Source organism: Acidovorax sp. 107 (assembly GCF_003058055.1).
Taxonomy (GTDB): domain Bacteria; phylum Pseudomonadota; class Gammaproteobacteria; order Burkholderiales; family Burkholderiaceae_C; genus Acidovorax.
Map to the genome: position 1 here is coordinate 4,027,819 of NZ_QBTZ01000001.1, position 57,671 is coordinate 4,085,489.

Annotated in this window: 49 protein-coding genes and 1 riboswitch (2 of these 50 only partly in view); of the genes, 33 read left to right on the top strand and 16 right to left on the bottom strand. The window is 66.0% G+C overall.

What is annotated here, in order from left to right; all coding sequences use genetic code 11:
* From ftsL to ftsZ, 13 genes are all read left to right on the top strand, one after another.
* Positions 1–78, top strand: partial view of a cell division protein FtsL gene (gene ftsL / locus C8C99_RS18785; protein ID WP_056646760.1) — the 3' end only. Its footprint begins 243 nt before the window's first position; 78 of the gene's 321 nt are visible here — the last part of the coding sequence; the start codon falls outside the window, past its left edge; the stop codon is at positions 76–78.
* Complete coding sequence (locus C8C99_RS18790) at positions 75–1,820, top strand: penicillin-binding protein 2 (protein ID WP_056646759.1); 1,746 nt, start codon at positions 75–77, stop codon at positions 1,818–1,820. Before ftsL ends, C8C99_RS18790 begins: the two co-directional genes overlap by 4 nt.
* The gene (locus tag C8C99_RS18795) at positions 1,817–3,334 is read left to right on the top strand and encodes a UDP-N-acetylmuramoyl-L-alanyl-D-glutamate--2,6-diaminopimelate ligase (RefSeq protein WP_108626551.1); all 1,518 of its coding nucleotides are present in this window, start codon (positions 1,817–1,819) and stop codon (positions 3,332–3,334) included. Before C8C99_RS18790 ends, C8C99_RS18795 begins: the two co-directional genes overlap by 4 nt.
* A complete protein-coding gene (gene murF / locus C8C99_RS18800; protein ID WP_108626552.1) occupies positions 3,325–4,791 on the top strand; it encodes a UDP-N-acetylmuramoyl-tripeptide--D-alanyl-D-alanine ligase in 1,467 nt (488 codons plus the stop codon). Before C8C99_RS18795 ends, murF begins: the two co-directional genes overlap by 10 nt.
* A 39-nt stretch (positions 4,792–4,830) precedes the next feature.
* Complete coding sequence (gene mraY, locus C8C99_RS18805; RefSeq protein ID WP_056646752.1) at positions 4,831–6,009, top strand: phospho-N-acetylmuramoyl-pentapeptide-transferase; 1,179 nt, start codon at positions 4,831–4,833, stop codon at positions 6,007–6,009.
* Entirely contained in the window at positions 6,006–7,979 is a 1,974-nt protein-coding gene (murD, locus tag C8C99_RS18810; protein ID WP_233247265.1) for a UDP-N-acetylmuramoyl-L-alanine--D-glutamate ligase, read from the top strand. Before mraY ends, murD begins: the two co-directional genes overlap by 4 nt.
* Entirely contained in the window at positions 7,976–9,250 is a 1,275-nt protein-coding gene (gene ftsW, locus C8C99_RS18815; protein WP_056646746.1) for a putative lipid II flippase FtsW, read from the top strand. Before murD ends, ftsW begins: the two co-directional genes overlap by 4 nt.
* Complete coding sequence (murG, locus tag C8C99_RS18820) at positions 9,247–10,317, top strand: undecaprenyldiphospho-muramoylpentapeptide beta-N-acetylglucosaminyltransferase (RefSeq protein WP_108626553.1); 1,071 nt, start codon at positions 9,247–9,249, stop codon at positions 10,315–10,317. Before ftsW ends, murG begins: the two co-directional genes overlap by 4 nt.
* Positions 10,314–11,747, top strand: coding sequence for a UDP-N-acetylmuramate--L-alanine ligase (murC, locus tag C8C99_RS18825; RefSeq protein WP_056646741.1), 1,434 nt, complete (start codon positions 10,314–10,316; stop codon positions 11,745–11,747). Before murG ends, murC begins: the two co-directional genes overlap by 4 nt.
* Positions 11,744–12,733, top strand: a complete 990-nt coding sequence (locus C8C99_RS18830; protein WP_056646738.1) for a D-alanine--D-alanine ligase — start codon at positions 11,744–11,746, stop codon at positions 12,731–12,733. The genes murC and C8C99_RS18830 overlap by 4 nt, the downstream gene beginning before the upstream one ends.
* A complete protein-coding gene (locus C8C99_RS18835) occupies positions 12,733–13,539 on the top strand; it encodes a cell division protein FtsQ/DivIB (RefSeq protein WP_056646735.1) in 807 nt (268 codons plus the stop codon). Before C8C99_RS18830 ends, C8C99_RS18835 begins: the two co-directional genes overlap by 1 nt.
* 101 nt (positions 13,540–13,640) lie before the next feature.
* A complete protein-coding gene (ftsA, locus tag C8C99_RS18840; protein WP_108626554.1) occupies positions 13,641–14,870 on the top strand; it encodes a cell division protein FtsA in 1,230 nt (409 codons plus the stop codon).
* A gap of 151 nt (positions 14,871–15,021) precedes the next feature.
* The gene (ftsZ, locus tag C8C99_RS18845) at positions 15,022–16,263 is read left to right on the top strand and encodes a cell division protein FtsZ (RefSeq protein ID WP_056646732.1); all 1,242 of its coding nucleotides are present in this window, start codon (positions 15,022–15,024) and stop codon (positions 16,261–16,263) included.
* Positions 16,264–16,405: 142 nt separating this feature from the next.
* Here the strand turns inward: ftsZ and C8C99_RS18850 are convergent, their stop codons facing one another.
* Positions 16,406–18,187 (bottom strand): methyl-accepting chemotaxis protein, encoded by a 1,782-nt coding sequence (locus C8C99_RS18850; protein WP_108626555.1) that lies wholly within the window; start codon positions 18,185–18,187, stop codon positions 16,406–16,408.
* Positions 18,188–18,382: 195 nt separating this feature from the next.
* Here C8C99_RS18850 and lpxC point away from each other — a divergent pair, with 195 nt between their 5' ends.
* The 4 genes from lpxC (at position 18,383) to C8C99_RS18865 (ending at position 23,535) form a co-directional block, all read left to right on the top strand.
* On the top strand, positions 18,383–19,306 hold the full coding sequence (gene lpxC, locus C8C99_RS18855) for a UDP-3-O-acyl-N-acetylglucosamine deacetylase (protein ID WP_108626556.1): 924 nt from the start codon (positions 18,383–18,385) through the stop codon (positions 19,304–19,306).
* Between the two features lie 12 nt (positions 19,307–19,318).
* Positions 19,319–19,495, top strand: a complete 177-nt coding sequence (locus tag C8C99_RS24070; protein WP_015012563.1) for a hypothetical protein — start codon at positions 19,319–19,321, stop codon at positions 19,493–19,495.
* A 51-nt stretch (positions 19,496–19,546) separates the two neighbouring features.
* A riboswitch (TPP riboswitch) is annotated at positions 19,547–19,670 on the top strand.
* Between the two features lie 114 nt (positions 19,671–19,784).
* The gene (gene thiC, locus C8C99_RS18860; RefSeq protein WP_233247266.1) at positions 19,785–21,689 is read left to right on the top strand and encodes a phosphomethylpyrimidine synthase ThiC; all 1,905 of its coding nucleotides are present in this window, start codon (positions 19,785–19,787) and stop codon (positions 21,687–21,689) included.
* A gap of 196 nt (positions 21,690–21,885) precedes the next feature.
* Entirely contained in the window at positions 21,886–23,535 is a 1,650-nt protein-coding gene (locus C8C99_RS18865) for a methyl-accepting chemotaxis protein (protein WP_108626557.1), read from the top strand.
* A 66-nt stretch (positions 23,536–23,601) separates the two neighbouring features.
* Here the strand turns inward: C8C99_RS18865 and C8C99_RS18870 are convergent, their stop codons facing one another.
* From C8C99_RS18870 to gspG, 10 genes are all read right to left on the bottom strand, one after another.
* Positions 23,602–24,990 carry a GspE/PulE family protein gene (locus C8C99_RS18870; protein ID WP_108626558.1) on the bottom strand — a complete coding sequence of 463 codons (1,389 nt, stop codon included), beginning with the start codon at positions 24,988–24,990 and terminating at the stop codon, positions 23,602–23,604.
* Positions 24,991–25,011: 21 nt separating this feature from the next.
* Positions 25,012–27,294 carry a type II secretion system secretin GspD gene (gspD, locus tag C8C99_RS18875; protein WP_108626559.1) on the bottom strand — a complete coding sequence of 761 codons (2,283 nt, stop codon included), beginning with the start codon at positions 27,292–27,294 and terminating at the stop codon, positions 25,012–25,014.
* Positions 27,295–27,298: 4 nt separating this feature from the next.
* Complete coding sequence (gspN, locus tag C8C99_RS18880) at positions 27,299–28,111, bottom strand: type II secretion system protein N (RefSeq protein WP_108626560.1); 813 nt, start codon at positions 28,109–28,111, stop codon at positions 27,299–27,301.
* Positions 28,112–28,152: 41 nt separating this feature from the next.
* A complete protein-coding gene (gene gspM / locus C8C99_RS18885; RefSeq protein WP_108626561.1) occupies positions 28,153–28,707 on the bottom strand; it encodes a type II secretion system protein GspM in 555 nt (184 codons plus the stop codon).
* Positions 28,704–29,990, bottom strand: a complete 1,287-nt coding sequence (gspL, locus tag C8C99_RS18890) for a type II secretion system protein GspL (protein ID WP_108626562.1) — start codon at positions 29,988–29,990, stop codon at positions 28,704–28,706. Before gspL ends, gspM begins: the two co-directional genes overlap by 4 nt.
* Positions 29,991–30,085: 95 nt before the next feature.
* Positions 30,086–31,165 (bottom strand): type II secretion system minor pseudopilin GspK, encoded by a 1,080-nt coding sequence (gene gspK, locus C8C99_RS18895; protein ID WP_158274180.1) that lies wholly within the window; start codon positions 31,163–31,165, stop codon positions 30,086–30,088.
* Entirely contained in the window at positions 31,162–31,923 is a 762-nt protein-coding gene (locus C8C99_RS18900) for a type II secretion system protein J (protein WP_108626564.1), read from the bottom strand. The genes gspK and C8C99_RS18900 overlap by 4 nt, the downstream gene beginning before the upstream one ends.
* Entirely contained in the window at positions 31,923–32,297 is a 375-nt protein-coding gene (gene gspI / locus C8C99_RS18905) for a type II secretion system minor pseudopilin GspI (RefSeq protein WP_108626565.1), read from the bottom strand. The genes C8C99_RS18900 and gspI overlap by 1 nt, the downstream gene beginning before the upstream one ends.
* Positions 32,294–32,809 (bottom strand): prepilin-type N-terminal cleavage/methylation domain-containing protein, encoded by a 516-nt coding sequence (locus tag C8C99_RS18910; protein ID WP_108626566.1) that lies wholly within the window; start codon positions 32,807–32,809, stop codon positions 32,294–32,296. The genes gspI and C8C99_RS18910 overlap by 4 nt, the downstream gene beginning before the upstream one ends.
* Before the next feature lie 28 nt (positions 32,810–32,837).
* Positions 32,838–33,278, bottom strand: coding sequence for a type II secretion system major pseudopilin GspG (gene gspG, locus C8C99_RS18915; protein WP_108626567.1), 441 nt, complete (start codon positions 33,276–33,278; stop codon positions 32,838–32,840).
* A 72-nt stretch (positions 33,279–33,350) separates the two neighbouring features.
* Between gspG and C8C99_RS18920 the strand changes: the two genes are divergently transcribed.
* Complete coding sequence (locus C8C99_RS18920) at positions 33,351–33,800, top strand: type II secretion system protein N (protein ID WP_108626568.1); 450 nt, start codon at positions 33,351–33,353, stop codon at positions 33,798–33,800.
* Between the two features lie 31 nt (positions 33,801–33,831).
* Here C8C99_RS18920 and C8C99_RS18925 read toward each other — a convergent pair whose 3' ends face one another.
* The 3 genes from C8C99_RS18925 to ilvA all read right to left on the bottom strand — a co-directional run bounded on the left by C8C99_RS18925 (position 33,832) and on the right by ilvA (position 36,867).
* The gene (locus tag C8C99_RS18925; RefSeq protein ID WP_108626569.1) at positions 33,832–34,425 is read right to left on the bottom strand and encodes a histidine phosphatase family protein; all 594 of its coding nucleotides are present in this window, start codon (positions 34,423–34,425) and stop codon (positions 33,832–33,834) included.
* A complete protein-coding gene (cobS, locus tag C8C99_RS18930) occupies positions 34,422–35,228 on the bottom strand; it encodes an adenosylcobinamide-GDP ribazoletransferase (protein ID WP_108626570.1) in 807 nt (268 codons plus the stop codon). The genes C8C99_RS18925 and cobS overlap by 4 nt, the downstream gene beginning before the upstream one ends.
* 79 nt (positions 35,229–35,307) lie before the next feature.
* Positions 35,308–36,867, bottom strand: coding sequence for a threonine ammonia-lyase, biosynthetic (ilvA, locus tag C8C99_RS18935; RefSeq protein WP_060984500.1), 1,560 nt, complete (start codon positions 36,865–36,867; stop codon positions 35,308–35,310).
* A gap of 376 nt (positions 36,868–37,243) precedes the next feature.
* Between ilvA and C8C99_RS18940 the strand changes: the two genes are divergently transcribed.
* A complete protein-coding gene (locus C8C99_RS18940; protein WP_015012580.1) occupies positions 37,244–37,693 on the top strand; it encodes an OsmC family protein in 450 nt (149 codons plus the stop codon).
* A gap of 93 nt (positions 37,694–37,786) precedes the next feature.
* On the opposite strand, the gene coq7 is transcribed toward C8C99_RS18940, so the two are convergent.
* A complete protein-coding gene (gene coq7, locus C8C99_RS18945) occupies positions 37,787–38,404 on the bottom strand; it encodes a 2-polyprenyl-3-methyl-6-methoxy-1,4-benzoquinone monooxygenase (RefSeq protein ID WP_056646690.1) in 618 nt (205 codons plus the stop codon).
* Positions 38,405–38,719: 315 nt separating this feature from the next.
* On the opposite strand from coq7, the gene C8C99_RS18950 reads away from it, so the two are divergent.
* From C8C99_RS18950 to C8C99_RS18985, 8 genes are all read left to right on the top strand, one after another.
* A complete protein-coding gene (locus tag C8C99_RS18950; protein ID WP_056646686.1) occupies positions 38,720–39,766 on the top strand; it encodes a porin in 1,047 nt (348 codons plus the stop codon).
* A 435-nt stretch (positions 39,767–40,201) separates the two neighbouring features.
* Entirely contained in the window at positions 40,202–41,782 is a 1,581-nt protein-coding gene (locus C8C99_RS18955; RefSeq protein WP_108626571.1) for an ABC transporter substrate-binding protein, read from the top strand.
* A gap of 137 nt (positions 41,783–41,919) precedes the next feature.
* Positions 41,920–42,900: an ABC transporter permease gene (locus C8C99_RS18960; RefSeq protein WP_108626572.1), complete on the top strand. Its 981-nt coding sequence runs from the start codon at positions 41,920–41,922 to the stop codon at positions 42,898–42,900.
* A complete protein-coding gene (locus tag C8C99_RS18965; RefSeq protein ID WP_056646682.1) occupies positions 42,900–44,117 on the top strand; it encodes a M20 aminoacylase family protein in 1,218 nt (405 codons plus the stop codon). The genes C8C99_RS18960 and C8C99_RS18965 overlap by 1 nt, the downstream gene beginning before the upstream one ends.
* Positions 44,118–44,228: 111 nt before the next feature.
* On the top strand, positions 44,229–45,812 hold the full coding sequence (locus tag C8C99_RS18970) for an ABC transporter substrate-binding protein (protein WP_056646680.1): 1,584 nt from the start codon (positions 44,229–44,231) through the stop codon (positions 45,810–45,812).
* A 122-nt stretch (positions 45,813–45,934) separates the two neighbouring features.
* Positions 45,935–46,846 carry an ABC transporter permease gene (locus C8C99_RS18975; RefSeq protein ID WP_015012586.1) on the top strand — a complete coding sequence of 304 codons (912 nt, stop codon included), beginning with the start codon at positions 45,935–45,937 and terminating at the stop codon, positions 46,844–46,846.
* Positions 46,847–46,878: 32 nt separating this feature from the next.
* Positions 46,879–47,865 (top strand): ABC transporter ATP-binding protein, encoded by a 987-nt coding sequence (locus tag C8C99_RS18980; RefSeq protein WP_108626573.1) that lies wholly within the window; start codon positions 46,879–46,881, stop codon positions 47,863–47,865.
* Positions 47,862–48,875, top strand: coding sequence for an ABC transporter ATP-binding protein (locus C8C99_RS18985; RefSeq protein WP_056646678.1), 1,014 nt, complete (start codon positions 47,862–47,864; stop codon positions 48,873–48,875). The genes C8C99_RS18980 and C8C99_RS18985 overlap by 4 nt, the downstream gene beginning before the upstream one ends.
* A gap of 140 nt (positions 48,876–49,015) precedes the next feature.
* On the opposite strand, the gene C8C99_RS18990 is transcribed toward C8C99_RS18985, so the two are convergent.
* Positions 49,016–49,945, bottom strand: a complete 930-nt coding sequence (locus tag C8C99_RS18990; protein WP_108626574.1) for a LysR family transcriptional regulator — start codon at positions 49,943–49,945, stop codon at positions 49,016–49,018.
* Between the two features lie 153 nt (positions 49,946–50,098).
* On the opposite strand from C8C99_RS18990, the gene C8C99_RS18995 reads away from it, so the two are divergent.
* From C8C99_RS18995 to C8C99_RS19020, 6 genes are all read left to right on the top strand, one after another.
* Positions 50,099–52,225, top strand: a complete 2,127-nt coding sequence (locus C8C99_RS18995; protein WP_108626575.1) for a 3-hydroxyacyl-CoA dehydrogenase NAD-binding domain-containing protein — start codon at positions 50,099–50,101, stop codon at positions 52,223–52,225.
* 103 nt (positions 52,226–52,328) lie between these two features.
* Positions 52,329–53,504: an acetyl-CoA C-acyltransferase gene (locus C8C99_RS19000; RefSeq protein ID WP_108626576.1), complete on the top strand. Its 1,176-nt coding sequence runs from the start codon at positions 52,329–52,331 to the stop codon at positions 53,502–53,504.
* Between the two features lie 43 nt (positions 53,505–53,547).
* Complete coding sequence (locus C8C99_RS19005; protein ID WP_108626577.1) at positions 53,548–54,744, top strand: acyl-CoA dehydrogenase family protein; 1,197 nt, start codon at positions 53,548–53,550, stop codon at positions 54,742–54,744.
* Between the two features lie 10 nt (positions 54,745–54,754).
* On the top strand, positions 54,755–55,888 hold the full coding sequence (locus tag C8C99_RS19010; protein WP_108626578.1) for an acyl-CoA dehydrogenase family protein: 1,134 nt from the start codon (positions 54,755–54,757) through the stop codon (positions 55,886–55,888).
* Between the two features lie 4 nt (positions 55,889–55,892).
* Positions 55,893–56,729, top strand: a complete 837-nt coding sequence (locus tag C8C99_RS19015) for an oxepin-CoA hydrolase, alternative type (protein ID WP_108626579.1) — start codon at positions 55,893–55,895, stop codon at positions 56,727–56,729.
* A protein-coding gene (locus C8C99_RS19020) for a CaiB/BaiF CoA-transferase family protein (RefSeq protein ID WP_108626580.1) crosses the window boundary here: on the top strand, positions 56,726–57,671 show its 5' portion. It continues 311 nt past the right edge of the window; the window shows 946 of its 1,257 coding nt (coding positions 1–946); the start codon lies at positions 56,726–56,728; its stop codon lies off the right edge, out of view. Before C8C99_RS19015 ends, C8C99_RS19020 begins: the two co-directional genes overlap by 4 nt.

Consider the following 57,671-nt stretch of genomic DNA (forward strand, 5'->3'; position numbering starts at 1 on the left):
CAGTACGTTTCCGACCCGCAGGGCGTCGCGGCAGCGGCGGCCGCTGCTGCATCGCAACCGGCAGGGGCGCAGCCATGAGCCGCAGCGTGCTCTACACGTCAAGCCCTCTGCTGGCCAGCAAGACGCCGGTCTGGCGCAGCAAGTTCATCGTGGCGGTGATTGCGCTGGGATTTTTGGGGCTGGCCGGGCGGGCGGCCTATGTGCAGGTGTTTGGCAATGCGTTTTTTCAGCGCCAGGGCGAGGTGCGGTTTGCCCGCACGCTCGAGCTGCCTGCCAACCGCGGCAAGATCGTGGACCGCAATGGCCTGATCCTCGCGTCCAGCGTGCCGGCCGCCAGCATCTGGGCCATCCCAGAGGACGTGGACCAGGACAAGCCCGAAGTCCGTGCCAAGCTCAAGCAGTTGGCCAAACTGCTGGACATGCCGCAGGCCGACCTGCTGAAGAAGCTGGCGGATGAGGACAAGACCTTTGTCTGGATCAAACGCCAGCTGGACTGGGACGTGGGTCAGCAGATCGCCGCCCTGGATATCAAGGGCATCTACCAGCGCAAGGAATACCGGCGCCAGTACCCCGAAGGGGAGGCCTCAGCCCATGTGGTGGGGTTTACCAATGTGGAAGACCATGGCCAGGAAGGCATGGAGCTGGCCTTCGATAAGGATCTGGCGGGCAAGCCCGGTTCGCGCCGCGTGATCAAGGATCGCCTGGGCCGGGTGGTCGAGGGCGTGGGTGAGACGGTGCCCCCGGTGGACGGCAAGGACATGCAGCTGTCCATCGACAGCAAGGTGCAATTCTTTGCGTACCAGAAGCTGCGCGATCAGGTGACGGCGCACAAGGCCAAGGCTGGCAGTGTCGTGGTGCTGGATGCCCACACCGGCGAACTGCTCGCGCTGGCCAACTACCCGAGCTACGTGCCCGACAAGCGCCAGAACCTCACGGGCGAGCAGCTGCGCAACCGCGCACTCACCGACGTGTTCGAACCTGGCTCGACCATGAAGCCGTTCACCATTGGTCTGGCACTGGAGTCGGGTCGCGTGCGCCCCGAGACCATCGTAGACACCAACCCCGGGCGCATCACCATCACGGGCTCCACCATCTCCGACACGCACAACTACGGGGTGCTGACGGTGGAGGGCGTGATCCAGAAGTCCAGCAATGTGGGCACCACCAAGCTGGCCATGCAGATGCCTGCGCGCGAGATGTGGGAGACCTTCTCGGCGGCTGGCTTCGGGCAAAAGCCGCAGCTGCATTTCCCTGGTGTGGTGACGGGCCGCCTTCGCCCCTACAAGACCTGGCGCCCGGTGGAGCAGGCCACGATGTCGTATGGCTACGGCCTCTCGGCCAGCCTGTTCCAGATGGCGCGCTCGTACACCGTGTTTGCCAACGGCGGGCGGGTGATTCCGGCCACCATGCTCAAGACCAGCGAACCTGCGGTGGGCGTGCCCGTGTTCTCCGAACGCACGGCCGACCAGGTGCGCAAGATGCTGCAGATGGCTGCAGGCCCCGGCGGCACCGGCCAGAAGGCGCAGACACTGGGCTATTCGGTGGGCGGCAAGTCGGGCACCGCGCGCAAGCAGGTGGGCAAGAACTATGCGTCGGGCAAATACCGCGCGTGGTTCACCGGCATGGCACCTATCGACAAGCCCCGCATCATCGTCGCCGTGATGATCGACGAGCCCAGCGCGGGCCAGGTGTATGGCGGCCTGGTGGCTGCGCCGGTCTTCAGCGAGGTGGTGCAACAAACGCTGCGCATGATGGGCGTGCAGCCCGACATGGCCGTCAAGCCACAGATCGTGGCCAATGCGGTGGAGGAGTCGCTGTGACACCCGCGCCGCTCCACGCCCTGCAGTCCGCTAGTGAGGCCGTGCAATGGCTGCGCTCGCGTGTGACCGGCACCCTGCACACCGACAGCCGCCAGATCACACCCGGCGATGGCTTCATCGCCTGGCCCGGCGCCGCCACGGACGGCCGCGCGCATGTGGCCGATGCCATGGTGCGCGGTGCCACGGCCTGCCTGGTCGAACAAACCGGCGTCGAGGCCTTCGGCTTGGTGGGCGACCACCTAGCCGCGCTGCAGGGCCTCAAGGCCGCCACGGGGCCCATCGCCGCCGAATGGTTTGCGCAGCCGACCCAGCAGCTCAAGGTGCTGGCAGTGACGGGAACCAACGGCAAGACCAGCACGGCCTGGTGGCTCGCGGGTGCCCTGAATGTGCTATCGAATGAGGAGCATTCAGGGCAGGAGCAATGTGCGCTTGTGGGCACTTTGGGCATGGGAGTGCCTCCCGCGCTGATTTCCACCGGCATGACCACCCCTGACCCAGTGCGCCTGCAGCGCGCGTTTGCACAGTTTGGGGCTCAGGGGCTGGGCGCCTGCGCCATCGAGGCATCGTCCATTGGACTGGCAGAGGCCCGGTTGGACGGCACGCACATCCACGCGGCCATCTTCACCAACTTCACGCAGGACCACCTGGACTACCACGGCAGCATGGCCGACTACTGGCTGGCCAAGCGGGCGCTTTTCGACTGGCCTGGACTGCAGTCCGCCATCGTCAATGTAGACGACCCTGCGGGCGCCCAATTGCATGGCGAACTCGAAGGCAGTGCGCTGGATCTGTGGAGCTTCTCGGCCCAGGGCCCCGCGCGCCTGGCCGCACAGGACATTGCCCTGGGTGACCAGGGCCTGCGCTTCATGGTGGTCGAGGGCGCTGACCGCCAGTGGCTGCAAACCCGCGTCATCGGTCAGTACAACGTGCAAAACCTGCTGGGTGTGCTGGCCACGCTGCGCAGTCTGGGCGTGCCGCTGGACCGCGCCGTGCACGCCTGCGCCAGCCTGCAGCCGGTGCCGGGTCGCATGCAGCGGTTGGTGGCGGCGGGCCAACCCCTGGTGGCGGTGGACTATGCCCACACCCCCGACGCTTTGGACAAGGCTCTGCAAGCCCTGCGCCCCCTGGCCATCGAGCGTGGTGGACGGCTGTGGTGCGTATTCGGCTGCGGTGGCGACCGCGACGCAGGCAAGCGCCCCCTGATGGGCGCGGTGGCCCAACAGCAGGCCGACCAGGTGCTGGTGACCAGCGACAACCCCCGCAGCGAAGACCCTGCGGCCATCCTGCACCAGATCCTGCAGGGCACGATTGCCGGCGGCACGGTGCGCGCCGAGCCCGACCGTGCAGCCGCCATCGCCCAGGCCATTGCCGAAGCTGCGCCCGCCGATGTGGTGCTGATTGCCGGCAAGGGCCACGAAGACACCCAGGAGGCGGCAGGCGTGCGCGTGCCGTTCTCTGACATGGCCCATGCGCAGGCTGCGCTGCAGGCCCGAGGAGCCCACACATGGGCATGAACAGTTTTGAACCCGTCATGACTCTGCAGCAAGCCTGGGCGCTGCTGCAGCCGCGTATTCCCACTGCCCGTCTGGTGGGCGATGGCGCCACCCCGCTGGCGCGCGTGCACACCGACACGCGTACGCTGCAGCCGGGCGATTTGTTTGTGGCACTCAAGGGCGAGCGTTTTGACGCCAACGCCTTCCTGGCCGATGCCCGTGCAGGCGGCGCTGCTGCCGCCATTGCACACGGTGGCCTGGAGGGGGCTGGTTTGCCAGGTATCGAGGTACCCGACAGCCTGGCCGCGCTGGGTGCGCTGGCCACGGCCTGGCGCGCGCAGCTACCCCTGCCGCTGATTGGCGTGACTGGCAGCAATGGCAAGACCACGGTGACGCAGATGATTGCGTCCATCCTGCGCGCCTGGCAGGGCGAGGCCGCGTTTGCCACGCAGGGCAACTTCAACAACGACATCGGTGTGCCACTGATGCTGATGCGCCTGCGCGCCAGCCACCGCGCCGCCGTGATCGAGATGGGCATGAACCACCCTGGCGAGATCGCCACGCTGGCCGCCATGGCCCGGCCCACGGTGGCCTTGGTCAACAACGCGCAGCGCGAGCATCTGGAGTTCATGCACACCGTCGAGGCGGTGGCCCGCGAAAACGGTTCGGTGTTTGCCAGCCTGCCCGCCGATGGTGTGGCTGTGTTCCCGGCAGGGGATGTCTACACGGGCCTGTGGCAGTCGCTGGCCATGGAGCAACCCGGCCGCCGCACAGTCACCTTTGGCGATGGCGGCGATGTGCGCTGTGCGCAGGCCGCCTGGGAGCGTGGCGCCTGGGCGGTCACCCTGGCCACGTCACGCGGCGAGATCACGACCCGCCTGCACATCGCTGGCCGCCACAACGTCACCAATGCGCTGGCAGCCACGGCGTGCACGCTGGCAGCCGGCGCACCCGTTGCGGCCATTGCCCAGGGGCTGCGTGACTTCACACCCGTCAAGGGCCGTTCGCGCGCGTTCAGCGTGTCCGTTGCAGGGCGCGACATCACGGTGGTGGACGACACCTACAACGCCAACCCCGATTCCATGCACGCTGCCATCCAGGTACTGGCCGAACTGCCGGGCCCGCAACTGCTGGTGATGGGCGACATGGGCGAGGTGGGCGACCAAGGCCCGCAGTTCCATGCCGAGGCGGGCGCACTGGCCCGTGAGGCTGGCATCCCCACGATGTTTGCGCTGGGCGCGCAGTCGGTGCATGCCGCGTCGGCCTATGGCGATGGGGCCCGACATTTCAACGAGATGGGCGCCCTGCTGGATGCCGTGCGCAGCGCATTGCCCGCGGTGGGCAGTGTGCTGGTCAAAGGGTCGCGATTCATGAAGATGGAACAGGTGGTCGAGGCCATTGCGGCCGCCGCACCGCCGTCAGAACAACAACAAAAGCCGATCAATCCACGGGAGGGACACCATGGCGCAACGCATTGAAATCGCCCGCACGGTGCCAGCCCATACCGGAGGTGCCACATGCTGCTGATGCTGTCGCAATGGCTGCAGGGGCTGTCGCCTGAGTTCGGCTTTTTCCGGGTGTTCCAGTACCTCACCTTCCGTGCGGTGATGGCGGCCTTGACGGCGCTGCTCATCGGGCTGGTGGCAGGCCCCAAGGTGATCCGCGTGCTCACCTCGCTCAAGATCGGCCAGCCCATCCGGGGCTATGCCATGCAGTCGCACCTGTCCAAGAGCGGCACGCCCACCATGGGGGGGGTGCTGATCCTGCTGTCGATCGCCATTTCCACCCTGCTGTGGTTTGACCTGTCCAACCGCTTTGTGTGGATCGTGCTCATCGTCACGCTGGGCTTTGGTGCCATTGGCTGGGCGGACGACTGGCGCAAGGTGGTCAACAAGGACCCCGAGGGCATGCGTTCGCGCGAAAAGTATTTCTGGCAGTCCGTCATCGGCTTGGTTGCAGCGCTGTACCTGGCGTTCAGCATTTCCGAAAGCTCCAACGCCAAGGTGTGGGAGCTGTTCGTGGCGTGGGTGCAGTCCGGCTTCTCGCTCGACCTGCCTCCCAAGGCCGGGCTGCAGCTGCCATTCTTCAAGGAAATCAGCTACCCGCTGGGGGTGCTGGGCTTTGTGGTTCTGACCTACCTCGTCATCGTGGGTTCAAGCAATGCGGTGAACCTGACCGACGGCCTGGACGGCCTGGCCATCATGCCCGTGGTGATGGTGGGCTCGGCCCTGGGCGTGTTCGCCTATGTCACCGGCAGCTCGGTGTATTCCAAGTACCTGTTCTTCCCGCACATTCCGGGTTCGGGCGAGTTGCTGATCTTCTGCGCGGCCATGGCGGGCGCGGGCCTGGCCTTTCTGTGGTTCAACGCGCACCCGGCGCAGGTGTTCATGGGCGACGTGGGCGCACTGGCCCTCGGTGGCGCCTTGGGCACCATCGCCGTGATCGTGCGCCAGGAAATCGTGCTCGCCATCATGGGTGGCATCTTTGTGGTCGAGGCCCTGTCGGTGATGCTGCAGGTGACCTGGTTCAAATACACCAAGAAGCGCTACGGCGAGGGCCGCCGTCTGCTCAAGATGGCGCCGCTGCACCACCACTTTGAAAAGAGCGGCTGGAAGGAGACGCAGGTGGTCGTGCGCTTCTGGATCATCACCATGCTGCTGTGCTTGATTGGTCTGTCCACGCTGAAACTGCGATGAACCCGAACGAGCCCCTTCTTCCCGACCCCCTCGGCACACCCGAGGCCGTGCCCCCGATGGCAGGGGCCGGGGTGGACGCTGACGGCGCTCCAGAGGTCAATTCCGGAACGCAGGACGCTGCGCCCCTGGCACCTGACGTGAATGCGGCCCAGGACGTTGCCGATCCAGCGACGGAGAGCAGTGAAGTAACAGACGCTCCGCTCGTCGCTGGGGACACCGAGGTGGCCCCAGGCGCGCCTGCAGCGAAAGGCACCACCGCTGCCTGGAATCCCGAGGCGGTGCCTGCCGTCTCCGCCGCCAAGGCGGCTGCGGACTTTGTGGCCCAGATCTTTGCCGAGGTGGCCGCACCCGAGTCGGGAGCCTCTGACAGTACGGATGCCCCCGACGCCGTGGAGGCCGACGAGCCCGTGACTCCCGATGTGCCTGCAGGCCCCGCGCGTGAGGGCGTTGCGAACCTGCTGCACAACCAGCCCATCCTGATCCTGGGCCTGGGTGCCTCGGGCTTGGCGATGGCACGCTGGTGCGTGCGCTGCGGTGCGCAGGTCACCGTGGCCGATACCCGCGCGGCCCCACCGCAACTGCCCACGCTGCAACAGGAGCTCCCCCAGGTACGGTTTGTGTCGGGCGCATTCGACGCCAGCCTGGTGCAAGAGCAGGGCCTGCACGCGGTTTATCGTTCACCCGGGCTGAGCCTCGAAGCAGTTGCTCCTGTTTTGGAAGCGGCTCGTGCAAATGACATCAGCACTGGCGGCGAATTGAGCCTGTACGCCCAGGCCCTGGCAGTCTTGCGTGGATCGCACGCGTATGCACCGGCCGTGCTGGCCATCACCGGGACCAATGGCAAGACCACCGTGACCTCGCTCACCGGCCAGCTGGTGGAGCGTTCAGGCAAACGCGTCGCCGTGGCCGGCAACATCGGCCCCACCCTGCTCGACACGCTGGCTGAGCACCTGGATGCAGACACCTTGCCCGACGTGTGGGTGCTGGAACTGTCGAGCTTTCAGCTGGATGGCATCACGGGCTTCGAGCCCACGGCCGCCACGGTGCTCAACATCACGCAGGACCACCTGGACTGGCACGGCAGCATCGAGGCCTATGCGGCCGCCAAGGCGCGCATCTTTGGTCAGACGGGCTTGATGATCCTGAACCGCGAAGACACGGCGGTGATGGCCATGCTTCCGCCCCCCGTCAAAGTCAAGCTGCAAAAGCCGCAGGTGCGTGCGCACCTCACCTTTGGTGGCGACATGCCGCGGCGTCCGGGCGACTTTGGCATCGAAGTGGTGAGCGGCATGCCCTGGCTGGTGCGCGCGATGGACGCGGACGAAACCCGCAAGCGCGGTCGCAACGAGGTCGAGGAAGACCTGCACATCCAGCGGCTCATTCCGGCGGATGCGCTGCGCATCCGCGGCCGCCACAACGCCACCAATGCGCTGGCGGCGCTTGCACTGGCTTCGGCGGCCGGTTGTCCGCTGGCTCCCATGTTGTACGGCCTGCGCGAGTACCGGGGTGAGCCTCACCGTGTGGAGCCCGTGGCCATCATCCACGGTGTGGAATATTTCGACGACAGCAAGGGCACCAACGTGGGCGCTACGGCGGCAGCGCTGGTCGGGCTGGGCACGGAGCGGCGCCTGGTGGTCATCCTGGGCGGAGAAGGCAAGGGGCAGGACTTTGCGCCCCTGGCGGCGCCCGTGGCGCGTTATGCGCGTGCGGTGGTGTTGATCGGCCGCGATGCGCCACTGATCCGCGCGGCATTACAGGACGCAGGTGTGCCGCTGCTGGATGCCGAAACCTTGCCCCAGGCCGTGGCACTGGCCGCGCAGCGTGCCCATTCGGGCGACGCGGTGCTGATGTCACCCGCCTGCGCGAGCTTTGACATGTTCAAGGACTACGAACACCGCGCGCAGGTCTTCTGCGAGACGGTGCGGACCATGGCCGACGACGCCGGCCAGCCGACGGAGGGTATGCAATGACCGCCAAGGCCAGCACCCTGACCCTGCTGCAACGCGTGACCGGCTGGTTCGGTGGCCTGCCCGGCAAGGCGGCCGATGTGCTGCCCGTGCGCGTGGGCGGCACCGAGTACCGCCAGTCGTCGAGCACGCCCGCGAGTGTGCTGGGCTTTGACCAGGCCTTGCTCTGGGTGGTGGTGGCGTTGCTGGCGTGGGGGCTGGTGATGGTGTATTCCGCGTCGATTGCCATGCCGGACAACCCCCGGTTTGCCAACTACGCGTCCACGCACTTCCTGACCCGCCACATGATGTACCTGGTCGTGGGGTTTGTGGCGGCGCTGCTGGCGTTCCAGATACCCATGGCGCTGTGGGAGCGCGTGGCGCCCTGGTTGTTCATCGTGGCGCTGCTCATGCTTGTGGCGGTGCTGATCCCCGGCGTGGGCAAGGTGGTCAATGGTGCGCGCCGCTGGTTGTCCATCGGGCCCGTGGGCTTCCAGCCCTCCGAGGTGGCGAAGTTTGCGGTGCTTGTCTACGCTGCCGACTACATGGTGCGCAAGATGGAGGTGAAGGAGCGTTTCTTCCGCGCCGTGCTGCCCATGGGCGCGGCGGTGGCCATCGTGGGCGTGTTGCTGCTGGCCGAGCCCGACATGGGCGCCTTCATGGTGGTCGCCGTGATCGCCATGGGCATCCTGTTCCTGGGCGGTGTGAATGCCCGCATGTTCTTCCTGATCGCGGGCGTGCTGGTGGGGGCCTTTGCGCTGATGATTGCCAGCTCGCCCTGGCGCCGCGAGCGCGTGTTTGCGTACCTGGACCCCTTCAGCGACCAGCACGCGTTGGGCAAGGGCTACCAGCTGTCGCACTCGCTGATCGCCATCGGACGCGGCGAGGTGTTTGGCGTGGGCCTGGGGGGCAGTGTGGAGAAGCTGCACTGGCTGCCCGAGGCGCACACCGACTTCCTGATGGCGGTGATCGGTGAAGAGTTTGGCCTGGTGGGCGTGGTCGCGCTCATCATCCTGTTCCTGTGGATGACCCGCCGCATCATGCACATTGGTCGCCAGGCCATTGCGCTGGACCGCGTTTTCTCGGGCCTCGTCGCGCAGGGCGTGGCGATCTGGATCGGTTTCCAGGCTTTCATCAACATGGGCGTGAACCTGGGCGCACTGCCGACCAAGGGGCTCACGCTGCCGCTGATGAGTTTTGGCGGGTCGGCGATTCTGATGAACCTGGTGGCGCTGGCGGTGGTGCTGCGCGTGGACTATGAAAACAAGCTGCTCATGCGCGGAGGCCGCGTATGAGCAAGCAAAAGACCGCACTCATCATGGCCGGTGGCACCGGTGGCCACATCTTCCCCGGCTTGGCCGTGGCCGAAGAGCTGCGTACGCGTGGCTGGCGCGTGCATTGGCTGGGCGCGCCCGGCAGCATGGAGTCGCGCATCGTGCCGCAGCACGGCTTTGCGCTGGAACTCATCGATTTCTCGGGTGTGCGCGGCAAGGGGCTCGTCACGCTGGCCCTGCTGCCGCTGCGTCTGTTGCGCGCGTTCTGGCAGGCGCTGCAGGTCGTGCGCCGTGTGAAGCCCGACGTGGTGGTAGGCCTGGGCGGCTACATCACCTTTCCGGGCGGGATGATGGGCGTGCTCGCGGGCAAGCCTCTGGTGCTGCACGAGCAGAACTCCGTGGCCGGCATGGCCAACAAGGTACTGGCCGGTGTGGCCGACCGGGTGTTCACGGCCTTCCCCCATGTGTTCAACAAAGGTCAGTGGGTGGGCAACCCCCTGCGCACCGCCTTCACGCAGCAGCCCGGCCCGGCCGAGCGGTTTGCGGGCCGCACCGGCCCCCTGCGCCTTCTGGTGGTGGGCGGCAGCCTGGGCGCGCGTGCACTCAACGAGATCGTGCCCCAGGCCATCACCCTCATGCCTGCCGAACAACGACCCACCGTGGTCCATCAAAGCGGAGCGACGCAGATCGATGCGCTGCGCGCCAACTACGCCGCCGCCGGGGTCGAGGCAGAGTTGACGCCTTTCATCGACGACACCGCCAGCGCGTTTGCAGCGGCCGACATCATCGTTTGCCGGGCGGGGGCGAGCACCGTCACCGAGATCGCGGCCGTGGGCGCCGCATCCATCTTTGTGCCCTTCCCGTCGGCCGTGGACGACCACCAGACCACCAACGCGCAGTTCCTGGTGAATGCGGGCGGCGGCTGGCTGGTGCAGCAGCGCGACCTGACGCCGCAAGGGCTGTCTGAAATGCTATTGAAATTGGAGCGATCCACGCTTGTGGATGTAGCGCTCAAGGCCAAAAACATGCAAAAAATCAACGCCACCCGCGAGGTGGTGACTGCCTGCGAGGAGTTGGCCCAACCATGAAACATGCGATTCGCCATATCCATTTCGTAGGCCTGGGCGGTGCCGGCATGAGCGGCATCGCCGAAGTGCTGTTCAACCTGGGCTATCGCATCTCGGGCTCGGACCTGGCCGACAGCGCCACGCTGCGCCGTCTGGCAGATCTGGGCATCAAGACCTGCCTCGGCCACGCGGCAGCGCACATCGATGGCGCCGACGCCGTGGTCACGTCCACAGCGGTCACTTCGGACAACCCCGAGGTGCTGGCCGCGCGCGAAAAGAAGATTCCCGTGGTGCCGCGCGCACTGATGCTGGCCGAGCTGATGCGCCTGAAGCAGGGCATTGCCATTGCGGGCACACACGGCAAGACCACCACCACCAGCCTCGTGACCAGCGTGCTGGCCGAGGCGGGGCTGGATCCGACCTTTGTGATTGGCGGCAAGCTCAACAGCGCGGGCGCCAATGCCAAGCTGGGCAGCGGTGACTACATCGTGGTCGAGGCGGACGAGTCCGACGCGTCGTTTCTGAACCTGCTGCCCGTGATGGCGGTGGTGACCAACATCGACGCCGACCACATGGAGACCTACGGCCACGACTTCGGCCGGCTCAAGGGCGCGTTTGTCGACTTTCTGCACCGCATGCCGTTCTACGGCACGGCCGTCCTCTGTGTGGACAGCCCGGCCGTGCGCGACATCCTGCAAAGCGTGACCTGCCCCATCACCAGCTACGGCTTCTCGGAAGACGCGCAGGTGCGTGCCATCAACGTGCGTGCCGAGGCCGGCCAGATGCGCTTCACGGTGCAGCGGCGCAATGGCGTCACGCTGCCCGACATGGAGATCGTGCTCAACCTGGCGGGCGAGCACAACGTGCTCAACGCGTTGTCGGCCATTGCCGTGGCGGTGGAGCTGAACATCCCCGACGAAGCGGTGCAACGCGCGCTGGCAGGCTTCAAGGGCGTAGGCCGGCGCTTCCAGCGCTATGGCGATCTGCCCGCGAAGGACGGCGGCACCTTCACCGTCATCGACGACTACGGCCACCACCCAGTGGAGATGGCCGCCACGCTGGCGGCCGCACGCGGTGCCTTCCCCGGGCGGCGCCTGGTGCTGGCCTTCCAGCCGCACCGCTACAGCCGCACGCGCGATTGCTTCGAGGATTTCGTCAAGGTCATCGGCAATGCCGACGCGGTGCTGCTCACCGAGGTGTACGCCGCTGGTGAGGCGCCAGTCGTGGCCGCCGACGGTCGCTCGCTGGCCCGTGCCCTGCGGGTGGCAGGGCGGGTGGAGCCGGTGTTTGTGGACAACGTGGCCGACATGCCGCAGGCCATCGCCGACAACGCACGCGCGGGCGACGTGGTGATGTGCATGGGCGCGGGCTCCATTGGCGCCGTGCCCGGCAAGGTGGTTGAAATGCTACAAAATAATGAGCTGAAAGCGCACGAAGGGAGCGCACCATGACCCTTCCTGAATCGAATATCGACGTGAAATCGCTGGGCAAGGTGGCCGTCCTGATGGGCGGAGACTCGGCCGAGCGCGAGGTGTCGCTGATGTCGGGCAGCGGCGTGCTGCAGGCGCTGCGCTCGCGTGGCGTGGATGCCCATGCGTTTGACCCCGCACAGAACGCGCTGGGCGATTTGAAGCGCGATGGCTATGCGCGCTGCTTCATCGCACTGCACGGCCGCCATGGCGAAGACGGCACGGTGCAGGGCGCGCTGGAGCTGCTGCGCATTCCGTATACCGGTCCCGGCGTGATGGCATCCGCAATCGCCATGGACAAGGTCATGACCAAACGGGTATGGCTGGCCGAGGGCCTGCCCACGCCACGTTACGTGTGGCTGGCCCCTGACCGTCAACAGCGTGAAGTAGTGCGCACGGTGCCCGATGAACTGGGCTTGCCCCTCATCGTCAAGCCGCCGCGCGAAGGCTCGTCCATCGGCGTGACCAAGGTGCGCGGCTATTCGGACATGCAGGAGGCCGTGCAGCTGTCGGCCCAGTACGACCCCGACGTGCTGTGTGAAGAGTTCATCGAAGGCGAAGAGGTGACCTGCCCCGTGCTGGGCCAGGGCGCCAGCGCCCGTGCGCTGCCGGTGATCCGCATCGTGGCGCCCGATGGCGCCTACGACTACCAGAACAAGTACTTCACCGACGACGTGAAGTACCAGTGCCCGAGCGGCCTGCCCGAGGCCGAGGAGCGCGAGATCCAGCGCATCGTGCTGGAGGCCTACCGCACCCTGGGCTGCCGTGGCTGGGGCCGTGCCGACCTGATGATCCGCGCGAGCGACCGCAAGCCCTTCCTCCTGGAGATGAACACATCCCCAGGCATGACAGGCCATTCGCTCGTGCCCATGTCGGCCCGGGCCTCGGGCATCAGCTACGAAGAGCTGTGCCTGCGCATCCTCGCGGATGCGGCACTGGACACGCCCGCAAAGCCAAAGGCTGCCTGATGAATCAGACGCTGCCCGCACCCCTGGACGTCAAGCTCATGAACCTGACCGCGTCGGTCCTGTTCGTGGGCTGCGCCATGGCGGTGCTGGCAGCGGGGGCATGGTGGGTACTGCGCTACCCGGGCTTTGCCATCGCACGCATCGTGGTGCAGGGCGAGCTGGTGCACAACAACGCGGTGACGCTGCGGGCCAATGTGGCGCCGCACCTGGTGGGCAACTTCTTCACGGTGGACCTGCGGGCCGCCCGCGAGGCCTTCGAGCAGGTGCCCTGGGTGCGCCGCGCGCAAGTGCGTCGGGTCTACCCCGGCAGCCTGCGCGTGGAGTTGCAGGAGCACGACGCCGTGGCGTATTGGGGCCCAGACACTGGCTCAGCGCTGGTCAACAGCCAGGGTGAAGTCTTCGAGGCGAATGTGGGCGATGTGGAGCAGGAAGGCCTGCCGCGCCTGTTAGGGCCTGCAGGTAGTTCGGCCGAGGTGCTGCAGATGTATGGCCTGCTGGAGCCGGTGTTCAAGCCCCTGGGGCTGGACGTGGAAGAACTGGAGCTGACGGGGCGGGGCGGCTGGCGCGTCACCCTCGACAGCGAGGCGGTGGTGGAGCTGGGGGGCGGCACGCCACAGGAAGTGGTGCAACGCACACAGCGGTTTGTGCGCACCCTCACCCAGGTGGCCGCGCAGTACGGCCGCCGCGTGGATGCGCTGGAGTCTGCGGACTTGCGCCACGCGGGGGGCTATGCGCTGCGTTTGCGGGGCGTGACCACGGTGAGCGCGGACGCCGCTGGCGGCGCTGCGGGTGTGCGCCGGAGGTGATGGCATGGACCGCAGCGAATCGGTGGTGGTGTGGTGCGTGACGGGGCGGGCGGGGTGGGCCGCAGTGCCACAGGCAAGAACAGAGAAGGGCAGAGACTGATATGGCAAGAGAATACAAAGACGTGGTGGTGGGGCTGGACATCGGCACGGCCAAGGTCATGGCCGTGGTGGCCGAGGTTCTGCCCAGTGGCGAGCTCAAGCTGGCGGGCCTGGGCGTGGCGCCCAGCAATGGCCTCAAGCGCGGCGTGGTGGTGAACATCGACGCCACGGTGCAGAGCATCCAGCAGGCGCTCAAGGAGGCCGAGCTGATGGCGGACTGCAAGATCCAGCGCGTGTACACCGGCATCACGGGCAGCCATATCCGCGGGCTGAACTCCAGCGGCATGGTGGCCGTGAAGGACAAGGAAGTCACCTCGGCCGACGTGGCGCGCGTGGTGGAGACGGCCAAGGCCATCAACATCAGCAGCGACCAGCGCCTGTTGCTGGTGGAGCCGCAGGAATTCGTGATCGACGGGCAGGACGTGAAGGAGCCCATCGGCATGAGCGGCATCCGCCTCGAGGCCAAGATCCATATCGTGACCGGCGCGCAAAGCGCCGCCGAGAACATCATCAAGTGCGTGCGCCGCTGCGGCCTGGAGGTCGAGCAGCTCATGCTGAACCCGCTCGCCAGCAGCCAGGCGGTGCTGACCGACGACGAGCGCGAGCTGGGCGTGGTGGTGGTGGACATCGGCGCAGGCACGACCGACGTGGCCATCTTCACCGGCGGTGCCATCCGCCACACAGCGGTGATTCCGATTGCGGGCGACCTCATCACCAGCGACATCGCGATGGCGCTGCGCACCCCTACGAAGGACGCCGAAGACATCAAGGTGGAAAGCGGCTACGCCAAGCAGCTGCTGGCGGACCCCGAGGCGCAGGTGGAAGTGCCCGGCCTGGGCGACCGCAGCCCGCGCATGCTGAGCAAGCAGGCGCTGGCCGGTGTGATCGAGCCGCGTGTCGAAGAAATCTTCTCGCTCGTGCAGCAGGTGGTGCGCGAGTCGGGTTACGAGGAAGTGCTGTCGTCGGGCATCGTGCTCACGGGCGGCAGCTCGGTGATGCCCGGCATGATCGAACTGGGCGAAGACATCTTCCTCAAGCCCGTGCGGCGCGGCATCCCCAAGTATTCGAGCGCGCTGGCGGACATGGTGGCCCAACCCCGTGCGGCCACGGTCATGGGCTTGCTGGAAGAGGCCCGACTGGCGCGCCTGCGCGGCTTCAAGGTGGCCCAGAAGAGCGGGTCGATGAAGACCGCATTCGGGCGCTTCAAGGATTTCATCGTGGGGAATTTCTGACCATGAAATACCCCCTGTGGCTAGCGCGTGGGAGCCCTCACCAGATACCGCGCGAGCGATGGCGATGTACAGGACCGCCACGCACTACAAAAAAAATGATCCCATCTCTCAATTGGCAATTGCATACGAATTTAGAACCAGGAGCTCCAAGATGACCATCGAAATGATCGAAGCCGAAGAATTCAACCAGGGCACCCAGATCAAGGTGATCGGTGTGGGCGGCGGCGGCAGCAATGCCGTCGAGCACATGATTGCCCGCAGTGTCCAGGGTGTGGAGTTTGTCAGCGCCAACACCGATGCGCAGGCGCTCACGCGCAGCTCGGCGCACCGCGTCATCCAGCTCGGCAACAGCGGCCTGGGAGCAGGCGGCAAGCCAGAGAAGGCGCGCGATGCCGCCGAGGCAGCGGCGGAAGATATCCGCGAGGCCATCGCTGGCGCACACATGCTGTTCATCACGGCCGGCATGGGCGGCGGCACGGGCACTGGCGCGGCACCCGTGATCGCGCGTGTGGCCAAGGAAATGGGCATCCTGACGGTGGGTGTGGTCACCAAGCCCTTCGATTGGGAAGGCGGTCGCCGCATGAAGAACGCCGACGATGGCCTGGCCGAGCTGGAAGCCAACGTGGATTCGCTGATCGTGGTGCTCAACGAAAAGCTGCTGGACGTGCTGGGCGACGACATCACCCAGGACGAGGCCTTTGCCCATGCCAACGACGTGCTCAAGAACGCCGTGGGCGGCATTGCCGAGATCATCAACGAGTACGGCCAGGTGAACGTAGACTTTGAAGACGTGCGCACCGTGATGGGCGAGCCCGGCAAGGCCATGATGGGTACGGCCACCGCCAGCGGCCCGGACCGCGCGCGCATCGCTGCCGAGCAGGCCATTGCCTGCCCGCTGCTCGAAGGCATCGACCTGTCGGGCGCAAAGGGGGTGCTGGTGCTGGTCACGGCCAGCAAGGGCAGCCTCAAGCTGTCCGAGTCGCGCCAGGCCATGAACACCATCAACGCCTACGCCTCGACCGATGCGCATGTGATCTTCGGTGCCGCCTACGACGAAAGCCTGGGCGACGAGATCCGTGTGACCGTGGTGGCCACAGGCCTGTCGCGTGCCAACGCACGCCGCCAGCCCATCTCCGTGGTGCAGGGTGGCTTGCGCACGGGTACGGACAACATGGCCTACCAGATGCCTGTTGCAGGCGTTGGTACCCTGGGTGGCGCGGTGGGCGTGCAAGGTGGCCATGCAGGCAGCACACAGGCCGACTACGGCAGCATGTCGGTGCCCAGCGTGTGGCGCACCAACCGCACGCAGGCCGCGGCCCGCGTGGATGCCCTGTCGTCGGGCGGCATGGATGACCTGGAGATCCCCGCCTTCCTGCGCAAGCAGGCCGACTGAAAGCCCGGCTGATCGCATCTCGCCGCCCCTTCCCGGGGCTGCAAGAAAAAAGTCCTGCCAGCGCAAGCTGGCAGGACTTTTTTTCTGGGTTGGCGTGATTCTGTGCGCGCTCAGGCCTGGGTGGCCCCTGGCCTCTCAGTGATCAGAAAGATTCCCAATCGTCGTTGTTGTCTGCCGAAGGCTTGGGGCTGCTTGCCTTGGGGGGCAATGCTGCCGCTGGGGCCGGTGAAGGCGCAGCAGGGCGAGGTGCTGCCGGCGCCTTGGCCAGGGCAGGGCGCGGCGCTGCCGCACGCACCGCAGGAGCCGCAGCCGGACGCCGGGCTGGCGCGGGTCGGCTGGCCGGGGCGTGCGCCGAGGTGCTGCCGTTCACTCGGAACAGCGCCACCACCTGGGTGAGCTTCATGGCCTGCTCGCGCAGGCTGTCGGCGGCGGCCGTGGATTCTTCCACGAGCGCCGAATTCTGCTGGGTCATCTGGTCCAGCTGGTTCATGGCGGTATTGACCTGTGCAATGCCCTGGCTCTGTTCGGACGTGGCCGCACGGATCTCGCCAATGATGTCGGTCACGCGCTGCACACTGGCCACGATCTCGGTCATGGTGGCGCCCGCATTGCCCACCAGGGCCGTTCCGGATTCGACCTTTTCGACCGACGCGCCGATCAGCGACTTGATCTCCTTGGCGGCCTCGGCGCTGCGCTGCGCCAGGCTGCGCACCTCGCCCGCCACCACAGCAAAGCCCCGGCCCTGCTCTCCAGCGCGGGCGGCTTCCACGGCGGCGTTGAGCGCGAGGATGTTGGTCTGGAACGCGATACCGTCGATGACGCCGATGATGTCGCTGATCTTCTTGCTGCTGGCGTTGATGTCCTGCATGGTGGACACCACCTGCGACACCACCTCGCCCCCGCGCGCGGCCACCTCGGCGGCGGACGTGGCCATCTGGTTGGCGGTCTGCGCGGAGTCGGAGGTCTGCTTCACGGTGCTGGTCAGCTCCTCCATGCTGCTGGCCGTGGTCTGCAGGTTGCTGGCCGTGTCTTCGGTGCGGTGGGCCAGGTCGTTGTTGCCCTGGGCAATCTCGCTGGACGCGGTGGCGATGCTGTCGGTGGCCGAGCGCACTTCGGTCACCAGCTTGCGCAACGAGGTCACCATGTGGGCCAGGCCGTCGAGCATGGAGCCCGGCGGGGCGGCCGGGATCTGCGCGTCCAGGTTGCCTTCGGCCACCTCCGACATGATGGCAATGGCATGGGTGGGCTCGCCGCCAATCTGGCGCAACACCGAGCGCGACACCAGCAGGCCGATCACCCCCACCGCCACAAACACGGCCAGCACCAGTGCCAGGCTCGACCACAGGGCCTGGCGCAGCATGACATCCACGTCATCTGTGTACAGCCCGGAGCCGACCATCCAGTTCCAGCCCTCCACCTTGACGATGTACTGCAGCTTGGGCACGGGCGTCTGCTGACCGGGGCGCGCAAACATGGTGGGCACAAAGGCCTTGCCGTCCTTGCTGCTGCGCATACCGTTGACCAGCAAGCCAATGATGTCCACGCCCGAGCCGTCCTTGACCTTGCCGAGCATGTCCTGCCCGTCCCACTCGGTCTTGAAGGGGTGCATCACGCCCACGCCCTCTGTGGTCCAGATGTAGAAGTATTCGGTCTTGCCCTCGGGCCCGCCGTACCGGGCAATGCGCAAGGCATCCTTGGCGGCTTTCTGCGCGTCTTCCACCGACATGGCGCCGCTGGCGGCCTTGGCCTGGTAGCCGACGACGATGCTGTGGGCGGACTGTACGGCGGTGGTCAGCAAGTCCTTGCGGGACTCGGTGATCAGCCGCCGCTCCTGGAGGAGTGACAGGATGGCCATGATCAGCAGCGCCGTGAGCGCGGTGCCGATCATGAGCATGACCTTCATCTTGAAACTGAGTTTGCTCATGGGAGTCTCCTGTGGGGCGGGTGTAGTGAGTTCATGTTGTGTATTTTCAAGGCCCTCAGACTGCAAATTGTGCGGCGAAGCATGGGGCCTGCACAGTAGGTGAAAACGCGGCGGTAGCTCGACGTACGCATTGCTTTGAGAAGCGACAAGACCTCTGCGTGTGCGGGGCAGTGCCGCAGAAACTAAAATGCGCAGATGCTCCAGCAACGCACCCTCAAGACCCTGACCCGCGCCGTAGGCGTGGGCCTGCACAGCGGCCAGCGGGTCGAGTTGACCCTGCGGCCCGCGCAGCCGGACACGGGCATCGTGTTCCGGCGGGTGGACCTGCCGCAGCCGGTGGACATTCCCATCCGTGCCGAGGCGGTGACGGATACGCGGCTGGCGTCCACCATCGCGGTGGGCAATGCCAAGGTGCACACCGTGGAGCATCTGATGTCGGCCTGTGCGGGGCTGGGCATTGACAACCTCTATGTGGACATCACGGCCGAAGAGGTCCCCATCCTCGACGGGTCTTCGGCCTCGTTCGTGTTCCTGCTGCAGAGCGCCGGGGTGGAGTTGCAGAATGCGCCCAAGCGCTTCATCCGCGTCACCCGCCCCGTGGAGGTGCGCGAGGGCGAAGGCGCCAACGCCAAGTGGGCGCGCCTCACGCCGTACCACGGCTACAAGCTCAGTTTTGAAATCGACTTTGACCACCCGGCCGTGGACTCCACCGGCCAGCGCGTGGAGTTTGACCTGGGGCAAGGCAACTACAGCCGCGACATTGCTCGCGCGCGCACCTTTGGCTTCACCCGCGATGTCGAAATGATGCGCTCCAACGGCCTGGCGCTGGGCGGCGGACTGGACAACGCCATCGTCATGGACGACTACAAGGTGCTCAACAGCGACGGCCTGCGCTACGACGACGAGTTCGTGAAGCACAAGATCCTGGATGCGATGGGTGACCTGTACCTTATCGGCAAGCCGCTGCTGGCCGCCTACAGCGCCTTCCGCTCGGGCCATGCCATGAACAACCAGCTGCTGCGCGAGTTGCTGGCCCAGCGCGATGCCTGGGAGGTGGTCACGTTCGAAGACGAACGCCAAGCCCCCACCGGCTTTGCGCAGCCCGCGCGCGCCTGGTAAGGCCCGCCCGCCATGTTGATCTTTCGCTGGCTGGCCATGCTGCTGCTTCTGGCCGCGGCCGTGTCGTTTGCGTTTTATGCCGGCACCGGGCAGCCGCGCTACAAGCGCCTGGGGCTCGTCATCCTCAAGTGGACGGTGATCGCCGCCGTTTTCTTCTTCGCAGTGATCCTCATCGGCCGCCTGGCCTGATGCGCTGATACAGGGGGCTCTGCAGCCCCGGTTTTCCTCTGCCCTATACTCGCGCCTGCTCCGGGGTGTGCTGATGCGCTGAGATGCAAGGGGCCTGAAGGAATTCGGGCGAGCTTGCGAACCCGACGAACTTGATCCGGTTCATACCGGCGGAAGAAGAGCCGACCTCCTTGTCCCCGTGCCCGCAGTCCCTGTGGGCACGCCATGCCCCAGGCGCCGCAGCACCTGGGGGGCGCACAGGTCCATTCCGGAGCAGACCCCACCGCCACCGGAACCAGGAGACCTGCCTATGAACGCCCCCGATCCCCACGCCCAACTGGCTGCCCCCGAGAAATTCGCCGAGCTGCTCGCACGCACCCGCGAACCCTTTCCCGCATCGCGCAAGGCCTATATCCCCGGCCAGCTGCACGCCGACCTGCGCGTGCCCGTACGCGATATTGCGCTCACCAACGGCGAGCTGGTCAGCGTGTATGACACCTCGGGCCCGTACACCGACCCCAACGCGGTGATCGATGTGCGCCAAGGCCTGGCCAGCGTGCGCGGCGGCTGGATCACCGGCCGTGGCGACGTGGAGCACTACGAAGGCCGCGCGCCCGTGGCGTTGGACGATGGGCAAAAGAGCGAAGACGCCACCCGCCTCGCCCAATTGCGCGCTGAAGCTGCCGCGCTGCAGCGCAAGCCCCTGCGCGCTAAAAGTGGTGCCAACGTCACGCAGATGCACTACGCCAAGAAGGGCATCATCACGCCCGAGATGGAGTACGTGGCCATCCGTGAAAACGGCAAGCGCGAGTGGATGGCCCAGTACATGGCCGATGCAGGCCGTGAGCAGCGCCTGATGGGCAACCCCATGGGCGCCAGCATCCCGCGCATCATCACGCCCGAATTCGTGCGCGACGAAGTGGCCCGGGGCCGCGCCATCATTCCGGCCAACATCAACCACCCCGAGGTGGAACCGATGGCGATTGGCCGCAACTTCCTGGTCAAGATCAACGCCAACATCGGCAACTCGGCCGTCACGTCCAGCATTGAAGAAGAGGTTGAAAAGCTGGTGTGGGCCATCCGCTGGGGTGCCGACAACGTGATGGATCTGTCCACTGGCAAGAACATCCACACCACGCGCGACTGGATCGTGCGCAACTCGCCTGTGCCCATCGGCACGGTGCCGATCTACCAAGCGTTGGAAAAGGTGGGCGGCATTGCCGAGGACCTGACCTGGGAAATCTTCCGCGACACGCTGATCGAGCAGGCTGAGCAGGGCGTGGACTACTTCACCATCCACGCCGGCGTGCGCCTGGCCTACATCCACCTCACGGCGCAGCGCCGCACCGGCATCGTCTCGCGCGGCGGCTCCATCATGGCCAAGTGGTGCATGGCGCACCACCGCGAGAGCTTCCTGTACGAGCACTTCGAGGACATCTGCGACATCATGAAGGCGTACGACGTGTCGTTCAGCCTGGGCGATGGCCTGCGCCCCGGCTGCGCATCCGACGCCAATGACGAAGCGCAATTTGCCGAGCTGCACACGCTGGGCGAGCTGACCCAGGTGGCCTGGAAGCACGACGTGCAGACCATGATCGAAGGCCCCGGCCACGTGCCCATGCACATGATCCAGGCCAACATGACCGAGCAGCTCAAGACCTGCCACGAGGCGCCGTTCTACACCCTGGGCCCGCTGACCATCGACATCGCGCCCGGCTATGACCACATCGCCAGCGCCATCGGCGCCGCCATGATCGGCTGGATGGGCACGGCCATGCTGTGCTACGTGACCCCCAAGGAACACCTGGGCCTGCCCGACCGTGACGACGTGAAGCAGGGGATCATTGCGTACAAGATCGCGGCCCACGCTGCCGATGTGGCCAAGGGCCACCCGGGTGCCCGCTCGCGCGACGATGCATTGAGCCAGGCGCGCTTCGACTTCCGCTGGCAGGACCAGTTCAACCTGGGCCTGGACCCCGAGACGGCCAAGGAATACCACGACGAGACCCTGCCCAAGGACTCGGCCAAGGTGGCGCATTTCTGTTCGATGTGCGGCCCCAAGTTCTGCTCGATGAAGATCACGCAGGAAGTGCGCGACTTCGCGGCGCAAAAGGGCGTGGCCGAGGCCGAAGCCCTGGCCCAGGGCATGCAGACCAAGGCGGCTGAGTTCCAGAAGGGCGGGGGCGAGCTGTACATCCCGCTCAAGCCCGTGTGATGGCTGCGGCGCAATAAGCGCAGCTACTGGCCCCGAGGATTCCCTGCAACCGGGCCTCGGGGCCGTGCTTACCCTGTGCGGCCGACGGCCCGGCCCGGCATATAGTCCCGCCCACCCCCGGCCCAGAAGGTAGGGGGTGTGTGTGGCACCAAATTTGCTATGCTGGACTGTCTGTTAAAAAATGTAAGGAAGAGCAATGAACGCTCTCGGCCGCTTCTCGATTCGCACGCGTCTCTATTTCGGAACCGTCTTTTCCCTGATCCTTCTGGTCGTCATTGGAGCCATGGGTTATGTGGCCCTCGACCGAACGCGCGGCACGCTGCAGGTGCTGTTCTCGGAGCGCGTGCAGACCCTGACCGACATGTCCGAACTGCGCACCACCCTGGGTGACCTGCGCCGGACCGAAAAAGACATCATCATCAACTTCAACAACTCGGTCGAGGTGTCCGCCTTGCGCGAGACCTGGGCCAAGACACTGGCTGCGTTGCGCAAGAGCCTGTCCGATGTGCGCCAGGTGCAGTCGGGCGATGCGGCGTTTGTCGAGTCCATCGACAAGTCGCTGGCCGAGATCAAGGCCTACGAAACCGGCATCTCGCCCATCTTCGAGCAGATCGAGCGGGCGCAGCTTGATGGCGCGGGCGGCGGCGCCTATGCCGACCGCCTGAAGGTCCACATGGAGGCCACCGACAAGCTGTTCTCCAGCCTGGCCGCCGCCGCGCGCGCACAGATGGACGAGGCCCGTGCGGGCGTTGAGTCGCGCACCTCCACCATGGCCGCGCTGATCGGTGTGGGCCTGGTGCTGGCGCTGGCCGTGCTGATTCCCCTCACCTTCTTCAGCGTGCGTTCCATCACCAAGTCCCTCGGGCAGGCGCAGGAGCTGGCCGAACGCATTGCCAGCGGCGACCTGTCGCGCGATGTGGCGGCCATGAACCAGGACGAAGTGGGCCAGCTGGTGGGCTCCATGGGCCGCATGCAGGACGCGTTGCGTGACCTGGTGCGCCAGGTGCAGGACGCGGCGGGCAACATCTCCACCGCCAGCTCCGAGATCGCCAGCGGCAACCACGACCTGAGCCACCGCACCGAGCAGACGGCGGCCAACCTGGAAGAGACGGCCTCGTCGATGGAAGTGCTGACCAGCACCGTGCAGCAAAGCGCCCAGTCCTCGCGCCAGGCCAGCGACTTCGCATCGACCGCCGCCGAGGTGGCCGCACGCGGCGGGGCCGTGGTGTCGCAGGTGGTGACCACCATGGACCAGATCACCACCAGCTCGCGCAAGATTGCCGACATCACGGGCGTGATCGATTCGATTGCGTTCCAGACCAACATCCTGGCGCTCAATGCTGCGGTGGAAGCCGCCCGTGCCGGTGAGCAAGGCCGCGGCTTTGCGGTGGTGGCCAGCGAGGTGCGCAACCTCGCGCAGCGCAGCGCCGAAGCGGCCAAGGAGATCAAGGGTCTGATCGGTTCGTCGGTGGAGCGGGTGGAAGACGGCTCGCGCCTGGTGAGCCAGGCCGGCCAGACCATGACCGAGATCGTGAGCAGCGTGCGGCGCGTGTCCGACATCATTGCGGAGATCACCGCCTCGTCGGCCGAGCAGAGCGACAACATCGGCCAGATCAGCCAGTCGGTCACCCAGCTCGACCAGATGACCCAGCAAAACGCGGCGCTGGTGGAGGAGTCCACCGCAGCGTCCGAGTCGCTGCGGGAGCAGGCCCACCACCTCAACAGCGCCGTCAGCCAGTTCAAGCTGCAGGATGGCGCATCGCCCTCGGCCACGTTCAACCCCCCCGTTGCCGCAGCACCTGCCGTCGCCCAGGTGGCGCGCCGACCCGCGTTGCAGATCCGGTAATTTCAGGTGTTTTTGGCTGGTAGCGCTAGTGCTTCATGCGCTAGAAGCTATCAGATGTATAGCAAATCAGTCCCGCGTCACCCGCAGCACTTCTTCGCGGCTGGTGATGCCGGCGGCAATCAGACGTTCCCCATCGTCGCGCATCAGCGCCATGCCATCGGCCATGGCGGCGGCGCGGATGTCGGCCTCAGACGCCTGGTTGTGGATCTGCGCGCGGATCGCGTCCGTGGTCACCAGCAGTTCGAACACGCCCGTGCGGCCGGTGTAGCCGGTCTGGCCGCAGTGCTCGCAGCCGCTGCCGTGGCAGTGGCTGCAGAACTTGCGCACCAGGCGCTGCGCCAGCACCCCCAGCAGGGATGACGACAGCAGAAACGGCTCCACGCCCATGTCCGTCAGGCGCGTCACGGCGCTGGCGGCATCGTTGGTGTGCAGCGTGGCCAGCACCAGATGGCCCGTCAGCGACGCCTGGATGGCGATCTGCGCGGTCTCGAAGTCGCGGATTTCACCAATCATGATGATGTCCGGGTCCTGCCGCAGGATGGCGCGCAGGGCTTTGGCGAAGGTCAGCTCGATCTTGCTGTTCACCTGTGTCTGGCCCACGCCCGGCAGCTCGTACTCGATGGGGTCTTCCACCGTCATGATGTTGTTGCGCGTGGCATCGAGCCGGCCCAGCGCCGCGTACAGCGTGGTGGTCTTGCCTGAGCCCGTGGGGCCGGTCACCAGGATGATGCCGTGCGGCTGGCCGATCAGGCCCTCGAAGCGGTGCAAGGTGTCGCCCTGCATGCCCACGGCTTCCAGGCTCAGCTTGCTTTCGCTCTTGTCCAGCAGGCGCAGCACCGCGCGTTCGCCATGGGCGCTGGGCAGGGTGGACACGCGCACGTCGATGGCGCGGGTGCCCAGGCGCAGGCTGATGCGGCCGTCCTGCGGCAGGCGTTTTTCGCTGATGTCCAGGTCGGCCATGATCTTCAGGCGCGAGATCAGGGCGGCATGCAGTGCGCGGTTGGGCTGCACCACTTCGCGCAGCGTGCCGTCCACCCGAAAGCGCACGCTCGAATGCCGCTCGTAGGGCTCGATGTGGATGTCGCTCGCGCCGTCGCGTGCGGCCTGCGTGAGCAGGGCGTTGAGCATGCGGATGATGGGCGCGTCGCCGGCGGATTCCAGCAAGTCCTCGACGGCGGGCAGCTCCTGCATCATGCGCGAGAGGTCGGCATCGCTTTCGACCTCGCTCACCACGGTGGCGGCGCTCGATTCGCTGTGCGAATAGGCCGCGCTGATGCGCTGGGCCAGGGCCGGGGCATCTAGCGGCAGCAGCTGCTGCACCGGGTGCTTGCGCAGCACTTCGGACAGCGCGCCCGCGTCGGGGCTGGGGCCGTGCCACAGCACCAGCTGGTGGCCGTCGTCCTCCAGCAGCAGCTGGGCGGTGCGGGCAAAGGCGTAGGGCAGGGGGTGGCGCATGGGTGGCGGCTCTTCTCTTCTTCAGCGTGGCGAAGTCTCGGCGGGCAGCGGGGCCAGCGGCTGCGCAGGCACAGTGGCTGCGCCGGGCTCTGCGCGCTGTGGCAGCGCGGGCAGGATGGGCGCGCCGGACACCGACTTCATCACCACGCTGGGCGCTGGCTGCGTGGTCTGCTGCAGCGCGCGGATGGCCTCGTATCGGTCCATCATGAGCGCGTCGCTGGTGGCGTTGTCACGCACCACAATGGGGCGCAGGAACACCATCAGGTTGGTCTTGTTGCGGGTGCGGTTCTCGCTGCGGAACAGATTGCCCAGCACCGGGATGTCACCCATCACCGGCACCTTGTCCTGGCCTTGCGAGTAGCTGTCTTCCAGCAGGCCACCGATCACGATGATGCTGCCGTCGTCCACCACCACGTTCGACTCGATGGAGCGCTTGCTGGTGGTGGGACCGTTGGCGTTGCTCAGCGTGGCGGTGTCGATCTTGGAGACCTCCTGATAGATGGCCATCTTCACGGTGCCGTTCTCGCTGATCTGCGGGCGCACCTTGAGCATCAGGCCCACGTCCTTGCGCTCCACCGTGGTGAACGGGTTCACCGTGCTGCTGCCCGTGCTGTTGGCGTACGAGCCGGTCACGAAGGGCACGTTGTTGCCGATGATGATGCGCGCCTCTTCGTTGTCCAGCGTCATCAGGTTGGGGGTGGAGAGCACGTTGGCATCGCCGCTGTTCTGCAGGAAGTTGGCCAGCGCGCCCAGGTAGTACTGGCCGTTGATGCGCGGTGCGAGCGCCAGATTCAACCCCTTGCCCAGCGAGCTGGCCGCTGAAGCGATGGAGGTGGTGGAGCCCGAGGCCAGGGCGGCTGTCACGTTCAGGATGTTGGCACCGGCCGCGCCGGAGTTGGTACCAATCACGCCCACGGTGCCATCGCCGTTCTTGCCCAGAATGCCCTGCCACTGGATGCCGAACTCGGCCACCTTGTTGGCGGAGACCTCGACGATCAGGCTCTCGACCAGCACCTGCGCGCGGCGGCCGTCGAGCTTGTCGATCACGTCGCGCAGCTGGCGGTACAGCGGCTCGGGCGCCGTGATGATGAGCGAGTTGGTGGTGGGGTCGGCCTGGATCTGCCCGCCGGTGGAGGGCTGGTTGTTGTTGGTGCTGCTGGTGCCCATGGCGCTGGTGCTGGAGCCCAGGCCACCGCCGGTGCTACTGCTGCCGGACGAGCTGCCATTGGTGGACAGCATGCCGCCGGTGCTCAGCCCCGTGCTGGGTGCGGGCGAGCTGGCACCGCCACCGCCGCTGGCCGCACCGCCATTGTTGCCGCCCATGGCCGCCATGGCGGCGCGCAGGGTGGTGGCCAGCTTGGTGGCGTCGGCGTTCTTGAGGTAGACCACATGGATGTTGCCGCTGGCGGCGCTGCTGCCGGGCGCGGGCGCCTGGTCCAGCTGGGCCACCAGGGCGCGCACCTGGGCCACGCGGGCTGGGTTGGCGGCCCGCAGGATCAGCGAGTTGCTGCGCGGTTCGGCAATCAGGGTGGTCTTGAACGCGGTGTCGGCCTGGCCGGGTGCGGCCGCAGCGGCGGCGCCCCCGTTGGCGCTGCCGCCGTCGATCAGGCGCGACACCAGCGGTGCCAGGTCGCTGGCAATGGCGTTCTTGAGCGGAATCACTTCCACATCGCTGGCGTTGGACACATCCATGGCCGCCACGATGCGCGCCAAGCGCTGCAGGTTGTCGGCGTAGTCGGTGATCACCAGCGAGTTGTTGCCGGGGTTCACGTTGATGGTGTTGTTGGGGCTGATCAGCGGGCGCAGCACCGGCACCAGATTGGCCGCGTTCTCGAAGTTGAGCTTGAAGATCTGCGTGACGATCTGCCCACCGCCGGGTGCGCTGCCCGCGTTGCCCTGCACCACGCTCACGCTGCCGCCCTGCAACTTGGCGTCGGCCTCGGGCACCACCTTGTACAGGCCGGCCGCCTCCACCACCGTGAAGCCTTGCAGCCGCAGCGCGGCCAGGAACTGCTGGAACGCGGCGGCGGGTGTCACCGCGCGCTCGGTCACCAGGTTGAGCTGGCCTTTCACGCGCGGGTCCACCACCACGTTGCGGCCAGTGATGGTGGCCATGGTGCGGGCCACGGCTTCGATCTCAGCGTTGGCAAAGTTGAGCGTGACGGGTTCGCTGGGGCGCACGCTGCCGGTGCGGGTGTCCACCGCCGTTTGGGCGCCAATCTGGCCGCTAGCGCAGGCAAGTATTGTGCTGGCAGCTATTGTTTTGAGAGTAAAGCGCAGGCGTGGAGCAAACAGGAAAGTCATAGATTCAACCCACGGTGATGATGGAGCGCGCGCCATTGCGCCGTCCGATGATGTTCAGAAGATTGGACAGTGCGGCCTCCCGCTCGGGGGCGGCACTGGCCTCGCCCGCAAAGCGCAGGCGGTTGCCCACCCACTGGCCGCTGCCGCTCAGTTGCAAGGCCCCGTCGAGCGTGCTGAGGGCGAGCGTAGGCACTTCGCCGCCCTGCAGCACCAGCCGGTAGCTACCCATGGGGCGCAGGGTGGACAGGCGCGAGGACATGGCCCGCGCATCCAGCTGGGCCTGGCCCGACAGCACCATGCGGCCAGCGGCCCATTGCACGGCCAGTGCGCGGGTCTGCAGCGCCAGCTGGCCCTGCGGCTGCAGCGTGTTCCAGGGGGTGCCCAGGCCCGCCAGCAACGCCGCGGGCCACTGGCTCTGGCCGTCGGCCAGGGTGATTTGGGGGCCTGCCCAGCGCAGGTGCACCTGGGCCTGCAGGGGCTCCGGCGTGCAGCAGCCCGCTTGCAGCCGGGCGCGCAGACCACCCCAGGTGGGGCGCAGCTGCCAGTCCACCCGGCCGGGCAGGGCGGCGCTGTCTTTGCTGGCCTGGCCGCCGGTCAACACCAGCTGGGCCGATCCGGTCCATACCGTGCCCCGTGGCTGCAGCAACAGCAACTGCCCCTGGGTGGCACGGGCCACGCCGCCGGCCAGCCAGTGCGCGGGCGCAAAGGCCACCACGGCGGGCAGCACGCCGGCCAGCACGCCGGCCCATGCCCAGCCCCACGCCGTGCGGGGGACGGAGCGGAGGGCCGGGCGTGTCGGACGGAGGTTGCGGGCCACGATGGGGAGGGTGTCGTTCAGGGCGGTGACGGGGCAGCGGGTCAGCGGGCCGGGGCGGCGGGCAAGGCCAGCACTACGGTGCCATCCCAGCGGGGCATGGCCATGGGCGTGCTGCCCAGGGTGAGGGGTGCATTGCCAGCCGGCGCCGCAGCAGCAGGAGCAGCGCTGCGGGTCAGGCGCGCTTCGAGCGGCGTGGCGCGGGCATTGCTGCGGGCCTGGGCCAGCCACTGGGCCAGCGCGTCGGCCGATGCGCCTTTGAGCGTGACCGTGGCGCGGTCGCCCGCCACGTTGAGCTGTGCCGTGTTGCCCAGGCGCTGCGTGAGAGCGGTGCGCAGCGCGCCCACGGCATCGCCGGGGCTGGTGGCGGGGGTGGCCTGCAGTTGCTGGGCCTCGGCCTGCAGGCTTTGCATGCGCTGCAGCTGGGCGTCGAGCGCGGCGTGCCGCGCGGGTGCGGCGCGCAAGGTGCCGAGCGCGGGGGCGACGGCCACCCACCACAGCAGGGCCAGCGCCACCACCGTGCCGGCGGCCAGCACCAGGTTCTGCTCGCGGGGCGCCAGGGCTTTCCAGCGGTCCTGGAGGGCGGAGGGTTGGGTCATGGGCTCACCTCGGTGCGCAGCAACAGGCTGCCATCGTCCATGCGGGCGCGGTAGCCGGCGGCTTGCAGGCGGCCAGACACCACGGATTCTTCATCGGGCGCCAGGGTCACGCCGCGCAGGCGCAGCTCGCCAGGGGTGTATTCGATGCTGCTGGGCGGGCGGCCATCGGGCAAGGCCGCACCGGCCGCCGCCAGCAGGGGCTCCAGGTCGCGCGCCGACACGCTACCGGCGGCCTGCCGCAGCTGGGCGAGCTCGCGTTCCATCTGCACCGGTGCATCGACGACCACCTGCACCTTGGGGAAGGTCTGGGTCAGGGTGTTGCGCACGCTGGCCTGCTTGGCATTCAGTGCCTGCCGTTCTTGCCAGGCCCAGGCGTTGAGCCCCACCAAGTGCGCCACCACCAGCACGCCAGCGCCCCAGCGGGCGGCACGCCACTGCGGGGCGTACAGCGCCGCGCTCAGCGCGCTGCCCACCTTGCGCAGCGCGCGGGTGCTGCTGGTGCTGGACAGGTCGAATTGCGCCAGGTCCCAGTTGCCACGGGCGGCATCGAGCGCGCGCTGGCTGGTGGTGTGCAGGGCAATGCGTTGGCCTTGCTGGCCCAGGGTGCGTTCGGCCAGCGCGGCCACGGCGGGCTCGGCGCGGACCACGAGGGGCTGGTCGTCGCCAGCCTCGGCGGCCAGCAAGCCGGTACGCGCCAGGGTCAGGGCCATGGGGGTCAGCGGCAGCACCGCCACGCCTTGGTCGGTACCGTGGCCGGTGAGCACCACGTAGGCTTCTTCGGGCGTGCCCAGTGCACACAGCTCGGGCTGGCCGCTGGCCGTGGGGCCGGTGGCAAATTCGGGCACCATGCGGGCCACACGGCGGCCTGCGGCTTCGAGCGCCTGCAGGTGTTCGCGCAGCCAGGCGCGGTCGCACACGGCCACCCACACCGGCTCGCCGGCCTGCGCGCGGCTTTGTGCGCCGGGCTGCAGCGCAAAGTGCAATTGGCTGGCGTCGTCCAGCACGCGGTCTTCGAGCAGGCCTTCGAGCACGGAGCGCAGCCGGGGCGTTTGCTGGCCGGCGCCCAGCGGCACACCGGCCGGAATGGTCACGCGCTGCCACGACAGTGCCCGTGCAGGCACCACGGCCACAACCTCGCCGCCGGGGCGGGTGGGCTCGGGCAGCAGGGCTGCGGGTGCGGTGGCGTGCTGGAGGGCGGAATGGCCGTCTGCCGTCAGCGTGTAGGCGTACTCGGAGGCGGGTCCCGGGCGTGCCGGCGGCAGGAAAAGGATCAGGGTGCTCATGGGCGGGTTTTGCGGGCCATTTTAGGGGGCGGGCGTGACGCAGCGGCGGTGTGGGTCGTGCAGTGTTGAGGGTTGTTGTGCCTCAGAACAGGTTCTCAACGCTGCGCCCCGGGCAGGGTTTGCGTGGTTTCCCGGTCGAAGGCGCCGCGTTCGCGCCACAGGGTGGTCACGTCGATGCCCTGTTTGCGCACCAAAGAGCGCTCGTCCACCATCGCATCGCCCAGCCGCAGGCGGCCCCGCACTTCAAAGTACGACGAGGCCACGGCATGGGCGCTTTCGTTGATGTCGATGTTGGCGCCCACGAGGTCGCGCACGTCGCTGAGGGTGCGGAAGTGCCGCGCCTCGCGGGTCTGCACGATCTTCTGGGCCGTGGCGCTGTCCAGCCCGTCGATGGCGGCCATGAGCACGTTGATGTCGGCGGTGTTCAGGTTGACCGGGGTGCGCACAGGCAGCAGCGTCACATGCGGAGCGAGCGCCGCCACCGTGGCCGGGGTCAGGCCCAGCCAGCCCAGCTGGCTCACGCTGGGCGGCAGCAAGGGGGCGGAGCCGCTGTCGGAGCCTGCACCCGCCTGCGCGCGGCGCAGGCCGTCGATGAGGGTGCTCAGCTGCTGGCCGGGCAGGCCCAGGCGCTCGAACAGCCGGGTGAACTGCCGCAGGGCCACGGCCTGCACCTGCCCGCCTTCTGCGAGGTTGGTGATGTTCAGGCGGCCCTGCAGGTCGGTGATCTGGCCCGACAGGAAAGCCTCGGTGGTGTCGGTGCTGGCGTCGTCCACCTGCGTCACGTTCTTGTCGGCCGCGAGGAAGGTGGACAGGCGGGCCTCCTGCAAGGGGATGGCCCAGGGCTCGGCCAGGTGGTCGGCCCCGCCGGAGCGCCCGTCCTCGCGCAGGATCAGCCGCGACCAGTCGAGTGCGCCGATCAAGATCCACGCGGACTGCACGCGGCCGCGCTCGGCCGTCTCGACCTCCACCGCGCGCCACTGCTGCCACATCGCTGCGGCCGCAAAGGTGGCGACCAGCGTGACGGTGAGCATGGCGGCGAGCAGGGCGGCGCCGCGTGCCTTGTGCCTGTGCGATGGGCGCTGCCACAGCGAGTGCCACCGTGGAGCTGGCTTTGCCAGGCCACGAGTGGCGTCCCCCTGGGGGGATGCGGCGCAGCCGCTCAGGGGGGTACTCACGATCTGCCTCCGCCCAGCACGGGGTTGACCCAGTCACGCGTCAGCTGCCCCGTCAGCGCCTGGCCCGGGGGCAGGGTGATCTGCAGGCGGATGCCGTCCGGGATGGCCGAGGTGCTGTCGCCCGTCGGGGTGCCCGTGCTCGACTGGGGGTTGGACCATGCGCCGCCCCGGTAATAAAAGATCTGCCAGTTGTCCAGCGGCAGCAGCGTCACCTCGTAGCGCCGCTCGGCGTCGCCCGGCGTGCGCGCCCACTGGGCGGCCTGCTCCCAGGCCTGCCGCCAGTCGGCGCGGGTGCGCACCGGCGGCGACTGCCAGCGCAGCCACTGGCCCACGCCCTGGTTGTTGTTGCGGCGGGTCCAGGCCACCACCAGCGCACCCTCGTCGGGCACGGCGCTGCTGCGGCGGGTGAGGCGCAGTACCTGGCCATCCCAGTCCAGCGGCGTGGTGTTGGCGATGGACACCAGGGCGTCCAAGTCCGTACCCCACTGCCCCAGCGCGGCCTGCAGCACCAGCATCTCATCCGCCCGCTGGCGCGTGGACTCCTGCGCCCGCACCATGCCATCGAGCCCGCGCCAGCTCAGGATGGCGATCAACGCCATCACGCTGATGGCGACCAGCAGCTCGATGAGCGTGAAACCGTGCGGGACCTTCAAAACTGGCGCGACGCGAGGCCAGTGCACCCGTGGAACTGGCTCTGCCAGGCCACCGGGTGCGTCCCCCTCACGGGGGGAAGGCGCGAAGCGACTCAGGGGGGGCATCAATACCTTCCAATGATGGTGGAGAGGCGCAGGATGGAGTTGTCTCCATCCAGCACCTGTGCATCGATGCGCCGAAAACTCGGGTTGGGTGTGGGCCGCACGATGGTCACCACCTGCAGCTGGCGCCCGGCCTGCTCGCAGGTCAGGCTGCTGTCCCCCACGCTGGGCATCTGGCGCGAGAGCCGGGCCTTGACCAGTTCGTTCTCTGCGCACAGCTGCGCGAGCACGATGTCGGACTGCCGCATTGCGTTGCGCGTGAGTGCCGTCGTGGCCTGCAGCCCCGCCATGAGGGCAATGGCCACAATGGCCAGCGCCACCAGCACTTCCACCAGCGTGAAGCCCCGGTGGCCGATGAGGGGGCGGCGCGTCCTCACTGCACCGCGTCCACGGAAAACGGGCGCACACCATCGGTGGCAATGCGCAGGGTACGGTCGGGGGAGGACTGGTGGGTGATCAGCACCTGCTGCGGGCCGATCAGCGGCTCGGGGCCCAGTTGCAGCACCGCTGGTCCGCGCACCACGGTGCCAGGGTCCAGCCACTGGTCGGGCAGAGCGGCCTGCGCGCTGCGCGGCAGCCCTTCAAAACGGAACCCCCCCGGCAGCGCGCGCCAGCGCACCGGGATGCCCCCGGCGCGCGACTGGGCGCGTGCGGATTCGAGCAGCGCCGCCAGCCGCGCGGCCTCCCGCTCCAGCTGCGTCTGCCCGCCATCGCGCATCGCCAGCCCCACGCCCGCCGTGGCCAGCGCCATGATGCTGATGACGACCAGCAACTCCAGGAGGGTGAAGCCCCGTTGAGCCGCTGCACGGCTTCTTCCGGGGGAGAAGACGCCAGTGGCCTGGCAAAGCCAGTTCCACGGCGTCCCTCGCTGGGCGCGCGCCCGGTTCATGGAGCTGGGGAACCTTGGCAATGAGCGGTCACTGCCAGCTGCCAATATCGGCGTCCTTGCCTTCGCCGCCCGACTGGCCATCGGCGCCGAACGACATCACGTCGATCTCGCCCTTGATGCCGGGGTTGAGGTATTGGTAAGGGCGGCCCCAGGGGTCGTTGGGCAGCTTTTCGAGGTACAGCTTCCAGTTGCCCGGCACGGGGCCCGCAGTGGGCTTGATGACCAGGGCTTGCAGGCCCTGTTCGGCCGTGGGGTAGCGCTGGTTGTCCAGGCGGTAGAGCTTGAGCGCCTGCATGATGTTGGTGATGTCGGTGCGGGCGGCCGTCACGCGGGCATCGTCGGCACGTTCGAGCACGTTGGGCACGATCAGCGCGGCCAGCACGCCGATGATCACCAGCACCACCATCAGTTCGATGAGGGTGAAACCACGGGCCACGGTCTTGGCAACGCGGCGCGGGGCGGAGCGCACGAGGAGGGAGAAAGAAGTGTTCACTGCTGGCGGTCTCTCGGATGGTCGAATCGCGTGAATCATAATCCCCGCATGGTGACCAATACGTACAGCAAATGGGGCGTCCGCCTGGGGACTCTGGTGCTCTGGGCAGCCGCCGGCGCCAGCGTGGTCTATTGGGGGCTGCGCCTGTCGGCGCCTTCGTCCGCATCCCCCGCGCCGGCCGTGGCGCCTGCCCCGGTGGCCATGGATGCGCAGGCACTGGCGCGTTTGCTGGGGGCGGCGCCCGCAGCCTTAGGCGTGGCAGCGCCGGTGGCACCCACCGCAAGCCGGTTCACGCTGATCGGCGTGCTGTCGGGGCGCAGCAGCGGCGGCGGAGCCGCATTGATCGCCGTGGACGGCAAGCCCGCCAAGCCATTCCGTGTGGGCGCTGCCGTGGATGAGGGGCTGGTGCTGCAGGCCCTGGGCCCCCGTCAGGCGCAACTGGGGGCCAGCATGGGCGGGCCTGCCACGGTGACGCTGGACATGCCGCTGAAAAACTGATGGTCTTTTTGTTGGCCTGCCGCACGTGGCGTCAGGTCAGCTCCCTGATTTCCCATTCCCCCCAGCCCGGCGCCGCCACCGGCCAGTCGTCTGGGCGGGGCAGGGCGCTTTCTCCATGCTCCTGCAACCAGGCCACGCAGCGTGCCACCCCGGCGTGGGTGATCCACACCGTATCCTTCGCTCCCTGATCGGTGCGCCACTCCCGGGCGTTTTGCAGGGCGGCCGCCACGCGGTGCAGCATCTGGGCCAGGCTTTCGCCCCCGCCGGGTGCGTGGGTGGCGAACCCGGCCACCCAGGTGTCGATGGCACTTTTGCCGATGGCGTCCCAGGTTAGCCCCTCCCAACGGCCGAAGTCCATCTCGCGCAACCGGGCGTCGGAGGCAAAGGTCAAATCGGGTCTGAGCGCTTGTAGTTCATGCGCCAGCAGCTCACATCTTTGTAGCGTGGAATGCGCCACGAGGGCACTGGGAGGCAGTGCGGTTGACAGTCGCTCTGCCGCAGCGCGGGTGGCCTGCGCGTCGGCGGGCACGTCCAAAGCGCCGTAGCAGGTGCCCGGGGCAACCAGCGGGGCCGCATGGCGCACCAGCCACAGGCGGCTGCTGGCGGCGACGGGGGAGGGCGTCATAGCCATCGCAGTGCGATGGCCGCGCCCAGGTAGAACCCGATCTCGCTCACCTGCTGCGTGGCGCCCAGGCAGTCACCGGTGAAGCCTTGCAGCCGCCGGGCGAACCAACGCGCCATCCAGGCCGCGCAGAGCGCGCTGAGAGCGATGGGTGCTACTAAACAGAGAGCTGATTGGGCATATCCCACTAGCACCAGGGGCGGAAAACACCATAAAAGTGCCGTGACCAGTGCCTGGCCGGAGATCTGATCGGCCAGCGGCTTGCTTTTGGAGCGCGCCGTGTCGCCCACATGCGGCAGGCTGCGCACGATGAGCAGGGGCCAAAAGCGCGACAGCACATGCGCGCCCACCAGGGCCGCCAGCGCCGCGGGCAGGCTGTGCGTCCCCAGCAGCGCCAGCAGGCTGAGCTTGGCCAACAGCGCCAGCACCAGCGCCATGGCCCCGAAGGCGCCGATGCGCGAGTCCTTCATGATGTCCAGCGCGCGTTCGCGGTCGTAGCTGCCGCCCAGGCCGTCGGCCACGTCGGCCAGGCCGTCTTCATGAAAGCCGCCGGTCATCAGCACCGTGGCGATGGTGCAGAACACCGCTGCCACGGCCGGGGCCAGCGGGTTGGGCGCCAGCGCCCAGTGCAGCGCGGCATACACGGCCGCAGACAGCAACGCCGCCAGCCAGCCAATACCCGGAAAGTGCGCCGCGCTGGCCCGCAGCATGGCCGGGCTGTAGCCCACCCAGTTCGCCAGCCGCCCGGTGACGGGGATGCGGGTGAAGAACTGCACGGCCAGCAGGTAGTGGCGCAGGGCTTGCATGGTGTGCAGTGGGGGTTGATGCTTCTTTTTTGATAGCTGCTAGGGCATATTCAACTAGCGCTTGCAGCCACTTTGGGCATTATTTGGAGCGCAGGAACAGGCGGTAGGCCGGATTCAGTGTTTCTTCCACATAGGGGTAGCCCAGCGTGGCCAGGAAGGCGTCGAAGGCCGCCTTGTCCTCGGGCGGAACCTGCATGCCCACGAGGATGCGGCCATAGTCCGCGCCCTGGTTGCGGTAATGGAACAGGCTGATGTTCCAGGTCGGCTGCATCAGGCTCAAAAATTTGAGCAGCGCGCCGGGCCGCTCGGGGAAGGTGAAGCGCATCAGGCGCTCGTCCTGGGCCAGCGCCGAGTGGCCGCCGACCAGGTGGCGCAGGTGTTCCTTGGCCAGCTCGTCGTGCGTCAGGTCCAGCGCCTCGAAGCCGTGGCGGTTGAAGTTCTTGGCGATCTTTTCCGATTCGCCCTTGCCGTTGGTGGTCAGGCCTACAAACACATGGGCCCGGGCAGCGTCGCTGATGCGGTAGTTGAACTCGGTCACGTTGCGCGGGCCGCCGGGCAGGCCGCCCACCACCTCGCAGAAGCGGCGGAAGCTGCCGCGTTCTTCCGGAATGGTGACGGCGAGCAGCGCCTCGCGCTCTTCACCCACTTCAGCACGCTCGGCCACAAAGCGCAGCCGGTCGAAGTTCATGTTGGCGCCGCAAAGGATGGCGGCGTAGGTCTCGCCCTTGGTCTTGTTCTTGGCGACATATTGTTTGATGGCCGCCACTGCCAGCGCGCCAGCGGGCTCCACGATGCTGCGCGTGTCCACAAAGATGTCCTTGATGGCGGCGCAGACGGCGTCGGTATCGACGGTGATGTAGTCATCCACCAGGCCCTGCGCCACGCGGAAGGTCTCCTCGCCCACCAGCTTCACGGCGGTGCCGTCGGAGAACAGGCCCACATCGGCCAGCGTCACGCGCTTGTGGGCCTGCACCGACTGGATCATCGCGTCCGAGTCGTTCATCTGCACGCCGATCACCTTGATCTCGGGTCGCACGGCCTTGATGTAGTTGGCCACGCCCGAAATGAGGCCGCCACCGCCGATGGCCACGAACACGGCGTCGAGCTGGTTGCTGCCCAGGCTTTGCAGCTGGCGCAGGATCTCCATGGCGATGGTGCCCTGGCCAGCGATCACGTCCGGGTCGTCGAACGGGTGCACGAAGGTCAGGCCCTGTTCTTTCTCCAGCTGGACGGAGTGGCCGTAGGCGTCGGAATAGCTCTCGCCAAACAGCACGACCTCGCCACCAAGCGTCTTCACGGCATCAATCTTGAGCTGCGGCGTGGTGGTGGGCATCACGATCACGGCGCGCGTGCCCAGCCGGTGGGCACTCATTGCCACGCCCTGGGCGTGGTTGCCCGCCGATGCGCAGATCACGCCGCGCTGCAGCTGCTCGGGCGTGAGGTGCGCCATCTTGTTATAAGCCCCCCGCAGCTTGAAGCTGAACACGGGTTGCTGGTCCTCGCGCTTGAGGAGCACCTTGTTGTGCAGACGGCGGCTGAGGTTCTTGGCGGGCTCCAGCGCCGACTCCACGGCCACGTCGTACACGCGGGCGGTCAGGATTTTTTTGAGGTAGTCGGCGGGGGTGAGGTGCTGGGTCATGGCAGGTGCAGGAGGAGAGCCCCACCGGCGCAGGGCAGCGGGCGGGGGCCCACATCATAGGGCGTCGCCCTGGGGAGGGGCCGAGGCCTCTGGGCGGGCGGCCTGTTGCGGCGCGGGGCGACCGGGCAAAAAAAAGCCCCGGGCCGTGAGGCCTGGGGCTAATCCATCCTTTGAGGAGATGGAGGAGACAATCGGTGCGAGGCAAGTGCCGGGTTCCGGGCTTCTTGCCGCCTGCCGGTTCCTTTCTGTTCGAAAGCGGCAGCGCATGGGCGAAGTTTAGCGCGAGTCTTGTTGCGATGCAGCAAAATTCGCATCAAATTCTTTTCGTTTCGGTTTTCCGTGCGAAAAAACCACGTGTCACACAGGAGAAACACAAATGGAATGCACAGTCAGTTGGACCGGCGGGGCGGGGACCCGCTCCGGCATGGGTTTTGTGGCCGAAACCGGCAGCGGCCATGTTTTGACCATGGACGGTGCCCCCGATGCCGCCAACCCTGCCAATGGCGGCCAGAACCTGGCGCCCCGGCCTATGGAAACCGTACTGGCGGGCACGGGCGGGTGCACCGCCTATGACGTGGTGCTGATCCTCAAGCGGGGCCGCCATGACGTGCGCGGCTGCAGCGTCAAGTTGACGACGGAACGCGCCGAGACCGACCCCAAGGTGTTCACCAAGATCCACATGCATTTCACCGTCACGGGCAAGGGCATCCCCCCGGCCGCCGTGGAGCGCGCGATTGCCATGAGCCATGACAAATACTGCTCAGCCAGCATCATGCTGGGCAAGACGGCCGACATCACCACCGGCTACGAGGTGCTGGAGGCCTGACGAAGTCGTGGGATGGTCTGGACTGCCAGAATGAGCGGGTGGTTGTGCGTATGTTTTTGGTGCACCTGTTGCCCGCGTGAACCAGCTGGGGGTTCAAAGATAGTGCGCCGTGGTGGTCATGACCTTGGCGGCGCCTTTCATGGCGAGGCGCACCGGGGCGGGCAATTCCAGCGCGCCGGCGGCGCGGGCCTGGTCTGCGTGCCGCTCCTCGTCCTGCTTCATCCGGGCGACCACGGCCCTTGATGCCTGATCCTGCTCGGGAAGCCGGTCGAGGTGGCTTTGCAGATGCGCTGCCACCTGGGTTTCTGTTTCCACCACAAATCCCAGGTTGGCCCGGTCACTGACCTTGGCGGCCACCAGTCCGAGCGCAAAAGCCCCTGCGAACCACAGAGGGTTGAGCAGACTGGGGCGCGCGCCCAACGCGTCCAGGCGCTGTTGCGTCCAGGCCAGGTGATCGGTTTCTTCGCGCGCCGCTGCCTGCAGGTGGTCCCGCAGGGCGGGGTCGCGGGTGACGGCCGCCTGCGCGCTGTAGAGCGCCTGGGCGCACACTTCTCCCACATGATTCACCCGCATCAGGGCCCCCGCCAGCTTTTTCTGTGCAGGATCGAGCGACGCCTCGGGCACACCGTGGGCCGGTGTCTGCTCGGAAGCGCGGGGTTGGGCAAACAGTGTGCGCAGCGCGTTGTCTGCGGCAGTCAAAAAAGCGTCCATGGAAAGCTTTCGAGTGGCAATGGTGTCGAAACACAAATTGCACTTGGATACAAAAAACCACAGGGCAAGGCACAGGAGTTGCATGCAGCAATCGTGATTTTGCCCGTGCGCACTGAAATGTTGCAACACTGCAACGAATTTCCCCTTTCGGGGCGATTGTGGGTGAATTCCTTTGCGAAACCGGTCCGGGTCTGGTGCAATAAGAGCAACTTCCCCACCAGGAGGTTGGCCCGGGAAACCGGCGGGACTGTGCAGGTGCTTTCACCATAGACCCCCCGTACCGGAGCCCGATGTTTAACCTTGGAGTAACTCGCAATGAAAAAATCCCTGATTGCCCTGGCTGTGCTGGCTGCTTCCGGCGCTGCAATGGCTCAATCTTCCGTGACCCTGTTCGGCGTGGTTGACGCAACCTACGCTTACGGTTCCGGCAGCGTCTCTAACAAGTCGCAACTGACGAACTCCGGCTACAACAGCAGCCGTCTGGGTTTCCGCGGCGTTGAAGACCTGGGTGGCGGCATGTCCGCTTCGTTCTGGCTCGAAGCTGGTCTGAACAACGACAACGGCACCGGCGGCGTTACCAACACCAACAACCAAGCAGCTACCAGCACTGGCGGCGGCCTGACTTTCAACCGTCGTTCGACGGTTAGCCTGAACGGCGGCTTCGGTGAAGTGCGTCTGGGCCGTGACTACACCCCCCAATTCTGGAACCTGACCGTGTTCGATCCGTTCGGCACGAACGGCGTGGGCACCACCCAAACCCTGAACTCCAGCCTGGGTGGCCCTACCACCATCCGCGCTTCGAACTCCATCGGCTACTTCCTGCCTGGCAACCTGGGTGGTTTCTACGGCCAAGCCCAGTACTACATGGGTGAGAACAACAGCAACGCTGCCAACAAGAAGGACGGCAACGGCCTGGCACTGCGCGCTGGTTACGCTAACGGCCCCATCAACGCCGCTATCGCTTTCTCCGAAACCAAGTTCCTGACCGGCAACATCAAGGCCGTGAACCTGGGTGGTCAGTATGATCTGGGCATGGCCAAGATCATGGCTCACTACAACCAAGACAAGATCAGCGGTGGCAACGACGGCAAGGGCTTCCTGATCGGTGGTCTGATCCCCGTGGGCGCTGGCGAAGTTCGTCTGTCCTACTCCACCTACAAGATCGACACCGTTGGTGCTGATCCCCGTACGAACAAGCTGGCTCTGGGCTACGTCCACAACCTGTCCAAGCGCACTGCTCTGTACGCAACGTACGCTCACGTGAACAACAAGAACGGCGCTGCACAAGCTCTGAACGGCGCTGTGACCGGTGTGAACGACAACTCCAACGGCTACGACTTCGGTATCCGTCACAGCTTCTAATATTGACGGCTGGCGTCAGCCAGCTGCCGATATTCAAGCTCAAAAAAAGCCGCCTCCGGGCGGCTTTTTTTATTGGCTCTGACGTTGTTGTGGGTGTCTGGTGGCTTCTGTCGCAAATTTTGCTGGCAAGCTCCGGCTTCATGTCCGGTTATGCGGTGATGAATACTGCAAAAGGGTGTTTCCCACCAGGCGTGGTGCGGTCAGAGCCTGTATCAATGGGCGCTGAGAGTGGCGTGACCGCGCGGGACGGAGCACTCTGATTGGAGGGTTACAGGGAGGCGGAACAAAGCCATATCCAAGGCTTGGCACCATCCTTGCATTACTGAGTTGACTTTGGGGGCTATAGGCCCTTTATCGCATCGGGGATTCAGGGATTTCCCGTTGGCTATAGCGCAACCTTTACTGCATAGTAAAACTTTTAATCAAGAGGGTTCCATGAAACTCAACCACAGTCTTTTGTCGGTGGCTGCTGCTACCGCACTGCTGTTTGCGCCATCACTGCAGGCTAAGCCCTTCAAGTGGGCCAGTCAGGGGGAAATTTCGACGTGGGACATTCACTCCCAGAACAATGCGTTGCAAAACGGCCTTCATGCCAACGTGTACGAGAGCCTGGTGTACTACAACAGCAAGACGTTTGATGTGGAGCCCGTGCTGGCAACGGCTTGGAAGGAAATCAGCCCCACGCAGGTGCGTTTTACGCTGCGCCAGGGCGTCAAGTTCCACGATGGTTCGCCCCTGACCACAGATGACGCCGTGTACTCCATCCAGCGGGCCATGGCCAAAACATCCAATTTCACGCCTTATGTGCAGGGCATCAGCAAGGTAGTGAAAGTGGATGCGCAAAACTTCGACGTCATGCTGTCGTCGCCCAATCCGGTGCTGCTGCGTCAGATGACTGAGCTGCGCATCATGAGCAAGGCCTGGGCGGAGAAGAACAAGTCCGTCGAGCCCAAAGACATCAAGGGCACCGACGAGAACTTTGCCCACCGCAATGCCATGGGCACAGGGCCCTACACCCTTGAGTCGTGGCAGCCCGATGTGAAGATGGTGTTCAAGCGCAACCCCAACTGGTGGGGCAAGATGGACGGCAACGTGACCGAGATCGTCTACACCCCCATCAAGTCCGCCGCCACGCGCATTGCGGCGCTACTGTCGGGCGAAGTGGACCTTGTGCTCGACCCGTCTCCCCAGGACTTGGGCCGACTGCGCGCCAGCTCTGACCTGAAGGTGATTGACGGTGTGGAAAACCGCACCATTTTCCTGGGCATGGACCAATTCCGCGAAGAGCTGCCGGGCTCGAACATCAAGGGCAAGAACCCGCTCAAGGATGTGCGTGTACGCAAGGCGCTCTACCAGGCGATTGATGCCGAGACCATCTCGCGCAACATCATGCGTGGCCTGGGCAAGCCCACGGGCACCATCGTGGCGCCGCAGGTGGCTGGCTATACCGAGGCGGTGGGCAAGCGCTTCCCATACAGCGTGGATGCCTCCAAGAAGCTGCTGGCCGAGGCCGGCTACCCCGATGGATTTGAGGTGGACTTCGCCTGCCCCAACAACCGCTACATCAATGACGAAGCCATCTGCCAGGCCGTCACAGCCATGTGGGCGCGCGTGGGCGTGAAGGCCAAGCTGCGCACGCTGCCCCTGGTCAACTACTTCCCGATGATCCAGCGCTACGAAGCCAGCATCTACATGCTGGGCTGGGGCGTACCTACATTTGACGGGTTGTACAGCCTGCAATCGCTGGTGCGCAGTGTGGGCCAGGGTGGCGACGGCAACTACAACGTGGGCCGTTACAGCAACCAGCGCATGGATTATCTGGTGGATCGCATCAAGGCCGAGACCGATGCGCCTGTGAGGGCGCGCATGCTGACCGAGGCGCTGCAACTGTCCAACGATACCGTGTCCCACATCCCTCTGCATGACCAGGTGATCCCTTGGGCCATGAAGAAGAACATCGAACTGGTGCACCGTGCCGATAACCGCGTGGACATGCGCACCGTCAAGGTGAACTGATTTATTCTTGACGCACTGAAAGCAAGGGCCGTGCGGCCCTTGCTTTCTTTGGTATATCTGACGATGTATTGACCCGCAGTGCCTCGGCCACCAAAAGTGGCGGTGGTACTTCCATCGAACACTCACTCGACTCTCTGATGCTTGCCTTTATATTGCGCCGCCTGATACAGGCTGTGATTGTCATGGTCACGGTGGCCTTCATCTCCTTCATGCTGTTCCAGTACGTGGGAGATCCCGTGGTGTTCCTGTTGGGCCAGGATGCCACTCCGGAGCAGATCCGCGAGCTGCGTAGTGCCCTTGGCCTGGACAAATCCTTCTTCGTGCAGTTCTGGCACTTTCTGGTGAATGCGGCGCAGGGCGAGTTTGGCCTGAGCCTGCGCCAGGGCGCCAAGGTCTCGCGCCTGATTGCCGAGCGCTTCCCGGCCACGCTGGAGCTAGCCCTCGTTGCGGCCCTGCTCGCGCTGGTGATTGGGGTGCCGATGGGCGTGTATGCCGCCCTCAAGCGCGGCACCTTCACCAGCCAGCTGTTCATGACCCTTTCGCTGCTGGGCGTGTCCCTGCCTACTTTCCTGATCGGCATCTTGCTGATCCTGGTGTTTGCCGTGCACCTGGGCTGGTTCCCCAGCTTCGGCCGCGGCGAAGTGGTGCAACTGGGCTGGTGGAGCACCGGCTTGATCAAGGCCAAGGGCTGGCACCACATCATCCTGCCTGCGATCACGCTGGCCATCTTCCAGCTCACACTGATCATGCGTCTGGTACGGGCTGAAATGCTGGAGGTGCTGCGCACCGACTACATCAAGTTCGCCCGGGCGCGCGGCCTCTCCAACCGGGCCATCCATTTCGGCCACGCCCTCAAGAACACGCTGGTGCCCGTGCTGACCATTACCGGTTTGCAACTGGGTGGCCTGATCGCTTTCGCCATCATCACCGAGACCGTGTTCCAGTGGCCGGGCATGGGCCTGCTGTTCATCCAGGCTGTGACCTTTGCAGACATCCCTGTGATGGCCGCTTACCTGTGCCTGATTGCGCTGATCTTCGTGGTGATCAACCTGGTGGTGGATCTGTTGTACTTTGCGGTTGATCCGCGTCTGCGCGTGGGCAAGGCAGGAGGCCACTGATGCAAGGCCCTCGTTTGAAAGCTGGTGGTCGCGCCTTCGCGCACATCGCTCAATACCACCCCGAGTTGACGGCACTGCGGCGTGACCTGCACGCCCATCCCGAGCTGGGTTTTGAAGAGATATACACCAGCAAACGCGTCAAGGAAGCGTTGAAGCTCTGCGGTGTGGATGAGATCCACGACGGCATCGGGCGCACGGGTGTGGTGGGCGTCATTCGGGGGCGCAGCACGGCCAGCGGCAGCATGGTAGGCCTGCGTGCCGACATGGACGCCCTGCCGCTGACCGAGCACAACGACTTCGCCTGGAAGTCCTGCAAACAGGGCCTCATGCACGGCTGCGGCCACGACGGCCACACCGCCATGCTGATTGGCGCTGCGCGCTACATGGCGGAGACGCGCAACTTCGACGGCACCGCCGTGCTGGTGTTCCAGCCGGGCGAAGAAGGTTTTGCCGGTGCCCGCGTGATGATGGAAGACGGGCTGTTTGACCGGTTTCCGGTGCAGTCCATCTTTGCCATGCATAACTGGCCGGCGATGAAGCCCGGCACCGTCGGTATCAACGCCGGGCCCATGATGGCCGCTGCCGACCGCTTCACGGTTGAAATCACCGGGCGTGGCGGCCACGGCGCGCATGCCTACCAGACGGTGGACGTGGTGCTGGTCGCGGCCCACATCATCACTGCGGCGCAGAGCATCGTGTCGCGCAATGTCCGGCCCATCGACAGTGCGGTGGTCAGCCTGTGCGCGATGCAGGCAGGCGATCTGGGGGCGTTCAGCGTGCTGCCAGGCACGGCCACGCTGGTCGGCACCGTGCGCACCTTTGATCCGCAGGTGCAGGAGATGGTCGAGAAGCGCCTCAAGGAGCTATGCAGCGCCATTGCGCTGGGCTTCGGGGCCACCGCCACCGTGCACTACGAACGCATCTACCCCGCCACCATCAACAGCGAAAGCGAAGCGATCTTTGCGGGCGACGTGGCCGAGTCGCTGCTGGGTGCCGACCATGTGGTGCGCGACCTGGAGCCCAGCATGGGCGCAGAAGACTTCTCTTTCATGCTGCAGAACAAACCAGGTGCTTACTTGCGCATTGGCCAGGGCACAGGGTCCAGTGGCAGTGCGCTGCACAACAGCCGCTACGATTTCAACGACGACATCCTGCCGCTGGGGGCTGCGCTGCACGCCAGCCTGATCGAGCAGGCCATGCCCTTGCCTGCAGTTTGACCGGATGCCAGGCCCTTGTTGCTGCCCTTGTCTCTTCGCGCAAACACGCTGTTCACCCACCGGAAGTCTTCGTACCCTTCCATTCCACCCTTTCACTACCAGGAGATTTCCATGAAATTCCAGAAAAAAGTCGTTGTGACCGCTCTCTTCGCTGCGTTGACCGCTGCGAGTCTGGTAGCCCAGGCCCAGACCGTGCGCATCGCCAACCAGGGCGATGCCCTGTCGATGGACCCGCACTCGCTCAACGAGTCGCTGCAATTGAGCGTGACCAGCAACGTGTACGAACCCCTGGTGGGCCGCAACAAGGACCTGAGCCTGGCGCCCGCGCTGGCCACCAGCTGGAAGCAGATTGCCCCGACCGTGTGGCGCTTCGAACTGCGCAAGGGTGTGCAGTTCCATGACGGCACGCCGTTCACGGCCGACGATGTGGTGTTCAGCTTCACCCGCATGAAGGGCGACGGCTCCGACATGAAGGCCACCAACAGCGACATCAAGCAGGTGCGCAAGATCGACGACCACACGGTCGAGATCGACACCATGGCCCCCCAGCCTATCCTGCCGGACGTGATCACCACCTCCTACATGATGAGCAAGAAGTGGTGTGAGACCAACCAGGCTGTCACCCCCGTGGACCGCCGCAAGGGCATTGAGAACGCTGCGTCGTTCCGCGCTAACGGCACCGGACCCTACCGCCTGCGTGAACGCCAGCCCAACGTACGCTCCGTGTTCGTGCGCAACGGCGCCTACTGGGGCAAGATCGAAGGCAACGCCACCGAGGTGGTGTTCACCCCGATTGGCAATGACGCCACGCGCGTGGCAGCCCTGCTGTCCGGCGAAGTGGACGTGATGGAGCCCGTGCCTGTGCAGGACATCGAGCGCGTCAACAACAGCGCCAACGCCCGCGCCATCACCGGCCCCGAGCTGCGCACCATCTTCCTGGGCATGGACCAGAAGCGCGACGAGCTGCTGTACTCCAACGTCAAGGGCAAGAATCCCTTCAAGGACAAGCGCGTGCGCCAGGCGTTCTACCAGGCCATCGACATCGAAGGCATCAAGAAGACTGTGATGCGTGGCGCGTCCAATCCATCCGCACTGATGGTGGGCCCTGGCATCAACGGCTTCCAGCCAGAGGTCAAGCGCCTGCCTTACGACGTCGAGGCCGCCAAGAAACTCATGGTCGAAGCCGGCTACCCCAACGGCTTTGAAGTCACCATGAACTGCCCCAACGACCGTTATGTAAACGATGGCCGCATCTGCCAGACGGTGGCTGCCAACCTGTCGCGCATCAACGTCAAGATCAACCTTGCGGCCGAAACCAAGGGCACGTACTTCCCCAAGGTGCTACGTCGTGACACCAGCTTCTACATGCTGGGCTGGACGCCCACCACGTACGACTCGCACAACGCCCTCAATGCGCTGATGATCTGCCCGGACGATAAGACCGGCGCGGGCCAGTTCAACCTGGGTGCGTATTGCAACCCCAAGCTGGACGAGCTGACCAAGAAGATCCTGGTCGAGACCGACAAGCCCAAGCGCGACGCCATGATCAAGGAAGCCTTTGACGTGCACACCGCCGACGTGGGCCACCTGCCGTTGCACCAGCAGGCACTGGCCTGGGGCGTGAGCAAGAAGGTCAAGCTCGTGCAGATGGCCGACAACTACATGCCGTTCAAGTGGATCACCGTGAGCAAGTGAGCCCCCGCGTTCCCGACTGATCGATACGACGACAACAACAAAGCCACTGGCTAATTCAAGCCCGCAACAACACCCGTAGCTACCCGCTGCGCGTGTTGTTGCCCGTTGACTGGTTTCCCACAATGAAAACTACCCTTGCCCGCTGGTTTGACAGCGACGTTGGCTACAGCTTCCGCACATCGCCGGTCGCCATGCTGGCCGCTGCCATTGCGCTGATTTGCCTGTTCTGTTCGGTGTTTGCCGGATGGGTGGCACCCCACAACCCGTTCGACCTGACCACGCTGGAGCTGAGCGATGCGCGCCTGCCTCCGGCATGGAGCGAAATGGGCTCCATGAAATACCCCCTGGGCACCGACGACCAGGGCCGTGACATCCTGTCTGCCCTGATCTACGGCGCGCGCATTTCCCTCGTGGTGGGCATCGCTTCGGTGGTGCTGTCCGTGGTGGTGGGTGTGGCGTTCGGCCTGCTGGCAGGCTTTCGGGGCGGCTGGGTGGACGCTGTGCTCATGCGCTTGTGCGACGTGATGCTGTCCTTTCCCGCCATTCTGGTCGCGCTGCTGATTGCCGGCGTGGGCCGTGCGCTGTTCCCCAATGCGCACGAATCACTGGCGTTTGGCGTGCTGATCCTGTCCATTTCCCTCACCGGCTGGGTGCAATATGCCCGCACGGTGCGCGGCTCCACGCTGGTGGAGCGCAACAAGGAATACGTGCAGGCCGCCCGTGTGACGGGCGTCTCGCCGCTGCGCATCATGCGCAAGCACGTGCTGCCCAACGTGATGGGGCCCGTCCTGGTGCTGGCCACCATCCAGGTGGCCACGGCCATCATCACCGAAGCCACGCTGTCTTTCCTGGGCGTGGGCGCGCCGCCCACTTCGCCCTCGCTGGGCACGCTGATCCGCATCGGCAACGACTACCTGTTCTCGGGCGAATGGTGGATCACCGTGTTCCCGGGCGCCATGCTGGTGCTGATTGCCCTGTCGGTCAACCTGCTGGGTGACTGGCTGCGCGATGCCCTGAACCCGCGCCTGCGTTGAGCCATAACAAGAACAAGAAAAGCGATATTTCCATGAGCCTTCTCGAAGTCAAAAACCTCGTTGTCGAATTCCCGGGCCGTCGCGGTACCCTGCGCGCCCTGGACGACATTTCCTTTTCCATTGCACCCGGCGAGATCCTGGGCGTGGTGGGAGAGTCCGGCGCTGGCAAGTCGCTCACCGGCGCGGCCATCATCGGCCTGCTGGAGCCGCCAGGCCGTGTGGCCTCAGGCCAGATCCTGCTGGAAGGCCAGCGCATCGACAACCTCAGCAACGAGGAAATGCGCCACATCCGGGGCCGCCGCATCGGTGCGATCTTTCAAGACCCGCTGACCTCGCTGAACCCGCTGTACACCGTGGGCCGCCAGCTCACCGAGACCATCCTCGCCCACCTGCCGGTCAACGCTGCCGAGGCACGCCAGCGTGCGATCCAGCTGCTCAAGGACACCGGCATCCCGGCGGCCGAAGAGCGCATCGACCACTACCCCCACCAGTTCTCGGGCGGCATGCGCCAGCGCGTGGTGATCGCCCTGGCCCTGGCCGCCGAGCCCAAGCTCATCGTGGCCGACGAGCCCACCACGGCGCTCGATGTGTCCATCCAGGCGCAAATCATCACGCTGCTGAAAAACATCTGCAAATCGCGTGGTGCTGCCGTGATGCTGATCACCCACGACATGGGCGTGATCGCCGAGACCTGCGACCGCGTGGCCGTGCTGTACGCCGGCCGGGTGGCCGAGATCGGCCCGGTGCATGACGTGATCAACAAGCCGTCGCACCCCTACACCAGCGGCCTCATGGCCTCCATCCCCGACATGACGATGGACCGTGAACGTTTGAATCAGATCGACGGTGCCATGCCGCGACTCAACGCCATCCCCAAGGGCTGTGCCTACAACCCCCGCTGCCCCAAGACTTTTGACCGCTGCATGACCGACCGCCCCGACCTGATGGATGCCGGCGCTACCCGCGCTGCCTGCTGGCTGCACGCCGGTGCCACGACCCGCGCCGAGGTGACCGCATGAGCGCCGCCGCAACGAAAAGTAAGGCCCTGGTGCAGGCGCATGACCTGGCCAAGACCTTTGACGTCTCTGCCCCGTGGCTCAACCGTGTGATCGAGCGCAAGCCCCGCACCCTGCTGCACGCGGTGGACGGCGTGAGCTTCGAGATCGAAAAGGGCAAGACGCTGGCCCTGGTGGGCGAGTCCGGCTGCGGCAAGAGCACCGTGGCCCGCTTGCTGGTGGGCCTGTACGAGCCCACCCGTGGCGGTCTCACGTTCGACAACCAGGATGCGCACGCGGCCTTCAAGGGCAACGATGCCAAGGCCATGCGCCGCCGCATCCAGATGATCTTCCAGGACCCGTACGCGAGTCTGAACCCTCGCTGGCTGGTGGAGGACATCATCGGTGAGCCGCTCAAGGAGCACGGCCTCATCACCGACAAGGCAGAGCTCAAACAGCGTGTGGGCGAGCTGCTGCAGTCCGTGGGGCTGTCGCCGCTCGACATGGTGAAGTATCCGCACCAGTTCTCCGGCGGCCAACGCCAGCGCATCTCGATTGCGCGCGCCCTGGCCACCGAGCCCGAGTTCCTGGTGTGCGACGAGCCCACCAGCGCGCTCGACGTGTCAGTGCAGGCGCAGGTGCTGAACATCATGAAGGACCTGCAGCGCGAGCGGCAGCTCACCTACCTGTTCATCAGCCACAACCTGGCCGTGGTGCGCCATGTGAGCGACCAGGTCGGCGTGATGTACCTAGGCCGCCTGGTCGAACTGGCCGACAAGCACACGCTGTTCGACACGCCGCGCCACCCCTACACGCGCATGCTGCTCGATGCCATCCCCAAGATGCACGACACGGGCAAGGCGCGCACACCGGTGCAGGGCGAGGTGCCCAACCCGCTGAACCCGCCACCCGGCTGTGCGTTCAACCCCCGCTGCCCGCATGTCAATGACCGCTGCCGCACCGAACGCCCCAAGCTCCAGAGCATCGGCGGCATCCGCATTGCGTGCCATGCGGTGGAGGAAGGGCGGATCTGATGCCCAGCGCCGCACCGGCGTGCCGCGAAGTCACCCGGTGTGCGGGACACAGGTGCAGGCGGATGTCATTTGCTATGAAAAATATAGCTATTGACGCATGATGAACTAGCACCTGCGCCCGTTTTTGCATTGGGAGTCGATCAAGGTGCTGATCCGGCCGCCGCTGACGCGCCTGGCTCGGCGGCGGGCAGGGCCCGCCCCAGCAGGTAGTCAATGCAGGTGCGCACCGCCCGGGTCTGGTGGCGGTTGGGCATGTAGAGCATGAACATCTGGGTGCCAAAAATGCTCAGCCGCCAGTCGTCGAGCGTGGTCAGCACTTCCCCGCTGGACACGGCGTCCTGCACCACGTAATCCGGTACCAGCCCCACGCCCAGCCCTGCCAGGATGCCCTGGCGCAGAAACGGAAAGTGCTCCGAAATGATGGTGGGCTCCAGCAAGGCTTCCTGGCGCTGGTCACCCCGGTACCCGCGCAGGCGCAGCTGCTTGCCCACCACCCCTGCGGTGATCACCGGCGCAGCCTGCAGAGCCTCGAAGTCCTGGGGCAGCCCGTGCGCCTCGGCGTATCCACGCGATGCGCAGGCGATGTAGCGCACGCTGCCCAGGTCGCGCGCTACCAGCGTGGGCGGGGGCTCGGGCATCACGCGGATGGCGATGTCCACCTCGTCACGGATGAGGTCGTCCACCCGGTTTTCAAAGCGTACATCCAGCACGATGCCGGGGTACAGCCGCTTGAAGTCGATCAGCCAGTCCGACATCACCATCTGCCCGTAGCCACTGGGCACGCTCAGGCCCACGCGGCCCTGCAGGCCCTGGCCCAGCGTGGCAATGGTCTCGCGCGCGGCCAGCATTTCGTTCTGAATGGCGCGGCCATGGGCGTACAGGCGCAGCCCCACCTCGGTGGGCTCCACCCGGCGCGTGGTACGGCGCACCAGCTGTACCCCCACCGATTTTTCCAGCTGGTGCAGGTGGTAGCTCACGTTGGCGCGCGTCATCTTCAGGTTGCGCGCGGCCTGGCTCAGGTTGCCGGCATCGAGGATGTCGACCAGCACGGTGAGGGAGGTGAGTTCCATAGGTGGGGCGGCGCTTGACCGCTCGTTTGCTGCAGTTTGTCAAAAGAACTTTGACAGTCTGTCAATGAGCTCTGTAATTGTCAAGATTACTTCGCGCATCAACAATCCCCCGGTCATCAACAGGCACAGCCATTGACCAGGAGACTTCCCCATATGCACGCCGCCGCTGCCGCATCTTCCGTTGTTACGACCGCGCTGCATGGCGATGTTCTGGTCGTCACCATCGACAACCCGCCCGTCAATGCCCTGGGCGCTGCCGTGCGCCAGGGCCTTTTGGCGGCCATGCAGCAGGCGCAGGCCGACGCCGCCGTGGTCGCCGTGTTACTGGTGGGTGCGGGCAAGGCCTTCATTGCCGGGGCGGACATTCGCGAATTCGGCAAGCCACCGGTTGCTCCCATCCTGCCCGAGGTCTGCCGCGCCATCGAAACCCTGAGCAAGCCCGTGGTCGCCGTGCTGCACGGCGCGGCCCTGGGCGGTGGGCTGGAGGTGGCTCTGTCGGCACACTACCGGCTGGCTTTGCCCGCTGCCACGCTGGGCCTGCCCGAGGTGAACCTGGGCCTGCTGCCCGGCTCGGGCGGCACCCAGCGCGCCCCACGCCTGATGGGCGTGCAGGCGGCTACTGCCCTCATGCTCAGTGGTCAGCCCCTCAAGGCGCAGGCCGCGCTGCAAGCCGGGCTGGTCGACAAGCTGGTGGAAGGCACCGACCCGCTGGCCGCAGGCCTGGCCTACGTGCGCGAGCTGCTGGCGGCCAACGCCCCCGCGCGCCGCACGCGCGACCTGGCCATCGCCGAGCCGCAGGCGGCCCTGGCCTGGCTGGAAGAGCAAAAGACCGAGACGGCCAAGAAGTCGCGCGGCCTGTTCTCTCCCCTCAAGATCATCGAATGCGTGCAGGGCGCGCTGCAACTGCCGTTTGATGAAGGCATGGCCCGCGAGCGCGCCCTGTTCATGGAATGCCTGGACAGCCCGCAACGCGCCGGGCTCATCCACGCCTTTTTTGCCGAGCGCGAAGTGGTCAAGGTGCCTGAGGCCCAGGCCGCGCAGCCACGCCCCGTGGGCAGCATTGCCGTCATCGGTGGCGGCACCATGGGCGCGGGCATTGCCGTGGCGGCGCTGGATGCGGGCCTGCCCGTGACCATGATCGAGCGCGACGCCGAGTCCATCGCCCGGGGCCGCGCCAATGTCGAGAAGGTCTACAACGCCCTGGTCGCCAAAGGCCGCATGACCGATGCCGCCAAGGCCGCCGTGATGGCGCGCTACATCGGCAGTACCAGCTACGCCGACATCGCCCAGGTTGATCTGGTGATCGAGGCCGTGTTTGAAGACATCGAGGTGAAGAAGGCTGTGTTCCGCGAGCTGGACCGCGTGTGCAAACCCGGTGCCGTGCTGGCCACCAACACCTCCTACCTCGACATTGACGCCATTGCCGCTGCCACCGGCCGCCCGCAAGACGTGATTGGCCTGCACTTCTTCAGCCCCGCCAACATCATGAAGCTGCTGGAGATCGTGGTGCCCGCCCAGGTGGCGCCCGATGTGGTTGCCACTGCGTTCGAGCTGGCACGCAAGCTCAAAAAGGTGCCTGTGCGCGCCGGTGTGTGCGACGGCTTCATCGGCAACCGCATCCTGGCTATCTACAAGCAGGCCGCCGACTACCTGCTGGAAGACGGTGCCAGCCCGTATGAGATCGACGCCGCCGTGCGCGGCTTTGGCTTTGCCATGGGCCCCTTCCAGGTGACCGACCTGGCCGGTGGCGACATTGGCTGGGCCACCCGCAAGCGCCGTGCTGCGACGCGTGACCCCAAGGCCCGCTATGTGGAAATTGCCGACCGCATCTGCGAGCGCGGCTGGTTTGGCCAGAAGACGGGGCGCGGTTTTTACCTCTACCCCGATGGCGCCCGCGTGGGCCAGCCCGACCCTGAAGTGCTGGCCATTGTGGAGGCCGAGCGCGCCAAGAAGGGCGTGACGCCCCGCAGCTTCACCGCCGACGAGATCATGCGCCGCTACATGGCCGCCATGGCCAACGAAGGGGCCAATGTGGTGCACGAAGGCATTGCCCTGCGCCCGCTGGATGTGGACGTGACCTTTGTGGCGGGCTACGGCTTTCCGCGCCACCGGGGCGGCCCGATGAAGTGGGCCGACATGACGGGGCTCCCCAAGGTGCTGGCCGACATCCGCGAGTTCGCCAAGGAAGACCCGCTGTTCTGGAAGCCCTCGCCCTTGCTGGAAAAGCTGGTGCGGGAAGGGCGCAACTTTGACAGCCTGAACCAGGCTGAAAAGAGCTGACCTCGCCTCTCGCCGCGATTTTTAGGATCCATCGAATTCAAATCATTTTGGCCTCTGGCGCTTGATCAATAAGCGCAAAAAGCTATCAAATAAGGAGCAAATCATGCGTGAAGCCGTCATCGTTTCCACCGCCCGCACCCCGCTGACCAAGTCGCACCGGGGCGAATTCAACGCCACGCCCGGCCCGCAGCTGGCCGCGTATTCCGTCAAGGCGGCCGTGGAGCGCTCGGGCATCGACCCCGAGCTGATTGAAGACCTGGTGATGGGCTGCGGCTACCCCGAGGGCATCACCGGCAAGAACATTGGCCGCCAGGCCGCACTGCGCGCGGGCCTGCCCCTGTCGGTAGCGGGCATGGTTGCCAGCCGCTTTTGCGCGTCGGGCCTTCAGTCGGTGGCGATTGCGGCGGGCCGCATCGTGGCCGAAGGCGTGCCCGCCATGGTGGCGGGCGGGGTGGAGAGCATCTCTGCCATCCGCGCAGGTAACCCGGCAGACATTGACCCCTGGCTGCAAGAGCACAAGCCCGACCTCTACATGGCCATGATCGACACCGCCGACATCGTGGCCCACCGCTACGGCATCAGCCGCGAAGACCAGGACGCTTTCTCGCTGCAAAGCCAGCAGCGCACCGCCGCCGCACAGCAGGCCGGTGTGTTCGCTGACGAGATCGTGCCCTGCGCCGCGCGCATGATGGAAAAGAACAAAGAGACCGGCGAGGTCACCTACCGCGAAGTGACCGCCACGCACGACAACTGCAACCGCGCCAATACCACGCTCGAAGGCCTGGCCAAGCTGGAGCCCGTGAAGGGCCCAGGCCAGTTCATCACCGCAGGGAATGCCTCGCAACTGTCCGACGGCTCCAGCGCCTGCGTGCTGATGGAAGCCAAGGAGGCCGAGCGCCGTGGCCTGCAGCCCCTGGGTGCCTTCCGTGGTTTTGCCGTGGCCGGTTGCGAGCCCGACGAAATGGGCATCGGCCCCGTGTTTGCCGTGCCCAAGCTGCTGGCACGCCACGGCCTCACGGTGCAAGACATTGACCTGTGGGAGATGAACGAGGCCTTTGCCTCGCAGGCCCTGTACTGCCAGCGCCGCCTGGGCATTCCCTCCGAGCGGCTGAACGTGAACGGCGGGGCGATTGCCATTGGCCACCCCTTTGGCATGACCGGTGCGCGCCTGGTGGGCCACCTGCTGCTCGAAGGCCGCCGCCGCAAGGCCAAGTACGGCGTGGTGACGATGTGCATTGCCGGTGGCATGGGCGCTGCAGGCCTCTTCGAAATTTTCTGACCTTGCGCCACACCACCGAACTCTGAACTGCAAGCGACCCGATATGGACCTGAATTTCACCCCCGAAGAAGAAGCCTTCCGCGCCGAGGTGCAGGCTTTCTTGAAAGCCAAGCTGCCCGAACGCATCGCCACCAAGGTCAAGGCAGGGCAGCGCCTGACCAAGGCCGACCAGGATGAGTGGCACGCCATCCTCAACGAGCGCGGCTGGCTGGCCAACCACTGGCCCCAGGCCTACGGCGGCCCAGGCTGGGGCGCGGTCGAGAAGTTCATCTTCGACACCGAGTGCGCCCTGGCCGGTGGCCCGCGCATCGTGCCCTTTGGCGTGAACATGCTGGGCCCGGTGCTCATCAAGTTTGGCAACGAGGCGCAGAAAAAATACTGGCTGCCGCGCATCCTGAGCGGCGAGGACTGGTGGTGCCAGGGCTATTCCGAACCCGGCGCAGGCTCGGACCTGGCTTCGGTCAAGACCACGGCGGTGCGCCAGGGCGACCACTACATCGTCAACGGCCAGAAGACCTGGACCACCCAGGGCCAGCACGCCAACATGATCTTCTGCCTGGTGCGAACCGACCGCGAAGCCAAGGCCCAGTCGGGCATCAGCTTCTTGCTGGTGGACATGAAATCGCCTGGCGTGGAACTGCGCCCCATCCGCACGCTCGATGGCGACAAGGAAGTCAACGAAGTCTTCTTCACCGATGTGAAGGTGCCCGTGGAAAACCTGGTGGGTGAGGAAAACAAGGGCTGGACCTACGCCAAGTACCTGCTGACCTACGAGCGCACCGGCATCGCAGGCGTGGGCTTTTGCATTGCCGCGCTGGCCAAGCTCAAGGTCATTGCGGCCAAGGTGATGAAGAACGGCCAGCCACTGGACCAGGACCCGCTGTTTGCTGCCCGCATGGCACAGGTCGAGATTGACCTGGAGAACATGAAGACCACCAACCTGCGCGTGATTGCCGCCGTGGCCGGTGGCGGCGTGCCGGGGGCCGAAAGCTCCATGCTCAAGATCCGTGGCACCGAAATTCGCCAGGATATCCTTTCGCTCATCCGCCGCGCGGTGGGGCCTTACGCGCTGCCGTTCATCGAAGAAGCGCAGTACGAAGGCTATGCCGATGAGCCCGTGGGCCCGAAGGAGGCAGCGACGGCTGCGGCCAACTACTTCAACTACCGCAAGCTGTCGATCTTTGGCGGCTCCAATGAAATCCAGAAGAACATCATCTCCAAGATGATTCTCGGCCTGTGAGGTTGCCGCGATGAACTTTGAACATACCGAAGACCGCCGCATGCTGGCGGACACCCTGACCCGCTTTGTGGCCGAGCAGTACGGCATCGAAACGCGCAACCACATTGCCTACGGCGACACCGGTACGGACCCAGCGCTGTGGGCCCGCTTTGCCGAGCTGGGCGCGATTGGCGCGCTCTTCCCTGAAGCAGATGGCGGCTTTGGCGGTGCAGGCTTTGACGTGGCCGTGGTGTTTGAAGCCCTGGGCAGCGGCCTGGTGGTGGAGCCCTTTGTCGGCGCGCTGGTGGTGGGCCGGGCGCTGGGCCTGGCGGGCAGCGCGGCGCAAAAGGAACACATCGCCAGTCTCATCGACGGCAGCACCGTGGCCGCGCTGGCGCACGAAGAGCCCGGCGCACATTACGCATTGAACCGCGTGACCACCCGCGCGGTGCGCAATGGCGACGGCTGGCAACTCACCGACCACAAGGCCGTCGTGCTGCATGGCGACCAGGCGCAGATGTTGCTGGTGAGCGCCCGCACTTCGGGCGCTGTGGACGATGAAGAGGGTATCTCGCTGTTCCTGGTTTCCACCGATGCCGCAGGCCTGAGCCGCCGAGGCATGGGCCGCATCGATGGCGGCCGTGTGGCTGAAGTCAGCTTGCAGAATGTGCAGCTGGGTGCCGATGCACTGCTGGGCACGGAAGGGCAGGGCTACGCGACGCTGGAGCATGCGGTGGGCTGGGGCATTCTGGCGGTGTGTGCTGAGGCGCTGGGTGCGATGGACGTTGCCAAGAAGCACACCCTGGAATACCTGCAAACGCGCAAGCAGTTTGGTGTGCCCATTGGCAGCTTCCAGGCCCTGCAGCACCGCATGGCCGACCTGCTGCTGGAAGTGGAGCAGGCGCGCTCTGCCGTCATCAACGCAGCGGCCGCGATGGATAGCACCGACCGCACCGAGCGCGAGCGTGCGCTGTCGGCGGCCAAAGTCACCATGGGCCGTATTGGGGCGCTGGTGGCCGAGGAAAGCATCCAGCTGCACGGGGGCATTGGCATGACGTGGGAGCTGCCCTTGTCGCACTACGCCAAGCGCCTCGTCATGGTGGACCACCAGTTTGGCGACGAAGACCATCACCTGGCGCGCTTCATTGCGCTGGGCCGGAGCTGAAGCCATGGAGCAGCCACTGCCTCTGCTGCAACGCCGCGAGGGCGCGGTGCTCGTGCTCTCCAACAACAACCCAGCCGCGCGCAATGCGCTGTCGCCCGCGTTCTACGCGGCGCTGACCGAGGCACTGGCGCAGGCCGAGGCCGACCCCACCGTGGGCGCCATCGTGCTCACGGGCGAAGGCGGGCACTTTTGCGCGGGTGGTGACTTGCGCCAATTGGCCAAGCGCCGCGAGCTGCCCATCGAAGAACGCCGCGCCAAGCTCGAAGGCCTGCACGACCTGATCCGCACCGTGCGCGATTGCCGCAAGCCGGTGATCGCGGCGGTGGAGGGCGCTGTCGCTGGTGCTGGCCTGTCGCTGGCGCTGGCCTGCGACATGCTGGTGGCTGCGCGCAATGCCGTGTTCTCGGTGGCCTATGTGAAAGTGGGGCTCACGCCCGACGGGGGCGCCACGGCCTTCCTGGCCGAGTTCGTATCGCGCCAGGTGCTGACCGAGCTGTGCCTCACCGGCGAACGCATCTCGGGCGAGCGGCTGCACGCACTCGGCCCGGTCAACCGACTGGCCGAGCCGGGTGAAGCGCTGACGCAGGCATTGGCATTGGCCGCGCAGGTGTCCGCCGGGCCGGACCTGGCCATGGGCCGCATCAAGGCGCTGTGCCGCAGTGCCTACGCGCAGCCACTGGACGACCAGCTGGAGCTGGAAGCACAGCGCATGGTGCAGTCGCAAGCCACCGAAGAATCCCGCGAAGGCATTGGTGCGTTTCTGGAAAAACGCCCCGCCGATTTCGCCCGCCTGCGCCAGGTCAATGCCGCTGGCGCGGGTACACAAGACACTACGCAATGACCTCCACAACCCCCACACCCGCATTGCCAGAGGGCATGGACTTCCCGCTCGAAGGCGTGCGCGTACTCGATCTCTCGCGCGTGTTTGCCGGGCCGCTGTGCGGCCAGGTGCTGGCCGATTTTGGTGCCGACGTCATCAAGGTGGAACACCCCGGCCGGGGTGACGACACCCGCGACTGGGGCATGCGCATCGGCAAGACCGAGACCACCTACTACAACAGCATGAACCGCAACAAGCGGTCCATCACGGTGGATTTGCAGACGCCCGAAGGCGTGAAGATCATCCGTGACCTGCTGCCGCAGTGTGACGTGGTGGTCCAGAACTTCAAGACCGGCGGCGCCGAGAAGCTGGGCCTGGGCTACGAGCAGCTCAAGGCCATCAAGCCCGATCTCATCTACTGCTCGGTGGCGGGCTACGACAGCTCCGGCCCCGAGGCCAAGCGCCCCGGCTACGACCTGGTGATCCAGGGCGAGGCGGGTCTGATGGCCATCAACGGTGAGGCCAGCCAGCCGCCGCTGAAGTTTGGCGTGGCCGCCGTGGACATGATGACCGGCATGTATGCGGCGCAGGCCGTGCTGGCCGCACTGTTCCGCCGGGAACGCACAGGCAAGGGCCGCCACATCGAGATGGCGCTGTACGACTGCGGCCTGATGATCACCGGCTATTACGGCCTGGACGCCATGCTGCTGGGCCACGATCCGCAGCGTTACGGCAACGCCCACCCGTCCATCGTGCCCTACGGCATGTTCGAGGCACAGGATGGTCCGCTCATCATCGCCGTGGGCAACAACAGCCAGTTCGACAAGTTCTGCCGCCAGGTGGTGATGCGCCCGGACATCGTGGAAGACCCCCGTTTTGCCACCAATGTCGAGCGTGCCCGCAATCGACTGACCCTGCTGCCCGAGATGAAGGCGTTGATTGCCAGCTTCCCGCGTGATGTGC

Bases quoted from the DNA above. Each gene is read 5' to 3' on its own strand.
- gspM (WP_108626561.1), bottom strand. From the start codon at position 28,707: ATGACCCAACCCTCCGCCCTCCAGGACCGCTGGAAAGCCCTGGCGCCC.
- C8C99_RS18865 (WP_108626557.1), top strand. From the start codon at position 21,886: ATGAACGCTCTCGGCCGCTTCTCGATTCGCACGCGTCTCTATTTCGGA.
- C8C99_RS18990 (WP_108626574.1), bottom strand. From the start codon at position 49,945: ATGGAACTCACCTCCCTCACCGTGCTGGTCGACATCCTCGATGCCGGC.
- ftsW (WP_056646746.1), top strand. From the start codon at position 7,976: ATGACCGCCAAGGCCAGCACCCTGACCCTGCTGCAACGCGTGACCGGC.
- C8C99_RS18985 (WP_056646678.1), top strand. From the start codon at position 47,862: ATGAGCGCCGCCGCAACGAAAAGTAAGGCCCTGGTGCAGGCGCATGAC.
- ftsZ (WP_056646732.1), top strand. From the start codon at position 15,022: ATGACCATCGAAATGATCGAAGCCGAAGAATTCAACCAGGGCACCCAG.
- C8C99_RS18955 (WP_108626571.1), top strand. From the start codon at position 40,202: ATGAAACTCAACCACAGTCTTTTGTCGGTGGCTGCTGCTACCGCACTG.
- C8C99_RS18975 (WP_015012586.1), top strand. From the start codon at position 45,935: ATGAAAACTACCCTTGCCCGCTGGTTTGACAGCGACGTTGGCTACAGC.
- C8C99_RS19005 (WP_108626577.1), top strand. From the start codon at position 53,548: ATGGACCTGAATTTCACCCCCGAAGAAGAAGCCTTCCGCGCCGAGGTG.
- gspD (WP_108626559.1), bottom strand. From the start codon at position 27,294: ATGACTTTCCTGTTTGCTCCACGCCTGCGCTTTACTCTCAAAACAATA.
- murD (WP_233247265.1), top strand. From the start codon at position 6,006: ATGAACCCGAACGAGCCCCTTCTTCCCGACCCCCTCGGCACACCCGAG.
- C8C99_RS19010 (WP_108626578.1), top strand. From the start codon at position 54,755: ATGAACTTTGAACATACCGAAGACCGCCGCATGCTGGCGGACACCCTG.
- cobS (WP_108626570.1), bottom strand. From the start codon at position 35,228: ATGCAAGCCCTGCGCCACTACCTGCTGGCCGTGCAGTTCTTCACCCGC.
- gspL (WP_108626562.1), bottom strand. From the start codon at position 29,990: ATGAGCACCCTGATCCTTTTCCTGCCGCCGGCACGCCCGGGACCCGCC.
- C8C99_RS18790 (WP_056646759.1), top strand. From the start codon at position 75: ATGAGCCGCAGCGTGCTCTACACGTCAAGCCCTCTGCTGGCCAGCAAG.
- C8C99_RS18970 (WP_056646680.1), top strand. From the start codon at position 44,229: ATGAAATTCCAGAAAAAAGTCGTTGTGACCGCTCTCTTCGCTGCGTTG.
- murG (WP_108626553.1), top strand. From the start codon at position 9,247: ATGAGCAAGCAAAAGACCGCACTCATCATGGCCGGTGGCACCGGTGGC.
- mraY (WP_056646752.1), top strand. From the start codon at position 4,831: ATGCTGCTGATGCTGTCGCAATGGCTGCAGGGGCTGTCGCCTGAGTTC.
- coq7 (WP_056646690.1), bottom strand. From the start codon at position 38,404: ATGGACGCTTTTTTGACTGCCGCAGACAACGCGCTGCGCACACTGTTT.
- C8C99_RS18960 (WP_108626572.1), top strand. From the start codon at position 41,920: ATGCTTGCCTTTATATTGCGCCGCCTGATACAGGCTGTGATTGTCATG.
- ilvA (WP_060984500.1), bottom strand. From the start codon at position 36,867: ATGACCCAGCACCTCACCCCCGCCGACTACCTCAAAAAAATCCTGACC.
- C8C99_RS18830 (WP_056646738.1), top strand. From the start codon at position 11,744: ATGACCCTTCCTGAATCGAATATCGACGTGAAATCGCTGGGCAAGGTG.
- C8C99_RS18910 (WP_108626566.1), bottom strand. From the start codon at position 32,809: ATGAACCGGGCGCGCGCCCAGCGAGGGACGCCGTGGAACTGGCTTTGC.
- C8C99_RS18965 (WP_056646682.1), top strand. From the start codon at position 42,900: ATGCAAGGCCCTCGTTTGAAAGCTGGTGGTCGCGCCTTCGCGCACATC.
- C8C99_RS18835 (WP_056646735.1), top strand. From the start codon at position 12,733: ATGAATCAGACGCTGCCCGCACCCCTGGACGTCAAGCTCATGAACCTG.
- C8C99_RS18850 (WP_108626555.1), bottom strand. From the start codon at position 18,187: ATGAGCAAACTCAGTTTCAAGATGAAGGTCATGCTCATGATCGGCACC.
- murF (WP_108626552.1), top strand. From the start codon at position 3,325: ATGGGCATGAACAGTTTTGAACCCGTCATGACTCTGCAGCAAGCCTGG.
- thiC (WP_233247266.1), top strand. From the start codon at position 19,785: ATGAACGCCCCCGATCCCCACGCCCAACTGGCTGCCCCCGAGAAATTC.
- C8C99_RS19000 (WP_108626576.1), top strand. From the start codon at position 52,329: ATGCGTGAAGCCGTCATCGTTTCCACCGCCCGCACCCCGCTGACCAAG.
- ftsA (WP_108626554.1), top strand. From the start codon at position 13,641: ATGGCAAGAGAATACAAAGACGTGGTGGTGGGGCTGGACATCGGCACG.
- C8C99_RS19015 (WP_108626579.1), top strand. From the start codon at position 55,893: ATGGAGCAGCCACTGCCTCTGCTGCAACGCCGCGAGGGCGCGGTGCTC.
- lpxC (WP_108626556.1), top strand. From the start codon at position 18,383: ATGCTCCAGCAACGCACCCTCAAGACCCTGACCCGCGCCGTAGGCGTG.
- C8C99_RS18925 (WP_108626569.1), bottom strand. From the start codon at position 34,425: ATGACGCCCTCCCCCGTCGCCGCCAGCAGCCGCCTGTGGCTGGTGCGC.
- C8C99_RS18995 (WP_108626575.1), top strand. From the start codon at position 50,099: ATGCACGCCGCCGCTGCCGCATCTTCCGTTGTTACGACCGCGCTGCAT.
- C8C99_RS18950 (WP_056646686.1), top strand. From the start codon at position 38,720: ATGAAAAAATCCCTGATTGCCCTGGCTGTGCTGGCTGCTTCCGGCGCT.
- C8C99_RS18870 (WP_108626558.1), bottom strand. From the start codon at position 24,990: ATGCGCCACCCCCTGCCCTACGCCTTTGCCCGCACCGCCCAGCTGCTG.
- C8C99_RS18980 (WP_108626573.1), top strand. From the start codon at position 46,879: ATGAGCCTTCTCGAAGTCAAAAACCTCGTTGTCGAATTCCCGGGCCGT.
- C8C99_RS18920 (WP_108626568.1), top strand. From the start codon at position 33,351: ATGGTGACCAATACGTACAGCAAATGGGGCGTCCGCCTGGGGACTCTG.
- C8C99_RS24070 (WP_015012563.1), top strand. From the start codon at position 19,319: ATGTTGATCTTTCGCTGGCTGGCCATGCTGCTGCTTCTGGCCGCGGCC.
- C8C99_RS18940 (WP_015012580.1), top strand. From the start codon at position 37,244: ATGGAATGCACAGTCAGTTGGACCGGCGGGGCGGGGACCCGCTCCGGC.
- murC (WP_056646741.1), top strand. From the start codon at position 10,314: ATGAAACATGCGATTCGCCATATCCATTTCGTAGGCCTGGGCGGTGCC.
- C8C99_RS18900 (WP_108626564.1), bottom strand. From the start codon at position 31,923: ATGCCCCCCCTGAGTCGCTTCGCGCCTTCCCCCCGTGAGGGGGACGCA.